Here is a 57,671-nt window from a genome sequence, read left to right as displayed (position 1 = left end):
GTAAACTGGTGGGTGATGTTGAATTTGACAAAGCCAAACAGCATGCGCGTTTTATTACACCTGTACCAGGTGGTGTTGGCCCTATGACGGTCGCCTGTCTGATTGAAAATACGTTGGAAGCGTGCGAGCAATTCCACGATCAGTAATCAGATCATGGCAAGATTCAGACATGGGGCAGAGCTAAAAGTCCGCCCCTTTTTGTTGCAGATGATTAACCCCGACGCCAGGTTGTCACACCCGCCTTATCTTCCAGAATAATCCCCTTCGCTATCAAAGCATCACGGGCCGCATCGGCTGCAGCCCAGTTTTTGTTCGCGCGTGCCGCATTACGCTCAGCGATCAAGGCTTCAATCTCTGCCACATCGTCTGAATCTGTGCCCGATTGTAAAAAGGCTTCAGCATCCCCCTGCAAAATACCCATGACCCCACCGAGTTTGATCAGTAAGGCAGCAAGTTGTGAAGCTTTGACTGGATCTGTCGCTTTTTCTTTATTGATATCACGCGCCAGTTCAAACAACACAGGCAAAGCCAGCGCTGTATTAAAATCGTCATCCATAGCAGCGCGGAAAGTTTTCACATAGTCGTTGTCCAGGTCGACCTCTGTCGCCGGAGTCACGTCCCGTAAGGCGGTGTACAAACGGCCTAAAGCAGAATGGGCCTGCAGCAGGTTTTCCGCCGAGTAGTTTAACTGACTGCGATAATGGCTGGAGATCAGGAAATAACGCACAGCCTCGGCGTTATAATCAGCCAGCACATCTTTGACCGTAAAAAAGTTGCCCAAAGATTTAGACATCTTTTCTTTATCCACCTGCACCATACCTGTATGGATCCAGGTATTGACGTAAGGTGTGTCATGGGCGCAGCAGGACTGAGCGATTTCGTTTTCATGGTGCGGGAACTGTAAATCTGAACCACCGCCGTGAATATCAAAATGCGTACCTAAATGCTTGGCACTCATGGCCGAACATTCGATATGCCAGCCAGGACGGCCCTCGCCCCAGGGCGATGACCAGCGTGGTTCATTGGGTTTGGCCATTTTCCACAACACAAAATCCAATGGATCGTCTTTAGCCTGATCAATTTCTACCCGGGCACCGGATTGCAGCATCTCCAGATTCTGCTGGCTGAGCTGACCATAGGCAGCATATTTGCTGACGTCAAACAGCACATCGCCATCAGAGGCAATGTAGGCGTAACCTTTCGCCACTAAGGTTTCAATCAGCTCAATGATTTCCGCCATATGGGTAGTAACACGAGGTTCAATATCGGCTGGCATTAACCCCAATGCGTTAAAATCTTCGTGCATAGCTATGGTATAACGGGCGGTTAACGCGTCACAGCTTTCGCCATTTTCATTGGCTCTTTTGATAATTTTGTCGTCTACATCTGTGATGTTACGCACATAAGTGACGTCATAACCGCTAAAACGTAAGTAACGGTTCATCACGTCAAAAGCCACATAAGTGCGGGCGTGGCCGACATGACAGAAATCATAAATAGTGATGCCGCAGACATACATAGAAACTTTGCCAGGCACTAAAGGCACAAAAGGCTCTTTTTTACGGGTCAGGGTATTAAAAATCTGTAGCATGGGCTCCTCGGAAAATCATCAAAACGGCAGTCACAAAGCGTGACAGTGTAACATCAGCAACAGCCTTGAGCTATCCTCGCTTTGTGATTTACCACGGGCTGCGTCATGAAGATACTTGGGTATAGGACATAGCTGCGGTACACTATCGCCGTTTTTAAGCTTGAGGAGATCATCATGGTTAGCTTACATACCAATTTCGGTGTTATTAAACTGGCGTTATTCGCCGACAAAGCCCCAGCAACAGTAGAAAACTTCCTGAATTACGTCAAAGAAGGTTTTTACGATAACACTATTTTCCACCGTGTGATCAATGGCTTTATGATCCAGGGCGGTGGCTTTACTGTGGATATGGAACAAAAAGAAACCGGAAAAACCATAAAAAACGAAGCCAATAACAGAGTGTCAAATAAAACCGGCACTATCGCTATGGCGCGCACCAGCGATCCACATTCTGCAACCTGTCAGTTTTTTATCAATGTCGCCAATAACGACTTTTTAGATTTCAGCTCAGAGACGTCACAAGGCTGGGGCTACTGTGTTTTTGGTGAAGTGGTCGAAGGCATGGATGTGGTCAATAAAATCAAAACTGTGTCGACAGGCCGCAAGTTTGGTCATGCCGATGTCCCCAATGATGCCGTGATCATTGAAAAAGCAGAAATCCATGGCTAAAGGCCACAGCCTTTTTATTGCCGATCTACATTTAAGCGAACAACGCCCGGATATCACTGCGGCGTTTTTGCTTTTTTTACAGCAAAAGGCAACCAATGCGGATGCCCTGTATATTCTGGGCGATTTATTCGAGGTCTGGATTGGTGATGATAACCCCTCGCCTCTGCTGACTGAGGTGGCTACCGCCATCCAGGCGTTAACAGCGCAGGCGGTGCCGGTTTATTTTTGTCATGGCAACCGCGACTTTTTGCTCGGTAAAAAATTTGCTAAGCGCTCTGGCATGCAATTGCTGGCGCCTCTGACTGTGATCGATTTGTATGGCGCCCCCACTTTATTGATGCACGGTGATTCGCTTTGCACTCTGGATATTGGTTATCAGAAGTTTCGGGCCTGGTGGGATCAAAAATGGTGGCAAAAGTTAATCTTATCGCTGCCCTTATGGTACCGGCAGCATTTAGCTCGTAAAGCACGTCGGGTCAGTGCAATGGATAAACAGGGTAAAACTGCTGACATTATGGACGTCACACCAGATGAAGTCCCTAAAGTCATGGAGCAGCATCAGGTACGGCGTTTAATTCATGGCCATACCCACAGACCTGCTGTGCACCAGTTGCAGTTAGTCGATGGCAGCGCAGCACAACGCTATGTGTTAGGCGACTGGTACAGCCAGAGTTCTTATTTGGATGTGTCAGCAGATCGCTGGCAATTGCACTTTCACGCCCTTTCCTCTGTTTGATCCTGAGATTTTTATGAGTTTTACCGAATTACTTCAGCCCATTCAGCAGTTTTTACAGTGTGAAACACCAGATTCCTGGCTGATGGAAGCACAGAAACCAGAGCGGCTGGCAGTACTACTGCAGGATCACTTGATTTGTGAACTCAAAGCCGCCCAAACCGCTATGTACCTGCTGCGTCGTTATGCCTGTGATAAAGACAGCTCAGTTACCTTACTGAACTGGCTGAAACCTTTTGAAGATTTTGCCTATCGCTTTGATGGTGATATTCAGAGCTTAAAACAGGCAGAAAAACTGACTAAAAGCATCATAGGCCGTTCTGATTTTGCCTACTCGGACCGTATTATCGACCGCATGGTGTTGTTAATACGTGAAGAGCTGCACCATTTTTGTCAGGTGCTGGACATTATGCAGGCACGCGGTATTCCCTATGAAAATATCAGTGCCAGTCGTTATGCCAAAACACTGATCCAGAACTGCAAAACCCACGAGCCACAAATTCTGATTGATAAGCTGATTTGTGGTGCTTATATCGAGGCCCGCTCTTGTGAGCGTTTTGCCAGACTGGCAGAATTTGTGGATCCGGAATTGGCCAGTTTTTACACCTCCTTACTACGTTCAGAGGCCCGGCATTTTGCTGATTATCTGGAACTGGCGCAGGTGATCTCCAAATCAGATATCACAGAGCGGGTGCGCTTTTTTGGCCAACTCGAAGCAGAGCTGATTTTAACTGCGGATCCGGATTTCAAATTTCACAGCGGAGCCCCCGTAACCACAATCTAACTGAGCCTCCCTTCGCTGTTCAGACGCATCACGAAGCACAGTGCTCAGATGCGTCTTCGCCACCTCAGAGATTTTCAGTTCTACACTTGACGAACCCGCTTCTATTAGCCATAACAAAGAGAAGGGTTTGTTATGTCGCCCTGCAATAAACAACGTAGTAGCCAAGGATAACAACTATGATTCTAAATCACTTATGGGGGCTGTATGCCCATCCCAAAGAAGAATGGCATACGATAGACGCACGTCACGAAAGTTTCAGATACAGTTTAATTCATATCCTGCTGGTCGCTCTGATCCCCTCTGTTTGCGCTTATTATTCGGCAGTGCATATAGGGTGGAGTATTGGCGTCGGCGAACCTATACGTCTGACCGCGGACAGTGCTTTAATGCTGTCATCTGCCATGTATGTTGCGTTGATTGGTGGTGTTTTTGCACTGGCTTATCTGGCTCATTGGATGGCTCATACCTTTGGTGCAGAACCTACCTACACCCAAACACTGGAACTGGCGTCCTACACCTCAACGCCGCTTTTTATGGTGGGCTTTGCCGCTTTATACCCTGAACTCTGGTTCGTGATGCTGGTGGGTTTAGCTGGCTTAACCTATTCAGTGTATTTATTGTATGTGGGTGTGCCAATTTTGATGCATATTCCTGAAGAGCGGGGCTTTATTTATGCCAGTTCAGTGGTCACCACAGGCTTGATTTTACTGGTTTGTGTGATGACAGCGACTGCCATTTTATGGAGTTCAGGTTTCGGGCCTGCGTTTACACATTAGCAGGCTACCAAATCATAAAAAAGGGGCTCAGTATACTGAGCCCTTTTGTTTTTGCTTTAAATTCAAACGACTTAATTGCCTTCGTTATGCAATTCTAAACTGGCAGATAACTCAGCTTCTTTTTTCTTTTTTGCCGCTTCATTACGCTGCGCATCCAGACGATTCAGATAAGCCTGATCAATGTCGTTTGTGACATAAATACCGTCAAACACCGAGGTTTCAAAACGCTTCAACTCTGGATTCTCTGTACGCACTGCATCGACTAAATCTTCCAGTGACTGGAAAATCAAACCATCGGCACCAATGATTTTGCAGATGCTGTCTACATCATGGCCGTGAGCTATCAGCTCATTCGCCGATGGCATATCAATACCATAGACATTCGGGAAGCGAATTTCCGGAGCCGCAGAAGCGAAATACACTTTCTTTGCACCGGCTTCACGCGCCATATCAATGATTTGCTGCGAGGTTGTACCACGCACTATGGAGTCATCCACCAGCAAGACGTTTTTGCCTTTGAATTCCTGCCAAATCGCATTGAGTTTGCGTTTGACGGACTTTTTACGCTCCCCCTGACCCGGCATAATAAAAGTACGGCCAATGTAACGGTTTTTCACATACCCCTGGCGGTACGGCAGCCCCAGCTCGTGGGCGATTTGTAAAGCGGCATCGTTACTGGTTTCAGGAATTGGAATGACCACATCTATATCTAAATGCGCCCACTCTTTTTTGATTTTTTCGCCGAGCTTTTTACCCATAGCCACGCGGGAGGCATACACAGACACATTGTCTATGGTGGAATCCGGACGGGCAAAATACACATATTCAAAAATACAGGGCGCGTAACTTGGGTTTTCAGCACATTGCTGGCTGAACAGCTCACCGTCTTCAGTGATATACACAGCTTCGCCAGGTGCCACATCACGCAACACAGTAAAACCGTCCGCATCTAAAGCCACGCTCTCAGAGGCGACCATATACTCGGTGCCAAGCGCTGTCTCGCGTTTCCCCATCACCAGAGGACGGATACCGTTTGGATCACGAAACGCCACTAAACCATGGCCAATCACCACAGCAACTACCGCATAACCACCACGGATTTTGCGATGCAAATTGGCGACAGCACGAAAAATATGATCAGGATTGACATGCATATCGGCATGAATATCCAGCTCATGGGCAAAAGCGTTGAGCAGCGCTTCTGAGTCGGAATTGGTATTGACATGACGGCGGGCGGTGCGGAATAACTCGTCTTTTAATTCTTCAGAGTTAGTCAGATTACCGTTGTGCGCCAGCGCTATACCAAAAGGGCTATTGGTATAAAACGGCTGAGCTTCGGCCGTACTGGCAGAACCGGCCGTTGGGTAACGCACATGGCCTATGCCCATATTGCCAGATAAACGCTGCATATGGCGAGCTTCAAATACGTCCTTCACTAAGCCATTGGCTTTGCGTAAGCGTAAGGTTTTGTTGTCTACTGTCACTATGCCGGCGGCATCCTGACCCCGGTGCTGCAGCACAGTTAAACCGTCATACAACGCCTGATTGACCGGATACTTACCTACGATTCCAACAATACCACACATCGATTATTTCCTCGCCACGCTTAGGGTCGCTGCATAAAACTGGAATGGGTTTTGATGTACTCAAAAAACCATTCGATGATAAAACCAAATTCAGGTATGAGTTTGGACGCCTGCCACCAATCGCTTTGATCCGCACCGGTAAAAGCATCCAGAAAAAATAACAAGGCGCTGACCACCAGCACACCACGCAGGGCGCCAAATATCAGGCCAAGTAATCGGTCTGTGCCGGATAAACCTGTCGACTCAACCAAACGGCCAATCAGGTAATTGACTAAGGCACCAAGAATAAGAGTGGAGATAAACAGAACCGCAATGGAAACCGCGTTACGCACCAGCGCGTCCTGCAATTCAGTGAAATAGGTCGCCAGATAGGGGTAGTAATAGCTGGCCACAAAAAAGGCCATTATCCAGATAATCAGAGAAACCGCTTCTTTGGCAAATCCACGAACCAGACTGATCACAGTCGACAGGCCGATAATTGCCAGAATGGCATAATCAATCCAAACCATTTGCTACCAAAGGATGCTGAAGGACGGCGCGCATTCTATCAAAACACGCGCCTGAACACCTAATTATTTTCGATAGGCTTAAAGGCCGTCAGCTTCAACCCCGCTGTTCCGGTCAGTTGCTGCAGTTGAGGTAATTTTTGCTCCAGACGCTGTTTTTTCAGTTCAGGCCCCACCACGACACTGACCATAGACTGGCCCTGTGCATTGGTGGTTGAACGGGTAAAAGTGGTAAAACCTGCTTCTTTTAATTTGGCCACTAAAGCGGTCGCGTTCTCCGTTTTACTAAAGCTGCCTACCCTGACAATCCAGGCCGTCTCATTTAATGCCGGATTGCCTTTAGGTTCAACGGGCTTTTCTGTCGCAGGCGTCTCTGCAGCGGGAGTCACAGCAGTGGCCGTCGTATTCTGTGTGGTACTCTCTGTGACAGGCGCAGGGGCTAAAGGATTTTCAGTTGGCAACGGAATCGGATCTGTGTCTGCATCATTCGCAGCCTGCGCCAGCATAGCAGCACTGTCTATCGAAGCTTCGCTGCCTGGAGCACCAGCCGTAACCTCTGCAAAACTATTCTCCGGCAGACCAGCATCTGCGGCGGGTTCATTGACCGGAGTAGCTAATAATTCCTGCTGTTTTTCTGCTAACTGCTGTTTAGTGAAGACTTGCTCCTGTTGCACTGTGGCAAACTCAGGACGCTGTGGAATAGCTTTAAATTCATCTTTGACCACCTGTTTTTGCCCATCCAGCAAATCAGGTAAAAAAACGATGGCGGCAATAATCAAAATGCTGCTGCCAATTAAGCGGTTTTTAAAGGCGCTGGTCATACATCTGTCTCCTTTTGCAGCGCTAGAACTGCCGACACTGTAACAAAAGAGCCGAAAATCACCAATAAATCATTAGGCTGCATTAAGCTCAGCGCTTGTTGGTAACCGGACTCTAAATTTGCATAACATGAATAACTGCTGAGGGCTGGTAGATACTGCACTAGTACATCAGCCTGAGCCCCACGAACGCCGGGTAAATCCACCAGATGCCAGTGGTTAGCCAAGGCATGGAACGGAGCCAGACTCTGCTGAATATCTTTGTCTTTCAGCATTCCCACCAGCAGATGGACCCGAGCATAACGCTGTTTAATGAACTCAAGCTGAGCCGCCAAATAACCGGCCGACTGCGGGTTATGCGCCACATCCAATAAAATGCCCGGAGTTTTACTCAGCCACTGCATACGTCCGGGCAGACTCAATTCAGCCAAAACCTTTGCGGCCTGTTGCTGTGAAGGTAATAAATCTAAGGCTTCCAGTGCAGTCAGAGCCGTGGCTATATTCTGCAGCGGTACTGCGGTCAGAGGTAACCCATCCAAACTGCTATGCACACCGTGCCAGCTAAAACCTGAGTCTGTCACCTTGTACTTATAATCCGTATTGATACAAAGCAGTCGGGCCTGAATTTCATGACTGGAGTTGATTACCGATTGCGGAATATCAACCTCACCTATGATAGCGGGTTTACCAGCGCGAAATACGCCGGCTTTTTCACGGCCAATGCTGTCACGGTCTGGCCCTAAATAATCCTGATGGTCTAAATCGACAGTGGTCAGAATACTTAAATCAGGCTCGATAATATTGGTCGCATCCAGACGACCACCTAAACCTACTTCAATCAGGCAGATGTCCGGTTGTTGTTGTTTCAAAAGATAAAAAGACGCCAGTGTGGTGAACTCAAAATAAGTGAGTTCTATGTCACCGCGTAATTGCTCAATAAAAGCAAAAGCGTCACACCAAAGGCGGTCGGCAACATCGTCACCATTAACACGTAAACGCTCGTTAAATTGCAACAAATGAGGAGAGCTATAGACCCCAACAGACAACCCCTGCACAGCGCAGAGCTGTTCAAGCGTGCGGGCTGTAGTGCCTTTGCCGTTGGTGCCAGCGATCAGAATTTTTTTACCGGGCAGCAGATGTAAATCGGCACGCTGAGCGATACGAAGCACCCGGCCAAGCCCAAGTTCAATCTGATGTTGCGGATGTTTTTGTTCTATATAACAAAGCCAATCCGTCAGAGTCTGACAGGATTGGCTTGCAGGCGATAAAAGATTGGTCATAACACCTTATTAGGCGACGCGGTGTTCCTTGGCAGGAGCTGGCCATCGCATGAATTTAGCCACAAGTCGGGCAATTGTATCGCGCATTTGGCGGCGGTCAACAATCATGTCGATAGCACCGTGTTCCAGCAGGAATTCACTGCGCTGGAAACCCTCAGGTAATTTTTCACGTACTGTTTGTTCAATAACACGGGGACCGGCAAAACCGATCAGCGCTCTTGGCTCACCAATGTTTAAATCACCCAGCATCGCCAGACTGGCTGACACCCCACCCATAGTCGGATCAGTCAGTACAGAAATATAAGGTAAACCTGCTTCACTCAGCTTTGCTAAAGCCGCACTGGTTTTGGCCATTTGCATCAAAGACAATAAAGCTTCCTGCATACGGGCGCCACCACTGGCAGAGAAACAGATAAAAGGTACTTTGTGTTCTAAAGCGTATTCAACGCCTTTGACAAACTTGGCTCCTACCACTGAAGCCATAGAGCCGCCCATAAAGGAGAATTCAAAGGAGGCGACCACCACTGGCATACCCAATAAAGTACCGCGCATCACCACCATGGCGTCTTTTTCATTGGTTTCTTTTTGCGCTGCCACAATACGGTCTTTGTATTTTTTGCTGTCTTTAAATTTCAGCAGATCCTGTGGTTCCAGCTCTGCGGCTAATTCCACGGCACCACCGGTATCGAGGAAATTATTGATGCGGTCTCTGGCACTGATACGCATATGGTTGTCGCATTTAGGACAAACCCCTAAGTTCCGATCCAGTTCTGCCTTGTACAGTACAGCGTCACAAGAGGTGCATTTAGTCCAGACCCCTTCAGGAATATTACGACGGGATGACGACGAAGTTCTGGGCAGAATTTTTTCTAACCAACTCATAGTTGTTCCTTGGTATCGCAGTAGGGCTTGAGCCCAAACTTAGTTTATTGTGTAAAAAAGCGCCGATCATGCGGCTAACGGCGCTTATTAAAGCACAAAGCCTGAATAGAACCTATAGCTAACTGGTCGTAGTAGTTAGCAAAAACTGTCGGGCAGGAACAGTGGCCCCAGCGGCATTTTCGGAATACCAAAGTGTTCAGGGTAATCCACATCCACCAGATACAAGCCTTCTGCTTTGGCTGTCGCCGCGGCTAAAGTCCGGTCTTTCGCTGCCAGTAATTCTGCAATCCACTCCGGTTGTTTTAAGCCCATACCGACCTGTAACAGGCTACCGGTGATATTACGCACCATATGGTGCAAAAAAGCATTGGCCTTCACGTCCAGCACGATAAATTGCCCGACCCGGCTTACATGCAAATGCATCAGATTGCGAAACGGGCTATGGGATTGGCACTGAATAGCACGAAAAGAGCTGAAATCATGTTCACCCAGCAAATGAACAGCGGCTTGTTGCATCAGTTCGATGTCCAGGTCCTGATGATAATGACTCAAACCAGAGCCCAAAATCGCGGGTCTGAATTTGTTGTTGTAAATGACATAACGGTAACGGCGGGCGGTGGCAGAAAAACGGGCATGAAAATCATCTGAAACTTGTTTGGCCCAGCGTACAGCTATGCCGTCCGGCAGATTGGAATTCGCCCCCATGATCCAGGAGCGCATATCACGATTAGCCTGGGTATCAAAATGCACCACCTGACCTGTGGCATGCACGCCTGCATCGGTGCGACCAGCGCAGGAAAGTTCTATAGTCGCGTTGGCTACTTTGGATAAAGCAGTTTCCAGATGACCTTGGACACTTGGCACTTCACGTTGTCTTTGCCAGCCAAATAAACCTACACCGTTGTATTCGATACCTAACGCAATTCGCATTCTGACTCCCATTAATTAGGGGCCCAAGTATAACTCAGGCACAGAGGGAAACTCACGAATTTTAACGGCGACATGATGCGCTTACCGCATAAACCACTGCATGATTTGACATTCTGGCCGCGTGACGCAATGACAGGATTTAAGAATTCAAGGGTCAGAGCCAAGGCTCTGCCCCTATGATTTATAGCTGGTCTTTTAAGCTTTGTGCTTCTTGTTTAATGTGCTCTGGCGCAGCAGAACTTAAGACTTTATCGATCAGGTGTTCGGCTCCTTCCTGCTCACCAATTTCAATATAAGCACGGATTAAATCCAGATCAGCGGCGAATCCCTGCTCAGCCGGATCTAATTCAGGTTCATGCTGTGCGGCAATAAAGTCCTGATAATCTTCCAGCGCCACATCAAGGCTGCGCACCGAATTTTGACTGAGCTGAGCTTCGTCTTCAGAATCATCTAATAATTTATCCAGTGCCAGTAGCGATAGCTCCAGATCATCAGTTGGGGTTTGTGACGCCGTTGTAGCTTGATGTGACTCGACACCTGCTACAGGAGCGTGCGCCTCTGCTGCACTCTGTCCGCTGATGTCGATTTCTGCTGATTCGGCTTCAGATACAGCGAACTCAACCGGGTTTAGTTCAGCCAATACGGCATCCGCTATCTGCTCGTCAGCTAACCTGGTTGCACCATCAGTCTGAGCATAATCAGCCAATAGCGCATCAAAATCAGTGTCTTCCAACGCAGCAAGCTCCGCTGAAATGTCGTGATTGGCCCGTGGTGTAGCAGCAGGATCCACTGCGGCCTCCCGAACCTGTTCCTGTTCTAAATCGTCTTCAGCCTCATCGGCCACTGCGGCATCGTCAGAGAACTCCAGATCCGGATATTGCTCCAGCACCTTACTGGGGTTTTCAACCGACAAGGTTGCCGCAGATACGCGGCTGACGCTTAAATCTTCCTGCAAATCCAGCTCATCAGGCACAGACTCAATAAACTCAGCTTCAACAGACTGTTCCGTCAGTTCTTGCCAGGCCTCACTGGATTCAGTGTCGTTCAACGGCGCAGTGCTGTCCTCGTCATGTTCCAATTCAGCCAGTTCAGCGTGATCGGCATGAAAATGAACGGGAATATCTGTTGCTTCCTGCTGTTTTACTTCATCCGACAGCAACAAGGCCACATCGTCAGGGCTCAGTGGGTAATCATCGTCATCAAATTCAAGGCTGCTGTCTGTCGACAACCCGGTGTCAGAACCCTGCGTGGGCTGCTCAGAGAGATCAAATTCATCATACTCCGCTTCGCCAGCCGTATCTGAAACCAGCACCTCAGGCCATTGTTCAGTACCATCCAGCAATGCATCTATATCAATATTGCTGTCTTCCGGCACCTCAGTTCCTGGGGATAACAGCTCTTCATCAGCAAGCGACTCCGCAAATTCATCCAGTTCTGAGCTGTCAAAATGTGGCTGTTCAGCCTTTATATCAACCAGCTCTTCAGCGGGGCTGTCTGCCTTCGTATCAATCAGGCTTGTTGTGACGGCATCGGAGTCATTCGCTTCTGTACTGACCACTAACTCATCGAGCAGAGAGTCAAAATCAACTTCCTCGACCTCTTCGACTTCATCGAGGCTCACCTTGTTCTGTTGCTCTGCGGCACCTTGACTTACCAGCTCAGCATCTGGCTCATCCAGCTCAATTTCTTCGATCAGTTCATCCTGATCATCGTCCTGCGTCTGCTCTGCCTGTTTTTGTTTTTGTTCTTCAGCCAGTTGCTCTGCAACCGCCTGAGCAAAAATATCGTCGGTATCCCCCAGCTCTGGTTCCTCAGCAAATAAGGCAGATAAATCAGCGCCGGACAAAATATTATTTGGATCAAATTCCTTCTCTGCTTTGACAGGTTGATCCAGCAGATCATCCAATAACTCATCATCCATTGAACTGGCATCAAGCAAATCTTTACTGTCAAGCAAGTCATCGTCATTCATCAGAATGTCATCGAACTCATCCGCACGGGTATCGAGCAACATATCGTCATGCAAATCGATAGGTTCGTCATCCAGACGTATACCTTTACTACCACTGTCCAGCAAAGACTCGTCCAGTGTCATCAGACTACTTTCGTCAAAATCCAGGCTTTCATCTAAAGGCGGCAGTGGTGAACGGTACCCCGCTTCTTGCTGCGGTACGGCGGTGGCAGCACTGACAATCTGCTCAGATTTACGGGTACGGCGTTTGATCCAACCTAATACAGCAAATAACACAAACAAAGTGGGTAAAGTCGCCAGAAGTACCCAGGTCAGGCTACTGGAGGAAATATTTTGCCACAGCCGGGCAAAACTTGTCCCTTGTTGCTCCCGTTCGATCTGTGCTTTTTGCTGCGCCAACATCTCGGCTTGCTGCGCTACCAACAACTGTAACTGCTGCTGGATTTCACTGTCTTTGTCGACCTGAGATTTCATCAACAGCATTTGGTCGGCCAGTTGATCCAGCTTTTCTTTGAGTGCGGTATTGTCCGCCAGAACCGCTTCAACTGTCGCTTTTGACTCATCCAACTTTTTCTGTAAATCAAGCAGTTGACCTTGTTGTTGTCCTTCAACACGGATCAGCTCTTTTTTAATTTCCTGCTTGGCTTTGTCGACATCTTTTTGCTGAGCAGTGTTGATACCCTGTTTCACTTTGGCTGCGGCCGCTGCGCGCACCCGATCAGCCCAGATCCGATCATCCTCTTCCGATTTACGCTGTGCATCCACTGCATCCACTTGCAGTATTTCATCCACACTGGGGATAGCTAAAAATGAACCGACATTCAGGTGGTTAAAATTGTCGTCCAGGAAAGACTGTGGATTTTTCAGGTAGATGGCATACATCACCTGATAGATATTCAACCCCGGATGAGGCCGGACTTCTTCCGCAATACGCCACAACGTATCGTTTGGAGTTAATGGCCCCACCCTGCTACGCGCCGGATTTTCCGTGCTTTTGGGTCCTTTGAGACGTACAGTGGTGTCCGCAGTAGCTTGAACACTGCAGATCTGCAACAAAATACTAAAAACAAGAAGCCCAACTAAACGCATCGATGATCCCTTAAGGCCGGAGATTATTTTTCTGACACAAAAACACTGCAAACATCGTTCCATAACCGAATAGTAAACCAGAAGAATGTCACTGGCTATGCTTAAACTACATCTGTCTATCCCGGTATCGGCTGCAGTGCTCTTTGCTTTAGAAACAACAAAGGCTCCATCAGGAGCCTTTGTCTCGTTTGGATCTGAGCTTACAGATAATCGCGAATTAAATGTTCGGCGATCTGGATGCTATTGGTCGCAGCACCTTTGCGGATATTGTCTGCCACAACCCATAAGTTAATACCATTTTCATGAGTGAAATCCTGACGGATTCGGCCGACAAATACATCATCCTGACCTGCAGCGTTTGCGACCTGAGTTGGATAGTCTGCATTGTCCTCCATCAGGGTTACGCCCGGAGCATTAGCTAACAGCGCTTTGACCTGTTCCACACTGATAGGCATACGGGTTTCCAGATGCACAGCTTCGGCATGGCCATAGAACACCGGCACACGCACTGCAGTCGCGTTTACGGAAATGCTGGCATCCCCCATTATTTTTTGGGTTTCCCAGTGCATTTTCATTTCTTCTTTGGTGTAGCCGTTATCCAAAAACACATCAATTTGTGGAATGCAATTAAACGCAATTTGACGGGCAAATTTGCTGCCCTCTTCTAACGGACGACCATTTAACAACTGAGCCGTCTCTTTTGCCAGGGCTTCCACCCCTTGCTGGCCCGCACCAGAAACAGACTGGTAGGTAGAGACATTAATACGACTGATACCGACCGCATCATGAATAGGCTTTAAGGCGACCAGCATTTGAATGGTAGAACAGTTAGGGTTGGCGATGATATTGCGGTTACGAAACTCAGCAATAGCGTGCGCATTGACCTCAGGCACCACCAGCGGGATATCGGCTTCGTAGCGGAAATGTGAAGTGTTGTCGATCACCACACAACCTGCATCCGCAGCGCGTGGGGCATAAGTGGCAGAGACACTGCCGCCAGCGGAGAATAAACCAATCTGCACCTTAGTCCAGTCAAAGGTCTCAGCATCCAGTACTTCGATTTGTTTACCCTTAAAGGTGATATGCCCTCCAGCAGAACGGCTGCTGGCTAAAGGATAAAGTTTATTGACCGGAAAATTGCGCTGTTCCAAAATTTCAATTAAATGCTGGCCTACTAAACCTGTAGCACCTAACACAGCGACATCGTATTGCTGAGCCATGGTTATTCCCCTCTGATTACTGGCTGCTTTACCCTTCTTACTTGACGCTGCCGCATTGTTGACTACGATCGAAGCCCCAGTCCCATAGGACTTCTATGCTCCTGGGGTCTCACTCGCTTGTCACCGCGCTGCGACGTCAATTCATTTGGGTACTAAAACCTAATGTTGTTAAAAACTCAGGCACCTCTTGTCCTGTCAGCCGCACCGAGCTGTATTCGCGCCGCGGTGGGTATGACTTTCTAAGCCAGTCAAAACCTTGCGTTTTATTATCTTGCATCATGTAGAAACGAAACAAAGCATCGTCCCGGCGCACATCATATAACAGCCGGCTTAAATTTTGGACATCTAAAAGTCCAAATTCTGAATTTATTTTCACCTCTGAAACCTGAGGGGCCGGCAGCACTTGTGCCAGAGTCTTGGTTGGGGCCAGTCCCAACTGAACACAAAGTGCCTGATACAACATTTCAGTGCCCCGGGCTTTGCCTTCAATGCTGTGTCCCGCGATATGTGCGCTGGCAATATCGGTATGAGGGATTAAGCGTAAATCAGGTTCAGGCTCATTGGCCCAGACATCCAGCACCAGGGGTCTTTTGCTGCCTGATAGTGCTTGTGCCAATAAAACGTCGTTATTGGTCACTTCACCACGACAGGCATTGATCACCGCACAGTCTGGCTTAAGCAACTTTATGGTCTGGCTATTGAGTAAATCCACTGTGGCATCCGGTCCACTTTTCACCAGAGGCACATGAAAGCTGACAATATCCACCTGAGGTAATAACTGCTCAAATGGAATATGCGGAAAATCAGCTTCTGCCGCAGCACGCTGTGGGTCGCAACATAACACTTTGATGGACAAGGCTTGAAGCGCTGTTACCAGTCTCCGGCCTATATTCCCCACACCAACCACACCCACAGTTTTTTGTTGCAGATCCCATTGGTACTTCTCAGCAAGCACAAATAATGCACTTAGTACATATTCAACCACAGACTGCGCGTTACAGCCCGGAGCACTGCTAAAACCAATACCTCGCTGTTGCAGATAGCTCTGATCTATATGATCGGTGCCAATAGTAGCGGTTCCGACAAATTTCAGCGTTGAGCTTTTTGCTAACAACTCTTTATTCACTTTGGTCACTGAGCGCACCAGCAGCACGTCAGCGTCCCTAATTTGCTCCGCCGTTAAAGTACGGCCATTGAGTAGCGTCACTTCGCCTAATTCAGCAAAGAAGTCTTTGACGTACGGCATATTTTCGTCGGCGTATATCTTCATCTGTATCAGTCCGGGGCGGGAATGGCGGTATTGTAACTATGCTCAATCCTTTGAGCTATCGGATTTGTTAATTTTTGACTAACCAATAAAAAACGCTGCACCAGGCAGCGTTTTTTGACAGAGGAAAAACTAGCCCTGGTATTTTTGCATCACTAAAGTGGCATTAGTGCCACCAAAACCGAAGCTGTTTGACATCACAGTGGTCAGTTTAGCTGCTGTAGTTTCAGTCACAATATTCAGTCCTTTGGCTGCTTCATCCAGTGTATTGATGTTAATGGAAGGGGCAATGAAGTTATGCTCCATCATCAACAGCGAATAAATAGCTTCATGCACACCAGCAGCGCCCAACGCATGGCCTGTCATGGCTTTGGTGGCACTGATAGCCGGCGATTTACCACCAAACACCTGCTGAATAGCGCCTAATTCTTTCACATCACCCACCGGAGTACTGGTGCCATGGGTATTGACGTAGTCGATTGGGCCTTTGACATCTTTCATTGCCATTTCCATACAACGTACGGCACCTTCGCCACTTGGCGCCACCATATCGTAACCATCAGATGTAGCACCGTAACCAACGATTTCGGCATAAATTTTAGCGCCACGGGCCAGCGCGTGTTCCAGCTCTTCAATCACCAAAATACCACCACCACCACTGATGACAAAACCATCACGGTCGGCGTCATAAGTACGGGAGGCCAGCTCAGGTGTGTCGTTGTATTTGGTCGACAAAGCACCCATAGCGTCGAACTCCATCGCTAAAGTCCAGTGCACCTCTTCACCACCACCGGCAAAAATAATGTCTTGCTTGCCCAACTGAATAAGCTCAACCGCATGACCAATACAATGAGCGCTGGTGGCACAGGCAGAACTGATGGAGTAGTTCACACCTTTGATTTCAAATGGAGTAGCCAGACAGGCTGAGCAAGTGCTCGACATTGTCTTGGGCACCGCATAAGGACCGACACGTTTCACGCCTTTTTCACGCAGGATGTCAGCCGCTTCAATCTGAGTTTTAGACGAAGCACCCCCTGAGCCCACCACTAAGCCAGTGCGGAAATTTGATACTTGCTCCGGTGTTAAACCCGCATCCTCTATCGCCTGTTGCATAGAGATATAGGCATAAGCTGCGGCATCTCCCATAAAACGTAAAGCTTTACGGTCGATTAAAGCGGCGGTATCGATTTCAATCTGGCCCCAGACCTGTGATCTCAGGCCCATGTCGGCAAATTCCTGTGACGCTTTGATACCTGAGCGTCCGGCTTTTAACGATTCCAACACTTGCTGTTTATCGTTACCAATACTGGATACTATGCCTAACCCTGTGATCACTGCTCTTTTCATGCTTGCTCCAAACAAAAAATCGGATGTCTTTTACTAATTGCGCCACATTGTACGGAGTTTCTTTTCAAAACTGGTCCGCTTTCAGCGCACAGTTGTACACTATTATCTATTTGTATTGCGGCTAAGTTACAATACCTCATTGTTTTTCGATAGGGTTTGATTAGCTTGCAACAGGCTCAGGTTCATTACAACGACGCTGGTACACCGGTTTCCGACCTTTTTGGCGATATTTATTTTTCAGACAATGGGGGTCTGGAGGAGACTGATTATGTGTTTTTACATAAAAATCAGCTTCCCGAACGTTGGTTTACTCACCCACGGCCCTTTTTCCATATCGCTGAAACGGGGTTTGGCACGGGCTTAAATTTCCTACTGACCTGGCTGCGATTTCGTCAATACAAAACGCAATCAACCACTTGTCAGCGGCTGTATTTCAGTAGTTTTGAAAAATACCCCTTTAGTAAACCAGACTTAATCAAAGCATTAGCTGCCTGGCCACAGCTTGCAGAGCTCAGCCGTTTACTGATAGAAAGTTATCCTGTTGCTTTACCCGGCCCACATCGAATGATGTTTGATGAGGGCTCTGTGGTACTGGATTTATGGCTGGGTGATGTCAACGAATTACTACCGCAGGTACCAGACCATAACAAAGTCGATGCCTGGTTTTTGGATGGTTTTGCCCCCAGTAAAAATCCGGACATGTGGCAACAAAATCTGTTTGATCAGATGTTCAGACTAAGCCATAGCACGACGACTATCTCGACCTTTACCTGTGCAGGCTTTGTCCGGCGGGGTTTAAATGAAGCTGGCTTTTGCGCCCAAAAAACCAAAGGCCATGGCCAAAAACGTGAAATGTTAATTGCCAGTGCAGAGCAGGCCGCCGACTATAGCTCTGAATTGTCCGAGCACATCACAGTGATAGGGGCTGGTGTCGCGGGCATCAATGCGGCTTTCGCCTTGTGGCAAAAAGGTTTAAAAGTCCAATTGCTCTGTGCAGATGCAGAAGCGGGTATGGGGGCGTCTCATAACCGCCAGGGCGCTGTCTACCCTAACCTGCATGCGACTTACGATCGGATGTCCTCGTTAAGTTGCCAGAGTTTTTTATACGCCAGACAGTTTTATTCCGGTTGGCTGGAAAAACTCCGGGTCGCAGCCGATTGGTGTGGTGTGTTAACACTGGCATGCAACGACAACCTGGCCAAGCGCCAGCACAAAATCCAGCAGCAATCTTTTGCTCAAAGTGGCCTGTTCAGTGCTGTCACTAAAGAGCAAGCCTCCCAAATCGCAGGGCTTGAATTGCCTTATGCCGGACTGTTTTTCCCCACTGCCGGCTGGTTATGTCCTCAGGAGTATTGCCAGCAGATGGCGAATTGGCTGCGTGCTCAGGGTGTGGAAATTCGCTACGGCACAAAAGTCCATCACATCATCAAACAGCAGGATGGCTGGGAGCTGGCTACTGACGCCGGAGCTGTGCATGCGGCAACAGTAGTTTTGGCTACAGGCGCCGAATTAAATAACCTGGCTGCCGAACCATCTTTCCCACTTCGGCAAATTCGTGGCCAGGTCAGCCACCTGCAAAGTCATCGTATGGCGCCATTAAAAACTGTCGTCTGCCATCAGGGTTATATCACCCCGGCCTATCAGCAAGTGCATTGTGTGGGCGCGACCTTTGATCGAACTGCTGGACACAGCGAAGTGCGGGCGGCAGATGATCAGCAAAATCTGGATTTGGTGAATCACACTTTAGGCAAACCTGATTGGTTTGAGGATGTCAGCATTATTTCTGCCAAAGCAGGTTTACGAGCTACAGTGCCCGACCATATGCCCGTGCTTGGCAAACACAACCAACTGTGGCGCTTTGGTGCTTTGGGTGCCAGGGGATTAACCTGGGCTCCCTTATTGGCTGAAGTTTTAGCTTGTATGATGAATAAAGAACCTCTACCTTTAACTGTACAACAACTGGATAGTATTGATATCCAAAGATATCTTTAGTCTTTAACGAGAGAAATCCAATTGAACTTACTTTTCGCAGAGGATGATGCTTTACTGGCGCAACTTTTTCAGTTGCAGGCACAACAGGCGGGCCACGCCGTGTGCTGGGTTGAAAATGGTGATGCCGCAGTCCAACAGGCGTTGAGTTACCAGCATGATGTAATTCTAATGGATGTACAGATGCCGGTTATGGATGGCGTCAGCGCCATGCAGCTTCTTCGCCAGCTTGGGTTTGATCGCCCTATAGTGGCGATGTCTGCCGAGGACGTGGTTGAAACTGGTTTTGATTTGGTGTTGAAAAAGCCATTGCATTGGGACCAGGTCCAACAGCAATTGTCTCAGTTTCAGCTTGCTCCGTCCGCTGTGTTGCAGGTTCCGCTGGAGTTAAAAAATGCCTATATTCAGCACGTTGAACACGCATTAAGGCAACTGGAGCAGTTATACCATGAAGAAAAATGGCCTGAGTTTGCCGCTTTGGTGCATCAATTGAAAGGCAGCGCTGGCAGCTTTGGTTTGGAGCAAATCAGTCAGTTTGCGCATCAGTTTCAAATCAGTCGGGAGCAGAGCGGGGATGAAGAACTGCGCGCTTGTGCAATGTTGTTTTTGGAGCAGTGTAAGGCATGCAAACTAAAATAAAACTGCGTGATCAGAAAATACTGCTGGTTGACGATTTGGACTACAACAGGCAACTATTGCGGCATAATCTAACCGCATTGTTTTCGCAGCATAATTTAAAATACAAAGCTTTCAGTTATTTTCAGGCCCATAATGCCTCTTCCGCCTTGCTGTCCTTCAGCCAACAAAGTCCTGACTTGGTTTTTCTCGATATAGAATTACCTGATGGCTCAGGTATTGAGCTGCTAAAACGCTTTAAAGAGCAAAAACCTGAATGTTTTGTGGTTATGGTCAGCGGCGTCAGCACATTGGACAATGTGAAAGCCAGCATAGCAGCGGGAGCAGCCTCGTTTATTGTCAAACCTTTTACCGCCGATAAAATCCTGGCTGTACTCAGACAATTTGAGCGTCATTATGACAAGTTGTTAAAAACAGCAGAGTAAATCTCGCTGAAAAGCCCTGAATTATCAGAGCTTTTCCATTTGAATCACTACGCGACGGTTTTTGGCCCGGCCTAGAGAAGTTTCATTTGAGGCGACATGGCGTTTTTCACCTAAACCTTCAGTGCGTATTCTACTTTCTTCCAGACCAAAACTGACCAACTTGGTTTTGATCGCTTCGGCACGTTTGATCGACAATTGCTCGTTCATCCAACGACCACCAAAGGAATCACTATAGGCCTGAATGTCGATGCTCTCGATGCTTTGGTCATGTTTTAAATACTCGGCAATGTGCTCGAGGCGCTTTTTAGAGGCTTTGGTCAGCTCATCACCGCCGGATTCATAAGTCAGTACAGTAAATGCAATATCATCAAAGGTATAAGGCAACAAAGCACTGACACACTGGGTAAACTGATCCATGGCTTCAATAAAATGTACAGGGTTTAACGACACACTGACTTTATCGTAAGGGCTGTACCAGTCGGCGAAGTAAAAGGTCGGGCTGTAGCCCTGCTCCAGCTCTGTCAGCATAATCCAGCTTTCCGCTTTACCTAAATCGCCGTCAAACTGTTTCAGCATTTTCATGCTACTGATGGCTTTAGCTTGCTCGCCGGGACGCCAGACCGGAGGCACTGACAGCACTTCTGCCAGCGCATAGTGATCAGGTAAACGCAGCATATTCAATTCAAACTGCATATTCAGCTCTTTGCCGGCCGTACTTCTGAAAAAAGCTTCTCCAAAGTGCGGCACGGGGTGACTTAACTCACACAACAAAGGCGAGTTTTGCTTTAAAGTCCAGGTGGACTGGTCCAGGGTCGCGGAGTATTGGCGCAAGCCAGCCTCTGCATGGACCGCCACAAACAGAACCAGCCCCAGCCAAAGCTTATATCGCATAGGTTTCCCTTTTTTCATCTCAACACCCGTTGTTTTTCAACTTCCACCAGGACAAACAAGGTACTCAAACAAGACGCTTTGCAATTTATTTGGCATAATGCCTGCCTATCTTATCAGGACACAGGCCTTATGACTCAAGCTTTACATCCGTTAGCACAACGTTTTCGTGGCTACTTCCCTGTTGTTATCGACGTAGAAACCGCAGGCTTTAATGCAAAAACAGATGCATTGTTAGAAATCGCTGCAACTTTGTTGACTATAGACGAAAAAGGCATGCTTGTTCCAAGCCAGACGCTGCATTTTCATATTGAACCTTTTGAAGGTGCAAACCTCGAAGCCAGCTCATTGGCTTTTAATGGTATAGACCCCTACAACCCGCTTCGTGGTGCGGTTTCAGAGCGGGAAGCGCTGACTGAAATTTGCCGGGCTGTGCGTAAAGCGCAGAAAGATGCAGACTGCCAACGTGCCGTTGTTGTGGCTCATAACGCTGCTTTTGATCAGAGCTTTTTAAATGCGGCTATTGAGCGAATTAAATTAAAACGCTCTCCTTTTCATGCGTTTGTCTCCTTTGACACCACGACTTTATCCGCGTTGGCGTTAGGTCAGACCGTACTGGCCAAAGCCTGCAAACAAGCCGGTATTGAGTTTGACAACAAAGAAGCACACAGCGCTTTGTATGACACTGAACGCACCGCTGAGCTGTTTTGTTATATTGTCAATCGCTGGTATCAACTCGGCGGTTGGCCGCCACCTATGCTGCTGGATGAGAGTGAACCGGAAGAAAGTACCGAATCCGATCCAGCATAATTCAGCCTCTGCTCTAAATACAGATGCAGAAATACAAAAGGCAGCTTGCGCTGCCTTTTTGCGTCAAACACAAGATTACTCTGCGCTTTCGCTGTTGTACTTAGCCGCCGTCTCATTAATCAGCGGCTGCAATTCACCACGCTGGAACATTTCCAGAATAATGTCACAACCGCCAATCAGTTCGCCTTCCACCCACAACTGCGGAAACGTTGGCCAGTTGGCAAATTTAGGTAATTCAGCACGGATATCCGGGTTTTGCAGAATGTCGACAAACGCAAAAGGTTGGCCGCATGCAATCAGGGCCTGAGACGCCTGAGCTGAAAAACCGCAACTCGGTAATTTTGGCGAGCCTTTCATATAAATAATGATTGGGTTATCAGCCAACTGTTGTTTAATTTTTTCAATGGTTTCCATCTTCAGCCTCTGGCACTACTGGGTTTAAAAATTTGTGTTATTTTACGCTCTGTTTGTTCATTTCGCACTTGAGATTTTGCAAAACGTCCCAAGAATATGGGGAGCAGACGACTGCATTGCAATCAATTCAAACTGCAAAATTTACGACTAAAACTTGAGTAATTTAGTCGGGTTTTGTAGTCTACGCGATGCAGACCCCATAAACAACGCCTACGGAGAACGACAATGGCTTTCGAATTACCAGCATTACCTTTCGCAAAAGACGCATTATTACCTCACATCTCTCCTGAAACTCTGGATTATCACCATGGCAAACACCATAACGCCTATGTCGTGAAACTGAATTCATTGGTCGAAGGTACTGAATTTGCCGGTAAGTCTTTAGAAGAGATCATCCGTACCTCTCAGGGCCCTGTATTTAACAACGCGGCTCAGATTTGGAACCACACTTTTTACTGGCATTGCTTATCGCCAAATGGTGGCGGTGAACCAACAGGTGCTTTAGCTGCCGCCATCACTGCACAGTGGGGCTCTTTCGCCGCGTTCCAGGCTGCATTTAATGACAAGGCGGTAAACAACTTCGGTTCAAGCTGGACTTGGTTAGTGAAAAAAGCGGACGGTACTTTAGATATCGTCAACACCAGCAACGCTGGCACACCACTGACGGATACTTCAGTGACGCCACTGATGACAGTAGATCTGTGGGAACATGCATATTACATCGACTTCCGTAATGCACGTCCAACTTACTTAAATGCCTTCTGGGCATTAATCAACTGGGAATTTGCTGCGAAAAACTTCGCAGCTTAATTCGCTGTTGCTGTAAATCCTGGAGCCCGGTTCGCCGGGCTTTATTTTTTGTTCCCATTTAAAAACCAGCTCCCTTTTACGAAGTTCCTCCCTGTTCCGTGAACTCATCGCTACAAAAAAATTCATATTTTTCTGTGAATTAGTTGAGCGAAGCGCTTTTTTACTGTCTAACCTTACATCAGTGGCTTTATTTGCATTCAGTTCCCACAGACCAGTTTCGGAGGTGCACTATGGGCATTTTTGAGCACTACAAATCCAGATATGAAGCAGCGAAAGAAGAGGAATACAGCATTCAGGAATACCTGGAGCTGTGTAAAAAAGACAAAAGCTGTTATGCAAGCGCTGCGGAGCGTTTGTTGATGGCCATAGGTCAGCCTGAGCTGATAGACACGGCACAGGATCCTAAACTCAGCCGCCTGTTTTCCAATCGTGTGATAGGTCGTTATCCGGCTTTTGCTGAATTTTATGGTATGGAAGATGCGATTGAGCAAATTGTCTCTTACCTGAAGCACTCAGCTCAAGGGCTGGAAGAGCGTAAGCAAATTCTCTACCTGTTAGGCCCTGTCGGTGGTGGTAAATCCTCTTTAGCCGAAAAACTCAAATCGCTGATGCAACAGGTCCCGGTGTATTACCTTAAAGGCTCCCCTGTGTACGACAGCCCGTTATGCCTGTTTGATGTCAATGAGGATGGCACTATTCTGGAGCAGGAATACGGCATTCCCAAACGTTACCTGAAAACTATTATGTCGCCCTGGGCCAGTAAACGCTTGCATGAGTTTAACGGCGACATCAGTCAGTTTAAAGTAGTGAAAAAGTATCCCTCTATTCTGGATCAAATTTGTATTGCTAAAACGGAGCCTGGCGATGAAAACAACCAGGACATCGCCTCTTTAGTGGGGAAAGTCGATATTCGTCAACTGGAGCATTTTGCCCAAAACGATCCGGATGCCTACAGCTACTCAGGCGCCTTGTGCCGTGCCAATCAGGGTCTGATGGAGTTTGTCGAGATGTTCAAAGCCCCGATTAAAGTGCTGCATCCTTTGTTAACCGCTACCCAGGAAGGCAATTACAACGGTACTGAGGGCCTTGCTGCACTGCCCTTTGAAGGCATTATTCTGGCGCACAGCAATGAGTCCGAATGGCAAACCTTTCGTAACAACAAAAACAACGAGGCCTTTTTAGACCGGGTGTACATCGTCAAAGTACCCTATTGCCTGCGGGTATCAGAAGAAGTCAAAATTTATGAAAAACTGCTGGAGCATAGCGAATTAAAAGTAGCCCCCTGCTCTCCGGCAACCTTGACTTCGCTGGCACAGTTTGCCGTATTATCACGGTTAAAAGCACCGGAAAACTCCAGTATTTATTCAAAAATGCGGGTTTATGATGGCGAGAGTTTAAAGGACACCGATCCTAAAGCCAAATCCTATCAGGAGTATCGCGATTATGCCGGTGTGGACGAAGGCATGTCGGGTTTGTCCACCCGCTTTGCTTTTAAAATTCTATCCCGGGTCTTTAACTTTGACTCAACTGAAGTGGCGGCAAATCCGGTGCATCTGTTTTATGTGCTGGAGCAGCAAATTGAGCGGGAACAATTTCCTTCCGAGGTTGCAGAACGTTATCTGGAACACTTAAAAGGTTACTTAATTCCGAAATACATCGAGTTTATTGGTAAAGAAATTCAGACCGCCTATTTAGAGTCTTACTCCGAGTACGGCCAGAATATTTTTGACCGTTATGTGATTTATGCAGACTTCTGGATCCAGGATCAGGAATACCGTGATCCGGAGACAGGTCAGTTGTTTGACAGAGCCGCACTGAATGCTGAGCTGGAGAAAATTGAAAAACCAGCCGGTATCAGTAATCCAAAAGATTTTCGCAATGAAATCGTCAATTTTGTATTGAGAGCCAAAGCCAAAAACAATGGCAAAAATCCAACCTGGACCAGCTATGAAAAACTTCGCACTGTGATAGAGAAAAAGATGTTCTCCAGCACCGAAGAGCTGTTGCCTGTGATTTCTTTTAATGCCAAAACCTCCACCGACGATCAGAAGAAACATGATGACTTTGTCGATCGGATGATGGAAAAAGGCTATACCCGTAAACAAGTGCGCTTACTAAGTGAGTGGTATTTACGGGTTCGCAAATCGCAGTAAGGTCAGAGCCTTTGGAGGTTGTATGGCGCATTTTATTGACCGACGCTTAAATGGCAAAAACAAAAGTGCTGTCAACCGACAGCGCTTTATCCGCCGCTACAAACAGCAAATTAAACAAGCTGTGTCTGACGCCATCAGCAAACGTAGTGTCACTGATATCAATAGCGGTGAAAAAGTCTCTATTCCCGGCAAAGACATTACTGAACCTTTTTTTCATCAGGGTCAGGGCGGTCATAGGGAGCGGGTGCATCCGGGAAATGACCAGTTCAGCACAGGCGATAAAATCAAACGACCACAAGGTGGTCAAGGCAGTGGTTCAGGTCAGGGTGATGCCAGTGCCGATGGGGAAGGCGAAGACGAATTTGTGTTTTCGATTTCTAAAGACGAATACCTGGATTTGCTGTTTGAAGATTTAGAACTGCCGAATCTGAAAAAAAACCAGTTGGATAAGCTGGTGCAATACAAAAATGTACGGGCTGGTTTTCGCTCAGAAGGTGTACCCACTAACATTGACATAGTGCGCTCACTGCAAGGTTCCTTAGCGCGCCGTGTGGCTATGACGGCAGGTAAAAAACGTGAACTGCATGAACTGCAAGCCCAGTTAGCACGGATCGAGGCCGAGCCAGTGCCGGATCAACATCAGTTGATGGCGCTGCGCGAACAAATCGCGCTGCTTGAAAAACGAATAGATGCAGTGCCTTTTATCGACAGCTTTGATTTACGCTTTCGTAATTTCCAGAAAAGACCTGAACCGACCAGTAAAGCAGTGATGTTCTGCCTGATGGATGTGTCGGGCTCGATGGATCAGGCCACCAAGGACATGGCCAAACGTTTTTATATCCTGCTGTATATGTTCTTAAGCCGCAGCTACAAGAATGTCGACGTGGTGTATATCCGCCATCATACCCAAGCCAAAGAGGTGGATGAGCAGGAATTTTTTTACTCACAGGAAACAGGCGGCACTATAGTGTCCAGTGCGTTGAAAATGATGGCCGATATTATCAAAGACAGATATGACCCGGCCGAATGGAATATCTACGCGGCGCAAGCCTCAGACGGCGATAACTGGGCCGATGACAGTCCACAATGTGCTGATTTATTGGCGCAACAGATTTTGCCTTTTGTACGCTATTACGCCTATATCGAAATTACCCCAAGGCCTCATCAAAGCCTGTGGCTGGAATACGAGAAACTGCAGCAAAGTTTTGATAACTTTGCCATTCAGCCGATACGGCAAGTCGCAGACATTTATCCTGTATTTCGCGAGCTCTTCAAAAAACAGGCCGCTTAGCTACTGACTTCTGGGAGTTGCTTATGTCTTCTGTCACACAAAAACAACCTTTATCCGATGGTCCGGACTGGAGTTTTGAATTGCTTGGCCAGTATCAGGCTGAAATTGATCGGGTCGCCAAACTATACAAACTCGACACCTACCCCAACCAGATTGAAGTGATTACGGCCGAACAAATGATGGATGCTTATTCCAGTGTTGGTATGCCTATTGGGTATAACCACTGGTCATACGGTAAAAAGTTTATCCAAACCGAACAAAACTACAAACGCGGCTTTATGGGGCTAGCCTATGAGATTGTGATTAATTCCAACCCCTGCATCGCCTATCTGATGGAAGAAAATACCATGACTATGCAAGCGCTGGTGATGGCGCATGCCTGTTATGGCCATAACTCTTTTTTTAAAAATAATTACTTATTCCGCACCTGGACAGATGCGTCTTCCATTATCGATTATCTGGTGTTTGCTAAGCAGTACTTAAGTCACTGCGAAGAAAAATACGGGATCAGTGAAGTGGAGGATATGCTGGATTCTTGTCATGCCCTAATGAATTATGGGGTGGACAGATACAAAAGACCACAAAAAATCTCGATGGATGAAGAGCAAAAACGCCAGAAAGACCGTGAAGCCTACTTACAATCTCAGGTCAATCAGCTTTGGAGAACCATTCCAAATAAAGGCGATTTATCAGCAGAGCATGAATACCGTTTTCCCTCCGAACCTCAGGAAAACATCTTATATTTTATTGAAAAAAATGCGCCACTGCTTAAGCCCTGGCAACGTGAAGTAGTGCGTATAGTACGCAAAATTTCACAGTACTTTTATCCACAAAAACAAACCCAGGTGATGAATGAAGGCTGGGCCACTTTCTGGCACTACACCATATTGCAGCATCTGTATCAGGAGAACCTGGTCACCGACAAGTTTATTCTTGAAGTGCTGCACAACCATACCAATGTAGTCTATCAACCTGAATACCACAGCAAATATTACTCAGGCATAAATCCTTACGCTCTGGGCTTTGCCATGTTTACCGACTTACGCCGTATCTGTGAGCAACCAACCGCAGAAGATAAAGAATGGTTTCCGGATATCGCAGGTTCGAACTGGCTGGAGACTTTGCATTTTGCTATGCAAAACTTTAAGGACGAGAGCTTTATCAGTCAGTACTTATCCCCCAAAGTGATCCGTGATTTTCACCTCTTTGCCATCACAGACGATGACAGAGAAAGTACATTGGAAGTCTCTGCCATTCATAACGCGGAGGGTTACCAACAGATCCGCCAGACCTTGTCCGCTCAGTACAACTTAAGCAACATCGAACCTAATATTCAGGTGTACAGTGCAGATATTACCGGCGATCGCAGCTTAACCCTGAGATTTATTCCAAATCAGCGGATCCCGCTGGCTGATAATTTTCAACAGGTGCTGAAACATGTACACAGGCTGTGGGGCTTTAATGTGCAATTGGAACAGCTCAATGACGACGGCACTGTGAAATTATTGGGCAGTTGTCCGCTGTAAATTTTAAAACGGGGGGTCATAGGTTGTTCACTGTGAACGGTCTGATAGCACCCCGTTGTTATTCGGCTTTGGTAATACAGTTGCGGCCAGCGGCTTTAGACTGATACAACGCCTTATCCGCAGCTTCAATCCAGTCGCGATACTCCCCCATCTGCGAATGGTACTCAGCCACACCAATACTGACAGTCACCCGTAAGATCTGCTGATTGTACTCCACCGCAATAGCTTCGACATTTTTGCGTAAACGCTCTGCAAAAAACATCGCCTGATCGACTGTGGTATCCAGCAGCAGCACAGCGAACTCTTCGCCACCATAGCGCCCGGCAACGTCAGTGCTTCGCAGATTTTTTTTCACTGCAGTTGCAACCTGCTGGATCACCGCATCTCCGGCCGCATGGCCATAGGTATCGTTTACCCTCTTGAAGTGGTCAATGTCACACATCAACAGAGTACTGTGATGACCACTGCGCTTAATCCGCTTGTATTCGTTAATCAAGGCTTCTTCCCAACAGCCCCTGTTGTTTAAACTGGTGAGGAAATCTGTTTTGGATAAAGTGCGTAGTTGCCCATTCATCGATTCGAGTTCAATGCGACTGACCGCTACATCCGTCACATCGTAAATGATCAGACAAAGGTGGGTCACTTTCCCCATCGTATCGGTCAGCGGGAATATAGTGCTGTTTTGATACATGTATTCAGCAGACCCGGTAATAGGCCGGTAATTACGAAACTTGAAAATATAAGGCCGCTGCTCCCAGATGGTAAAAGCACGGTTTTTTAGCAGGATCACCGGGTCACATTTACGCCGTAACCAGTCCTCATCAATTTCAGAGAATAAATCAAACAAGTATCTGTCGCGGACCTGACGGGGCGTCAAGCCGCTATGATTTTCCATAAAACCATTCCATACCTGAATGCGGTAATCAGCAGAGAGTACCACCAGGCCAACATCAACCGTCTGGAACATGTCCATCAACCAGTGGATTTCAGATACATCTACGTTGCTTTGTGACATTTAATCTTCCAGCAGGAATTCGACTTTATAATTCAGAGTTTTGATACTGTCTTCGGTAAACAGCAGTAATAAATCGCAGCTAATATTATAGTTTTCAATACCGTAGCTGATTTCTATCGCTAAAGTGCGGCGCCAGCGTCTGGCATTGGCTTTAATCAGTTCACTAACAGGGGCATGTTGTCCCAACACCACAGGGTGGCCCTGACTAAAACTCATATCAATTTGTTCTGCCAATCCTTTTAATACCGCCCCAATCAGGATATTGGCGATATCCATTAATAGCTCCAGCTCCACTTTGCTGGTTAGCTCGCCGTCGTATTGCATCAGCCTGGCTATATCAACAAAACTGGAGTCATTGAGGATCAACAGTGCTTCGCCAGCCACCCCACCGCCAATAAAGCCCTGACAGACCGCAGAGGTGTTTTCTTTTTGCTCAACGGAAGCAATCGCCATATGCAGCTCGCTGACTTCAATCACATTGACATTGGGAATTGGCAATTTGACAAAAACCTTCAGCAGGCGCGCTAATAAATCACCCGCTTGTCCCATAGCTACGTTACTCAGCTCCTGAAACACATCCCTTAAATCATTGGACAGGACAAAAGAGCCGGTATTTTTTTGCGCCGGAATTCTGGGCTCAGTTTTGGCTTGATGTTGCTGCTCAATAGCTTTTTGCTCAACCAAGCCAAGGACATGATTCAGCTTTTGTTGATCAACTGGCTTCTTAATAAAATCCAGAGCACCAAAGGCCATAACCCGTTCGCGGGCTTCTGGCTGAATATCACCTGAAACCACGACAGTTTTCACAGAGAGCTGTTGTTGCTGAATAGCGGCAAGCACCTGATAACCATCCAAAATAGGCATGTTCAGATCGAGGAATAACAGATCAATAGGCTGACGTTGCAAGATATCTAACGCTTCCCCACCATGACCGGCAAACTGGATATTTTGCTGCCACTGCGCAGGTAAAGCTCTTGCCATTTGTTTGCGTGCAAGGTTGGAATCGTCACATATCAAAACTGCTGCTACCATTTACGGCTCACTTCACGTATTGTTATTTTCCAGTGTAGTCAGAAAGATGGCTCTGCGCTAACCCTGTGTAGTATCTGACAAAAAATAAGCAACACCTACTATTTTTTTCACTTTAAGCCGTATTACCAAACTGGGAGACACTTAAATGTCGTCAAATCTGATAAAAATTATCACTCTGAGTCTGGCCTTGAGTCCTGCGGTCTGGGCTATCGATTTAAACGCCCAATTACCAAGCCGCTTGTCCGAAGTCAAAGCCGGTAATAAAGCGGTAGAGTTACAAGGCCATCAGGTGCAGTTGCAACAACAGGCACCGGATTTTCAGGTGGTGGACGAGAAGTTTAAAACCATCAAACTGAGCGACTTTAAAGGCAAAACTGTATTGATCAGCGTGGTGCCCAGTGTTGATACAGGCATTTGCTCGTTACAAACCAAAAGATTTAACCAGGAAGTCAGCAAAGTGTCGGACGATGTGGTGATGATGACGATCTCGACCGATCTGCCCTTTGCCCAAAAACGTTATTGTGCGCAGGAGAAAGTCGATCAGTTGCTGGTGTTATCCGATGCAGTGTGGCGCGACTTTGGCAGCAATTACGGTTTATTAATTAAAGACATGGGCATTCTGGCGCGTGCAGTATTAATCATTGATAACAAAGGGAATTTAGCCTACCAACAGCTAGTACCTGCTTTGGCTCAGGAGCCTGACTATGCCCATAGCATGGCCGCCCTTGCTCAAATTACTGGCAAAAAATCTTAAATTTTTACCTGCTCCCGCTCTTGAAAATTTTCTAAGCGCACATATAAAAGTAGCAGGTGGCCATCCGGCACCTGCTTTTCCTTAGTACCTGAGGCTGCATTGCACCTCCTGTGACTGAGGAAACCTATGTGGAAATTGCTCGTTCAACTGAAGAGCAGAACAAATAAATTGCTTTAGAGGATTTGATGATGAACACTTTAGACTTTACTCCATTTTACCGTTCATTTATTGGTTTTGATCATTTAGCCAACCTGATGGATGCCGCTGCCCGTAATGAAAAGCAGCCATCGTATCCACCCTATAACATTGAAGTTACAGGTGAGGATCAGTACCGTATCACCATGGCTATTGCCGGTTTTGATGAGGCAGAGCTGTCGATTGAAACCGAACACAACACTTTAGTGGTGCGGGGTCAAAAAGCCGATAAAACTGAAGGTCGCCGTTTCCTGCATCAGGGTATTGCAGAACGTAACTTTGAACGTAAATTCCAGCTATCTGATTATATCAAAGTGACCGGCGCTCAAATGAGCCATGGCCTGCTGCATATTGAACTGGTACGCGAGGTTCCTGAGGCATTAAAACCGCGCAAAATCAGCATTAATCAGCAACCTACTGTCAAGGCCGCGCCTCAACTACTGGAAGATAATTTAGCCCAGGTTGGCAATGCTTAAGCCTTTAGGCACTGAATAAACTCGAGCAAAATGGCATTGACCAGTTCTGCATCGGTAACGGGCCCCATGTGGCCCGTTTTTAATTGCCGAAATACCAGATCCGGTAGTACCTCAGCCAGAAGCCTGGCCACACGTTGTGCAGGTAACTGACTTTGTTCACCGCTCAACAGCAGCACAGGGCAGCGGATTGAGCTGGCATAGTCGGTTAACCTGGCAGGTTCAGCACTTAGCGCCTCAAAATCAGCAGCCACTTTGCCAACCTGACTGGTTAGTTTTTGCTGCATTATGCCGGGCAACGCCTTGAAGTAGCCTTCACCTTGCCAATAATCGATAAACAGTGCCGCAGCCTGTGCCGGGCTCAAGCTCAACATTTGCTGGCTTAACTGCTGCACCTGTTGATACACCACAATATCTGCAGTTTTGAGTAAATGAAAAGCCACAGGCTCAAACACTAACAGGGCTTTAAAAAGTTCAGGGCGAACACGGGCCATATGCAACGCCAGGGCCCCACCAAACGAGTGCCCTAGCAAAATGACAGAGCCAGCCGCTTTTCCTGCCAGCAAAGGCCAGAGCTGTCTGGCTTCATCAGCCAGTTGCATCGGCCTGGGATAGCTCAGGCTATTATGGCCATAACCCAACAGATCCGGAGTCAGCACCTGATACTGTGTTTTTAAAGCCTGCTTCAAGCTTTGCCACTGACGTCCGCTGGACAGCGAACTATGCAGCATCAGTACCGTCTGTTGCATCTGTTACTTCATCAATAAAAAAACAGCACCGAAAATAAGAGCCGCAAAAGTGGTGATCATTCCTAAGAAACGTGGGGCTGAAGTGCCGCTGCTCCGCCATAAGCCTATGGCATGTAGCACCCGGCCCGCTAAAGTAAGACCGGCCACCAGATGCAGTTGCCATATTTCACTCTGCTGCAGTTCGAGCAAGGCGACTAAAATAAGCAGCAATGGGACGTATTCAGCAAAATTACCGTGCATCCGCACTGCCTGTAACAACTCGACGTCTTTACCCGTGCCAAGACCCACTCTGTGTTTAAAGCGCTGGCGGATCACTAATCCAGCCAATACCACATAAAATAAGGCTAAAACTGCCGCATAAAAAGATGTAATAGCTAAGCTCATATTCACTAACCTTGGGCTGATAAACGCTGTCCAGATGCCAAATGAACCGCAACAGCGCGGCTACCCTCAACGACAGGGTTCACTTGAACGATTTAATAAAAAGCCCACTGAACGTGGGCTTGGTCAATACTGCTAAGACTTATCCTAACAAGGCTTCCAGTTGAGCACTGACTTGCTCAACCGGTAAAGTACCCACCATATGATGATACTGAGTCCGTCCTTGCTCGGCTTCTTTGCGGTAATAACCAACCAGAAGCTCAGTTTGCTCATGATAAATGCCCAGACGTTTACGTACTGTTTCTTCTTTATCATCTTCGCGGATCACTAAATCTTCACCCGTCAGATCGTCTTTTCCTTCCACTTTCGGCGGGTTGTAGCTGACATGGTACACACGACCTGAGGCCGGATGCACACGACGGCCACTCATCCGCTCCACGATCACATCGTCCGGTACATCAAATTCGATCACATGGTCCACCACCACACCGTTGGCTTTCATCGCATCCGCTTGTGGAATGGTACGTGGGAAACCGTCTAGCAGGAAACCTTTGGCGCAATCTTCTTTACTGATCCGCTCTTTGACTAAACCAATAATTAAATCATCAGACACCAACTGGCCTGCATCCATCACTTGCTTCGCAGCCAAACCCAGAGCGCTACCTTCTTTAATCGCAGCACGCAGCATGTCGCCAGTCGAAATTTGTGGGATCCCATACTTGTTCATCAGAAACTGCGCCTGAGTTCCTTTACCAGCACCCGGGGCACCCAACAAAATAATACGCATACAAAGATCCTCAATTAACCTGGGATTGTTCCATTTGTTATAAGGGTTGAATCTTTACATAATGCGCATCATCAGACAAGGAATTTGTCTGCTTGTCTTACCTGATAAGCCTTCGTCAAGCCTACTTTGGTAGGATAACTTGCTACAACGACACATTGGGCTAATTCATGGGTAGAAATGCAGCTAAAAGACAAAAAAGTCGAATAAACACAGCAGGCTATTCGACTAAGGTCGTGCATCTTTACTGCTTTGCAGAGCAAAAGCTGTCTCAACAGCCTTGTAGTGAAATTGTGAAGCCGCTGAAATAACAACCAGAGCAAATTAAAATTAAGTCATTGATAAATAATCAGTAAAAAAGAAACGGAACGAAGCTGTCAGGTTAAAATTGATGAAGATCAAGAAAACACAAGATTTTATTGGAAAACGCTTTGGAGGCACATAAAGCACCTCCAAAGATTTTGTTGGTCAAGCCTTAAATTGAAGACTGTTCAGTACCTGTTGCTCACCCCGCTGAAGTGTTTCAGCTTTATCACTGACCATCACCAGAATCGCTTTGTGGGTCGCAATACTGCGTCCCTGATATTTATCATCATGGAATTCTGCTTCAAAACTCAAAGAATTTTCTTTGGGCACCACAAAGACCGTCATCAAACCTTGTTCTGTGTCTAACACCAAATGCAAAGAGCGAGAGCCACGGAAGTTGCAATAATTAGCAAATACCACGTTATAGTCTGATGCACTGAGCTGCGCATCAAAATCAGCTAATTTGAGATTCACATCTGCTAACGACAAAGCGGTCATTCTCTGCTGCATATAGGGCTCTTCGTGGTAGACATGAGCCAGCGAGTTCTCGCCAAGGCTTTGTGAACCATACAGAAAAAAAGACCAGTTCAGGGCAAAACCAGCTAAAAATGCGACAGAAGCCGCCAGTGCGACCAGATGCTGATAAAAGCGTTTTTGCTGCTGTTGCTTGTATTTATGTTGTTGTAGCAACAAGCTATGTTCCAGTGTGTTTGGCACAGGCGGACTTAATAGCTGTCTGATCTGTTGATCCAACTGCAGTATATCTTGATGAAATTGCTGACTGTCCGGGTCTTGTTTCAACTGTTCCTGCTGCTCAGCACTCAGCCGATAGGGATCAGTCAGCAAACGGCGACGAACTTCTAACTCATCCATTTTTTCGCTCCCTGGCGCTTTCATCAGTTAATAAATCCCGTAACTGCTTACGGGCGCGGAATAAACGGGTATTGACTGTATTGAGGTTCAGAGACAGTAACTGAGCGATTTCGTCGCCACTAAAACCACCGATCAGTTGCAGGATCAAAGGTTCACTGTATTCAGGCTCCAGACTTTCAAGCTGCTTCAGCAACTGCTGCTGTGAATACAATTGTTCAGGGCTGACCTGATGCTCATCCAACAGCAGGTCCTGTTCAACCTCCTGATACTGAAATTGCTTACGTTCAAAACGACGGGCATTTTCATGACGTAAAATGGTAAAAAGCCAGGCTTTGGCCGATGCCTCATTTTGTAATAAATCAATACTTTTCCAGGCCCGCAGATAAGTGTCCTGCACCAGATCTTCCGCGATATCGGTATTTTTGCAAATCCAGCAGCTATAACGATACAAATCCGCATGATACAAATGCACCAATTGCATATAGCTATGCTGGCGCTGTTCCTTTTCTGGCCGCTGTTTTTTTTCAGCCGTGTTCGCTGTTGACCACCACATCAGATTTTTTGTCCTTATCGACGAAGGTACCGTATCCGGTTGGATCTTTGATTGGATGTCCGGTTGTGGCCGTTCACTATAGGGCATAGCACGAAACAAACTCAAGCGCGCTCCTCCTCAGATGTGACCGTTCGAGCCACCTTAGGCGACAGCCAATAGTCCAGGCTCAACCAGCGCCCTGCGCCATAAACGACCAAAACGAGTAACATCACGAAATAAGTAGCGGCAAACTCTATACCGTTGTTCAATACCACCAGTTTGCCGCTGGACAGCATCCAGTCGTAATCAGGCTGTTGTTGCAAAATTTGATTCACTTTAGCCAGTTTATCCGATGCAGTCAGCACAGCTTGGTTATAAAAAATAGTGCCGTCTGCCAACCAGCTCGATGCATCGGCTATCGCCAGCCAGCCATTTTTGCCATGTACAGTGACCATAGCGACCAGCATAGTGATACTCAAGCCCACAGCGGTCAGACGGGTAAACAACCCCAATAACAATGCCAATCCACCAGCTAACTCCAGCAAAATCACCAAGCTCAGCAACAAAGCTGGTGCAGGCAACCCTAATCCCCAGTCCGGGTTAGCAAACCAGCTTAATGTACTGTCAAAGTTTTCCAACTTAGTCCAGCCCGCCTGCATCATGACAGGTGTCAGGTATAACCTCAGTAACAACAAAGCAAGAAAATCCAGTCGCTGCAGCTTTGTCACTAATTTTTCATAACACAGGATACTTTGTTGTATCACAAGCAGGCTCCGCATAATGCTGTTGTGATAAAAGACAGGGCAATAGCGGGAAATCTTTCCTCTGATTTAGAAAAAATTACCCGGAGTCATTTTTAACAACGCGAAGCGTTGGCCCCAAGGGTGAGCGCCATGGATGGCAGCGAATAAAAAATTGTCTGGAGCAATTTTTAACAACGCGAAGCGTTAGCCCAAAGGGTGAGCGCCATGGATGGCAGCGAATAAAAAATTACCCGGAGTCATTTTTAACAACGCGAAGCGTTGGCCCCAAGGGTGAGCGCCATGGATGGCAGCGAATAAAAAAGCCCCTGTCCGAGCAGAGGCTTTTGATCACACCGTAGAAAACTTATGCTTTTTTCGATAAATCCAGCAGTAATGCGTTTAAGCGGCTGACAAAAGTGGCAGGATTTTTCAGGCTGCCACGTTCAGCGAGCAACGCCTGATCCAACAAGACTTCAGCCCACTGTTTAAACTGAGTTTCGTCCTGCACATCGGCAATATGTTTCACCAACGCATGCTCCGGGTTCAATTCAAAAATAGGTTTCACGTCCGGCACTTTCTGACCAACAGATTCCATCAACTTGATCATCTGTGTGCTCATATCAAACTCGTCAGTGACCACACAAGCCGGGCTATCGGTTAAACGATGGCTGATTTTTACCGCTTTCACCTGATCACCTAATGCGGTTTTAAAACGTTCTGTCACAGCCGCAAATTGCTTTTCTGTTTCTTCCTGAGCTTTTTTGGTTTCTTCGTCGTCCAGCTTGCTGATATCCAGATTACCTTTGGCGACAGAACGCAGCTTTTTGCCTTCAAACTCAGTCAGATGCTGCATTAACCATTCGTCGATACGATCGGACAACAACAAGACTTCAATGCCTTTTTTACGCAGCACTTCCAAGTGCGGGCTGTATTTAGCGGCTTCGAAGCTATCAGCAACAATAAAATAAATCTCGTCCTGACCTTCTTTCATCCGGCTGACATAAGCTTCTAAGCTAACATTCTGCTCGGCCGTATCAGTGTGAGTTGAAGCAAAACGCAGTAACTTGGCGATGGTTTCCTTGTTGGCAAAATCTTCAGCCGGGCCCTCTTTCATCACCTGACCAAACTCAGTCCAGAAGGTCTGGTATTCGGTTTGATCGTCAGCTTTGGCCATTTTCTCCAGCATTTTCAACACACGTGAAGTACAGCCTTTACGCAGGCTTTGGGTCACTTTGGTATCCTGCAGAATTTCACGTGATACGTTCAGCGGTAAATCGCTGGAGTCCAGCACGCCTTTGATAAAACGCAGATAGCTTGGCATAAACTGTTCAGCGTCATCCATAATAAATACACGCTGGACATAGAGTTTTAAGCCATGACGGGCCTCACGGTTCCACAGATCAAAAGGAGCCTTTTTCGGCACATACAATAAGCTGGTGTAGTTGGTATTACCTTCGACTTTGTTGTGACTCCAGGTCAGTGGCTCAGTCCAGTCATGAGAGATATGCTTGTAAAATTCCTGGTACTCATTGTCTGTGACTTCAGATTTATCACGCATCCACAGTGCTGTGGCTTTGTTCACCGCTTTCCAGTAGCCCTCGGTTGCAGGAATTTTTTCGCCGTCTTCACCGTCACGCTCTGGTGTGCCTTCCTGATACATCTCCACCGGAATGCTGATATGGTCCGAGTATTTTGTCACAATGGACTCGACTTTCCACTGACTTAAAAACTCAGTTTCTTCCTCACGTAAATGCAGGATGATGTCGGTACCACGGCTGGCTTTGACAATAGGCTCGATGGTGTAGTCACCTTCGCCCGTTGACTCCCACTGTACGGCAGAATCAGCCGGTGCACCGGCCTTACGGGTTTTCACTGTTACTTTGTCGGCCACGATAAAAGCGGAATAGAAACCTACACCAAACTGGCCTATTAGCTGGGAATCTTTGGTTTGATCACCAGAAAGCTGGCCAAAAAACTCTTTAGTACCAGATTTAGCGATAGTACCTAAATGGCTAATGACTTCATCCTGTGTCATACCGATACCGTTATCGCTGATGGTAATGGTTTTAGCCGCTTCATCCAGACTGATACGGACCCGCAACTCGCCGTCATTGTCGTACAGACTGCTGTCTGACAAGGCTAAAAAGCGTAGTTTATCGGCCGCATCTGAGGCATTGGACACCAGCTCACGCAGGAAGATTTCTTTATTGGAGTACAGCGAGTGGATCATCAGCTGCAGAAGTTGTTTGACCTCGGCCTGAAAGCCGTGCTTTTGTTTTTGTACTGTTTCAGTCATATACAGCTCCTTTTCTTACCTAGAATGACTTTAAATTGACGCTGGCAAGGATATGGGTTTAATACCCACAAATATCAAGGGGGCAATAGCGGTAAAACCCGGAACAAAATGGAGGATCAGGCAACCGGAGAAAAAATAAGCAAAGTTAGAGCGCGGCGGCGAGCATGCGAGTCCCCAATATACATAGCTTACTATGCAATTGGGCCGAGAGGCGGAACCAACAAAGCTATAGCTTCAAGGACGAAGCTCAGATGGGTTTGCGGCCACTAAAGGCGTGCGACAGGGTAGTCCCGTCGACATACTCTAAATCCCCACCGACAGGCACACCATGGGCGATACGGGACACATTCACCTGATACTTTTTACACTGCTCAGCAATGTAATAGGCCGTGGCATCGCCTTCGACAGTCGGATTAGTCGCCAGTATCACTTCCTGCACTGAACCTGTACCTAACTGCTTTTGCAGTAAATCCAGGCCAAGTTCTGCAGGTCCTATACCATCAAGCGGCGACAACTGGCCCTGCAAGACAAAATAGCGGCCTTTAAACTGACCGGTTTGCTCTATGGCAAACTGGTCGGAAGACGATGCGACAATACAAAGGCTTTGACTGTCGCTGCGCCTTGGATCTGAACAAATAGCACATAAATCAGTTTCGCAAAAAGTACGGCACTGCTGGCAGTGCCCTACCTTCTCCATCGCTACAGCCAAAGCTTTGGCCAACTGCATGGCCCCTGTTCTGTTGCGTTCGAGCAACTGCAGGGCAATACGTTGAGCCGACTTTGGACCTACGCCCGGCAATATACGCAAGGCGTCGATCAACTGCTGCAGCAAAGGGCTGAATTTATTCATGCGCTGTCAGACAACAACTTAAAACGGCATCTTAAAACCAGGAGGTAATTGCATACCACCGGTCACAGCAGCCATTTTGGCTTTATTAGCTTCTTCAACACGACGCACTGCATCGTTGATAGCAGCAGCCACTAAGTCTTCCACCATTTCTTTGTCATCCTGCATCAGACTGTCGTCTATGCTGACACGGCGTACATTGTGGTTGCCTGTCATGGTCACTTTGACCAGACCAGCACCGGACTCGCCTGTCACTTCCAGATTAGCCAATTCCTGCTGGGCCTTTTGCATTTTATCCTGCATGGCTTGCGCCTGCTTCATGATATTGCCTAAACCGCCACCACCACCTTTGAACATAACTGTACTCTCTTTAAAAATGACTCGATTTAACTGGCGACAAGATAATGACTTGGGCCCCAAAACACAAGACGAATTAGTTGACGACAATACTGTCCGGCACTATTTCCGCCCCAAAGTCTTTTTGCAATTGCACCACCCAAGGGTCTTGCTGCAATAACTGCTCGACATAAACATAACGTTCGCGCTCAATACGCTGCTGAATAGCCACAGGACAAGTCTCTACCCAGGGCTGATACTGAATATCCAGTCGTACCGCTTTGTGAAAGGCCTGACTCAGTTCTTTGACCATTTCTGCCCGGAACTTTTCTTTATCCAGATGTTGCTGGCTTTGACAAACCTGCAATTGCACAGTATCCCCAGCCCAGCTCATAGCGCTGTGCAGCAAATACAAACGTAATAGGCCACCTAAGTTTAGGCTATCGACAAAAGCGGCCCACTCGTCCACCTGAGCGGCGAGACGCACTGAAAAGTTTTCGGCGGTGATCACGCCGTCAAAACGGTACTGCGCTTTAGGTTCAGGTTGCGTCGTTACAGCTTCTGGTTGTGCTTGATGCTGTTGTTGAAACTCCTGCCAGGCCCAATCGGCGGCAAAATCTGCATCTTCTGTTGGCAGATCTGTGGCATCAATATCATCCGGATAAGCCGGCATGCTCACTTCGGCTTGTTCTGGCATAGCGGCCTGCATCACAGCGCTTTGCTCAATAGCTACCGGAGTTTGTTGCTGCACATCAGGGCGCTGAACTCTGGACTGCCACTCTGGTACCACAGGCTCCGGCGCAAGCTGTGTGCTTTGCATAGCCACAGGCTCTGCAGCCGCGGCTACAGCAGGAGCAGGTTCAGACTTTTTTTCGCTTTGAGTCTCCACTGCTTTATCAGCACTGACAGGATCTGCCTTAATACCACGCCGCGCCAATATAGAAGCGGCAATACCTGCAGGAGCCGAAGCTGGTACCACAGGTGCACTAACTTCTGTTACAACCTGCTGCGCAGCTACCTCCGGGGCTTCAGTTGTAGCCACCACAGCAGGCACAACTTCAGACTCTTTAGCCACAGTTGGGGTTTCGGGCAAATTAAATTTCGCTTTCAGTTCAGCCGCATGCGACACATGCGCTGAAGCTCGCATCGCAGGAGAGGCCTCAGCAGTACCAGGTACAAAAGCGACAGCCCGCAACAATGCCATCTCCAGACCAATACGGGGTTCTGGTGCAAAGGCCAATTCTTTTTTGCCGGAAATCAATAACTGATAAAATAGCTGCAATTGTTCAGGGCTTTGTTGCTCTGCCAATTGCTGCACAAAAGCACTGTGTTCTGTCACTACATCAGCGGCCTGCCAGTTAAACTGACTTAAGGCTGCTAAATGCAACAAGGCCAGCATATCATCCAGCACATGGGCAAAATGACTGTGTTGCTGCACCAATTGATCCAGATGCTGTTTCAGCGCGGCTAAATCCCGGTTAATTACCGCGGCTAATAAGAGCTCGGCCCATTGCTGCTCCAGATAGCCCAACATATCGCGCACTAAAGGCACAGTGATATTGGCATTACTCTGGGCTATGGCTTGATCGGTTAAGCTTAATGAATCGCGTAAACTGCCTTTGGCAGCACGAGCTAACAACGCCAGCGCATCCTCTGCCGCCGGGATCCCCTCTTGCGCCAGGACATAAGCTAAGTGCTGTTTAATCTGCTCTGGGCTCAGCGCCTTTAAACTGAACTGCAAACAACGGGATAACACGGTCACCGGTAACTTTTGTGGATCTGTCGTTGCCAGCAAAAATTTTACATGGGGTGGCGGTTCTTCCAGAGTTTTCAACAGTGCGTTGAAACTGTGGCGCGACAGCATATGCACTTCGTCGATTAAATAGACTTTATAACGGCCACGACTGGGCGCGTATTGCACATTGTCGAGTAAATCGCGGGTGTCTTCCACTTTAGTACGGGAGGCCGCGTCAATTTCTAACAGATCAACAAAAAATCCCTGATCAATCTCCACACAAGCACTGCACACGCCACATGGCGTGGAGGTGACACCGGTTTCGCAATTTAAGCTTTTGGCAAAAATACGGGCTATGGTGGTTTTACCGACACCACGGGTACCGGTAAATAAATAGGCATGATGCAATCTGTTGTGGTTGAGCGCATTGGTCAGCGCTGTTTTCACATGATCCTGGCCGACCAGTTGACCAAAATGTTGCGGTCGCCATTTTCTTGCCAGTACCTGATAACTCATGTCACCTGTGCCTATGTGTTTTAGCCCTTGTACCTGAAGCGACAGCCTTGCTGGCTGCGCACTGTCACTGCAATGCTGGCTAGGTTGGAATTAATCGCCTGCAAATTCAACCAGACTGTAGAGGTTTAAACCCAGCTTTTCTAACCGTGCTTGTCCGCCTAAATCTGGCAGATTCACCACAAAAGCAGCATCAGTGGCTTTGCCACCTAAGCGCTCCACTAAACTGGTTGTTGCGGCAATAGTACCACCTGTGGCCAATAAGTCATCCACTAACAGCACCTTATCACCTGAGACTATCGCGTCTTTGTGAATTTCCAGCGTGTCCTCGCCATATTCCAATTGATAGGACTGTGCAATACGTTCACGCGGTAACTTGCCCGGCTTACGAACTGGCACAAAAGGTAAACCCATGGCATAAGCCAAAGGTGCACCAAAAATAAAGCCGCGGGATTCTGTACCGACAATTTTAGTAAAGCCTTTGTGCTGATACTGTGCTTTAAAGGCGTCTATCACTTTGGCAAAAGCTTCAGCATCCAGCATCAGACTGGTCACATCGCGAAATAAAATGCCTGGTTTCGGGTAATCAGGCACCGCCTTGATCACCTGGCTTAATAAAGCAGAAAGAGATTCTGTCGTCATTCTCAGTTTCCTGATTTGAATTAATAAAAAGGGACAAGCCCTTTGCTCTCCATTGAAAATAGATAAAAAAACCGCCACAAGGCGGTTTTTTTGTCACTCGCGACACTTTAGCTGAAAAAGCGAACCCAGCTGATGATCGGTGGTAAACATAAGCAAACCACAAATGCGACTATCAGTAACACTAATTGGCCAATACCAAAAGACTCTTTAAAATTTTCGTCTGCCATAATCTGAGCTCACTCGCTAAAAAGGTGAAACATGGTAATGAATTTTACTGCGCTTGAAAAGCATGCACTATACCTTTTGCTGCAAAATCAGTCAGCATTTGTTCTGCACCACTGAATAGCTGGTCAGCATGAAGCTGAGGTACATAAGGCTGCATTTGTGTCACCAGCTCCGTCAAGGTTGCGCCGGGTTGTTGGCCCAGCAACTGCAGTAATAAGGTCGTCAGTTGATTCAAGGCAACAAAGGTGACTTCGTCTTCCTGGTTACGGTAAATCAATAAAAAACTTACTTCAGGCTCAGTTGGTTGAAACTCAGCACAAATTTTATGCACCGGATACTGATAAGCCTGCACCGATGCCAGCTCAGACAACTGCAGAGTCTGACGTTTTACCTCAGTCAGCTCAGGACCACCTTGAGCTTTGCGTGTTGCTAACTCAAGCTCAAGCCATTCGTAATGAGCCAGCTCCAGCATAAATACAGGATCGTCGTGTTGAAGCTGGTACTGCTTTTGTAAAAAAGCTAAAAAACTTTCGGCTATGGATAAAAAGAATGGGTTCTCGCAGCGGTACAAGGCAAAAAACTGCTGTACCCTCTGTTGCCAGGCCTGTTCTGAATACAAAGACTTCAACACAGGAAAGGCACCGCTGACAAAACCGGTCACATTGTTAAACAATAACTCCCGGTAGACATTCAGCCTTTCCTGCGTGACGTCGGCTGGCTTTTCGCTCTGCTCTGGCGAACGTAAATAGGCAACAAACTGCTGTTGAACCTGTTGAAACTTCATATCAGGCCCTGCGTTTTAGCACTGAGCCAGTGTGCAAAGAGCGGATATGCTCAAGCTCCGTCTGTAACTGCTGCAGATCCGGGATATTAAAATCCCGCTCCAACAACGTCGGAAATAGCCCGTGATGCCGATAAGCTTCAGCTAACAAAGCCCAGACCGGGTCGGCGACATCAGCACCGTGCGTGTCAATAAGTAACTGATCGTGCTCTTTGTAGTGTCCGGCGACATGGCCATAAGCGATACGTTGAGTGGGCAAACCTGTTAAAAAGGCGAAAGCATCGTAACCGTGATTGACAGAATTGACGTAAATATTATTCACATCCAAAAGCAGTTTACAGTCAGCCAGTTCTAATACTGCCTTGGTAAATTCCAGTTCAGTCAGCTCCTGGCCCGGTGCGGCATAATAAGAGACGTTTTCAATCACTAAAGGCTGTTCAAGAATATCCTGCACTGTGCGGATACGCTCGGCCACATAAACTGCCGCCTCTTCAGTAAATGGAATAGGTAATAAGTCGTACAGATGCCCCGCTGCAGAGCAGTAACTTAAATGCTCACTGTAAAGCTTAATTTGATGTTCTTTTAGAAACGCTTTGATCTGACGCACAAAATCCAGATCCAGCGGATCAGGACTGCCTAAAGACAATGACAAGCCATGACAAATAAAAGGGTAACGTTCGGTCAGCTCTCGGAATTTTTTTTGGTAGTGGCCTCCGTAAGGCAACCAGTTCTCCGGTGCGACTTCAAAAAAGTCAATTTCCGCCCGCGGTTGTTCGACAAGGGCAGCTAACATTTCGCGACGCAGACCTAGCCCCACCTCTGACGGGGTCAAACCAAAAGAACAGTCAGACATAACTACTCCTGAAAAGTCGTCAGCCTACCGATGCAGGCTGACGCATCATCGGATTAGGCCATGCCTCCGCACTTGCCTTCACCACATTTAGCTTCTTTGGTTTTTTCTTTATCTTTGGCGTCTTTTTTATCGCCGCCACATTTGCCTTCACCGCATTTGGCTTCTTTGTCTTTGGCTTTATCTTCACCGCATTTGGCTTCTTTGGCTTTATCAGCACCACATGACGCTTCAGCGGAAGCTAATTGGTAACCTGCGTTTAACTGCTCCGCAGAAAACGGATTGGCATTGGCGCTTAAGCTCAGCGTAGATAAAGACCCCAACACTAAAGCACTGACAGCAACAGCAGTAGTTTTATTTGATTTCATAACAATGTTCCTTGTGGTTGCATTAAGTTGCCAACAATAGACCCTGATGGTCTAAAAAAAATTTCATGTCTGTGCAAAGATTTTCACAGTTATTGATTTATATCAGCACCCTGTTTTTTAACCTGCTTCAGACTACAGGAAATTTAAGGAGCAGGTTATGACTATACTTCATCCGCATCCAAACCTACAAAAGCTAGAGTTGGAACATCGTCAACTGGAACAGCACATCCTGTGGAGCTTACAACACAGCAGCAATACAGATGATGGGAAGCTGTACCATTTATTACTACAGATTCCACCTCAACTCTGGCCAGAAAGCCTGAGCCGATATTGTCCGTCTTTTGTCGCGACAGCCAGACATCGACTGGAAAAAGTACAGGCCGCGATCAGTCAAATTAAGTTGGGTATTTATGGCGTCTGTGCTGATTGTGAAGCGCAGATTGAAGCTGAACGTCTGGCCTGCGATCCGGCCACACAACGCTGCAAAGTCTGCGCTGCAAAAGCCCAGGACATACCTCCTGAGCTGCCGTTTTAAGACTGACGTCCCGGTAGTGCAAACTGCCTGTACCAACAAGACATCACCCACTTCTCGCCCTGCTCCACCGCAGTGCCGCAATGCAGGCTGTCGGGATAATAGTCTCCCCGCTCATCACAATTGTGAAACACCAGCAAAGACCCTCTGACTGGCTTCACAGCTAAATTCAGTTTAGGGAAGGCAGTGTCACCCCCTCGCATATCATCATTTAAATACAACAAGGCTGTGACCTGACGCTGACCACCTTGTTCAGGCAGTACAAAATCAGAACCCACAGGTAAGATGTCCAGATGTACTTTGTATTCCTGACCGGGCAGATACTGAATCACAGCGGCAGGTTCGGCCTGAGCCTGAGATAAACCTGCATGTCTGGTAATACGTTCATGTAACCAGAACAACACTATATCCAGATTACGGCCGCCCAAGGCCGCCGTCTGCCCTGTTCGGTAGTGATGATAACTGGTGCTGGCATTGTCATACACCACCTGAGCAGGCTCGAGCATCGGAGTGGCGTGGTGGATCACATAATCCAGTTCCATTGGGTCGAAAACCTGCTCAATCACTTGAACTTTAGGACTGGCATGCAATGTTTTAATTTCTGCATCAGCGAGCTCTGTCGGTATAGTTAAATCTGCAAGTTGAGTTCTGAGCTGTTGAAAAATCGCCGCTAAATCTTCTGTTTCACGTGGCGCTGGCACCACTGCATTTTGCTGCATCTGCAAAAATCTGACTCTGGCCCGACTTAATTTCGCATTAGCTGCTAAGCCAAACCAATGCATAGCTTCTGCCGGGTCGCGCTCTTCCAGCATTACCGCCAGACTATGTTGACTAAATGGGTCTCCTGCATAAGAGGCCAAACGAAGACAATCCTCAGCCTGCTGGGTTTTGCCCTGATGGCAAAGAAAAAAAGCAGCGGCTCGCAGCGCCAACGGGTAGCCTTGCTGCGCTGATGCAATCAGGCAGTCCAGAGCTCCGGTCTGATCCTGATTAATTTCCTTGCCGCGGTACATCAGTTCAGCACAACGGTACAACGCCTGCGCATCGCCAGCTAAGCCAGCACTACGAAAATACTCAAACGCCAGTTCGGCATTTTGTTGTACCCCTTGTCCTGTTAACAACAAGGTGCCAATCACCTCTGCTGCTTTGGGAATTTTTTGCTCAGCCGCTTTGTGCAACCAGGCTAAGGCTGTACGGAAATCATCTTGCTTTAATGCCAACATACCCAGCTGAAACTGAGCGCCTGCATCACCTGCTTCAGCCTGCCGCTGAAGATCTTCAACCGAAAATGTATTCATCATGGTATCCATTAATTTCTGTCACTGCGAAACCAGCCGACTATGCTCAAACGTGGCTCAGGGCAGTAGCTTGCTACCTGAGAAACAAAGTGCTGTCGTGGCACAGAAAAAACAGTGAGCGTATTAAAACTTGGCATCAGGGATTGCTCCACTTCACCTGCCTGGTTTTGCAAATGCAGCAATCCCCCCCAATGCGCTTGCCAGGGCGCACTAAATCCTATGGTGTAAGCCACTATTCGTTCCTGATTACTTGGCTTTCCATCATCGTCATGTTGCTTTAAAAAGTGACCGGGTAAATAACAACTCGCTTGGGCATCAGCCTTGATGATCTGCGGTGCGCCCGTGATCTCTCGCATAAACTGCAGCATGGCTTCACCACAGATATGCTCGACAAAAGCATGCAACACACTATGCGGGTTGGTTCTTTGCAAATAATGCGTGATCAGCATGTAGGTGTCATAACAAAACTGATACTTGTCTTCACGGGCAGAAAGCACCACCTGCTGTAAAATCTGCTGTCGCTGTGCCTTGTCCATTTTGCGCATATCGGTTTTCTTTGCTTTTCCTGCCTCCACATAAGCGGTCTCCCACGGCAGGACTTCCATCTCCCGACGGATGGCCGAAGCAAACTCTGGCAGCAAAATGGATGGAATAGATACCACTCCTGTTTTGGCAAATTGCTCTGCGAAGACAGCTCTGTCTCTGTTAAGCGCAAACACCTTTAGCCTCCGTACCTGTTTGTCCAGCAATTGACTGCCACGGTAATCCGGCGGTTGTGGCCCATAAAAGGGGCTACCTCATGCTGTAAATACGAAGGGAACAGCAATAACTGCCCTGCCTGTAGCTTAAAATTATAACTACCAGTACCAAAAGCGCCCTGCAGATTGGCATTACCAGCATCCAGATAGACAGAGCAGTGTGGGCGCGGATCATGAAAGCGTAATATGCCACTGTCTTTTTTACCTGGCACATCCTCGCCCGGGTCAACACAATACACCGCAGACCAGGACGCCATAGGATGGTTATGGGTATAAAAATAACCCGCATGCTCAGTGATATGAAACCAGGCGTCTGTATGCAGTTGGATAGAACTGAGTTGCTCTTTGCTGTAACCATTCAGACGGGTGATGATCCAGCCTATGGATTGTAAAATGAAGTGCCGGAGCTGCTGTACCGCAGGATTGTCATATTTGAACAAATCAAAGTTACTTTCGAATAAATTGTCCTGCACATAATTATGTGGCCGTGGATTACGATGCTTATCACCACGAGCCGTCAACTGATCAAAGAACTTTTCCAGTTCTCTGTTTAACTGGTCAGGCTCAGGGTAATGCAAAACCGCAAAAGGTGTTGCAAACATAGAAATTATTTGGGGTTCAATAGCAGCCATACTCTGACTCTCTGTTGATTACTTTCTTTTTTATCATTCTGTAATAAAAAAGCCCCCAAAAGGGGGCTTTTTAATCAACTTAACTTAGAACTTCACAGAAGCTCTCAGGTAAACGAAACGGTCCATGTTTGAATCGTATTCGGTCACTGAGTAGTTGTTTGCTGAGTAAGCAAAGCCGTTATTGATACCTTCAGGAGTAGGTTCTTTCGCGAACAAGTTCTCTACACCTAAAGTCACTTTAGCATTGTAATCACTGATGTTGTAACCAACAGATACGTCATGAATGATGTAAGTTGGCAGAACTTCAGTGATACCATCCGCTGCAGTCAGACCTTCAGAATACAGGTAAGTATCCATGTGGTGTACATAACGAGCCTGGTAGTTCGCGTTCCAGTCGCCCAACATCCAGTCAATACCTAAAGAGGCCTTGATACGTGGGTAACCAGCATCACCGTACTGAATACCTAACTGTTCTTCACCGTTAAACTCGTTTTTGATGAAGTAGCTACCGTCTAAGTACACTTTGTATGTACCGTACGACGTTTCTGGTAAACGGTAAGCAACATAAGTATCGATACCAGATACATCGTAGCTACCCTGGTTCTCTAAACCGTTACGTAAGTCAACAACGTTACCATTAGAGTCACGGTCGATACGATCACACAGTACAGAAGAGGCGTCTTGAGCACATTCGCTCAGGATACGACCAGCACCGATACGGGCAATAGCACCTGTTACTTCAATGTTGTAGTAGTCAACAGTTAATTCCGCACCTTCTAACCAGCTTGGGTTGTATACGAAACCTACAGTCAGAGATTCAGATTCTTCTGGCTTTAAGTCAGGAGAAGACTGTTGAGTAATACGGATCTGGGTATTACCTTGACGGTAACCGGCTGGTACGCCAGCACAACCTGGTAAGCCAGATACGTCGATTACAGCACCAGTAGCACTTAATCTGTTACATGGGTCAGTTAAGTTCGGGAAGCTATCAGAGTTACCTGCGAACAGGTCATTGATAGATGGAGCACGGTAGCCCTCAGCCCAGGTAGTACGTAATAACAGGTCGTCCATCGGGCGGTACTCTAAACCGACTTTAGCTGTAGTTTTGTTACCAAACACGCTATGGTCAGAGAAACGCATCGCAGGGCTTAACAGCAGATTTTCCATTAATGGAATTGAAATCTCTGCGTATGCTTCATCTAAGCGGAAACCACCAGAAGTTGCATCACGCTGGTTACCTGAAGACTCACCTGTTACTGTCAGTGGATCCGGGTTATCAAAACCTGACTCTTCACGACGCTCGAAACCGACCGCAGCACCTACAGTACCGCCAGGGATTTCAAACAAGTCACCGCTGGTGTTAAAGGCGTAATCTTTTAAGTCACTGCCTGATGAATCGACACTGTCAAAAGTGATGTAATCCAACATATCAGCAGTAATAGAACCTGGACCACCAAACAGGTTCAGCGGCGTACAGTTAGTTGCAGCAGTACAGTTAGCACCTAAAGCCTGGTTGATACGGGTTAAGTTCAACAGACCTGTAGTGTACTGAGACTGGCTGTTTTGACCATAGATATAGTGTGCGTCCCATGACCATGAGGTATCACCGAAGTTACCCTCTAAACCAACCATACCACGGTAAGTATCATCGTCCTGCGCGAAGTTACGTGGACCTGCTTCAACCATGCGGCGCTGCAGCGAGTAAGCGGTGTAGTTGGTGTAACCATTTGCGATAGCACGGGCAGATGAACCGTATAAAGTTTCGCCGAATGGGTTGTAGATATTGTCCGCGTGGATATCTACGCGAGCACCTGACGCACCAAACTGCTCACCCAAAGTAACAGGCATAGGAGCCAGTTCTTGCTCAGATTTACGGTTGGTGTAAACGAAGTCAGCAACAAAACGTAAGTTGTCGTTGATATCGTGGTAACCCTGAATATAGAAAGAGTTACGGTTTTGTGGTGTCACTAAGTAGTTATCTGGTGCGAAGTTGTAGTTATCCGCGTTACCGGCAGCACGTTGACGGAATGTATCGATACCAGTGTTAGCACCAGTACCTTCTTCAGTCATTAAATCGTAACGGTTGGTAGTTGCGTTGAAGGTATAACCCTGAGCATCCATCGCAGCCTGGTTAGCAGCCGACAGCGTAGAACGGGTAATACCAATACGGGTGTTTGCACCTGTAGAGCTGAAACCTGTATCAGACACATCACGATCACCGGCCCAAATTGGCTGTTGAGTGGTGTGGCTCATGTTAAACAGGATACCTGACTTCTCAGTAGTGGTACCTAAAGTCATTTCAGCAGTGTATTTACGGCCGTCGCCTTTTGAAGCGTTTTCACCGGCATAAGTAGAGAACTCAACGCCTTCGAAATCTTTACGAGTGATGATGTTCACTACACCTGCGATAGCGTCAGAACCGTACAGAGCTGATGCACCGTCTTTTAATACTTCAACACGTTCGATTGAAGATGTAGGGATAGTGTTTAAGTCAACTGTTGAGCCTAAGCTGGAGATCCAACGACGACCATTGACTAATACTAACAGACGCTGAGCGCCTAAGTTACGTAAGTCCATGTTGGTCGCACCGTTACCACCGTTGTTGAACGCAGTGTTCAATGCAGCACCAGCGGCCGGGATTTGTTGCAGAATATCACCGATGCTGACTTGACCAGCAGATTCGATGGCTTCTCTGTCCATAACAAAAATTGGGCTTGCAGATTCTAAGTCAGTACGTTTGATACGAGAACCCGTCACTTCGATACGTTCTACGTCTTTGGCTTCTTCAGCTTCCTGTGCAACGACTGCACCGGTGAAAACAGCTGTAGAAGCTGCACCAAAAGCAACTGCTAAGCGCACCGCCTTTGACAATTTATTATTTGTAAACATGTTTTATTCTCCCTGGACCACTATCTAGTGATTCTATTTTTACGATGACCAACCTTTGCGGCGATTGGAACTCCGGAACATTTCGCAATCGAGGTGGACCCCGAAAACAACGACCCGATAATAAACGCAATTTTTCAACGTGGTCAACAGCTTTTACGGAACAAATTAGATCAGGTGTTGTCAACGAGCACGCTAATCCGCGCTTTTTACACCGGCCTGCCTGAAATGCAGTTACATAATTTGAGTTTTCGTCTCAATTTCCACCCCAAACAGCTCATCCAACCACCAATTTGCGCTCAATATTTAATCAAATGCGTAATTCAATGAGATTTATCGCAAAATTCCGTAAACTTAACTCCACGCCCTATAAATTAGTTTTTTTCATTTATTTACCAGTTAAAACCTCAGTTTTTCACCTGCATATCAAGATTGCGCTTAAGTTCTGACTGACTTATGATAAACCCCTGTTTTTTTATCCAGATGTTTTAATGCTTACTGATGCTCTAAAAAATCAAATTCGTGACATTCATCGGCAGCTAAAAAGTAATCTGACGAATTATCAGCCTCGTCCGGGGCAAAATAAAATGGTGGCCGAAATAGCCAATACCTTAGCGGGTAGCTACCACAGCTATGACAGGACACTGTTGGTTGAAGCAGGCACTGGTACAGGCAAATCTCTGGCTTATTTAATGGCCGCTATTCCATTTGCAATAAAGCAGAAAAAAACTCTGGTGATAGCGACTGCGACAGTGGCTTTGCAAGAGCAATTAGTGCAAAAGGATTTACCCTTTTTCCTCAAACACAGTGGATTAACCTTTGAGTTTTGTTTAGTCAAAGGCCGGCAGCGTTATGCCTGCGTCGAAAAAATCCGCCAGCAATTGCAGCAACCCGAGTTATTGCCGTTATTTCAAAGCACAGCACCCACTGCTTTATTACAGCAGTTACTGACTAACTGGCAACAAAGGCAATGGCTGGGGGACAGAGACAGCTTAAAAGAGCCGATAGCCGATGAACATTGGTATGGCATAGCCTCAGATCCTGCCCATTGCAACAAAGCCAATCCGGCACATCACCAGTGTCCTTTTCACTTAGCCCGGGCTGAAATAGAAGGCAGTAGTGTATTAGTAGTCAATCATGCTTTGCTGTTGGCCGATTTGGATGCAGGCTCGCAAATATTGCCGGAACCTGCAGATTGTATTTATGTCATCGATGAAGCCCATCACTTACCAGACAGTGGCCGTGATTTTTTTTCGGCTTATGCGCCGCTTCATTTTCCAGCTCAGTATCTGGAAAAGTTAAAAAAGACCACCCAGCAACTGGCCGGTGTATTGCCACAGCAGGGTGCTATGACTGAAGTATTGAAACTGGATGAGCTGGCCAGCGACTTTTTAAAACAACTCAAGCCTGTGCAGCACCAGATTGAACTGAACCAGAGTGCCTGGTTTGCTAAAGAGCCCCATTATCGTTTTGTGGATGCAGTCCTGCCTGAGACTTTTGCTGCCCATGCCGATCAGTTGGCGGAAATTAGCGGTAAGGCGTTGTCCGCAGTGGAAAAACTGCAACAATTTTTATCTGAAGCCGTTACTGAACACAAAGTAGCGACTAAATTAGCTTTGCCGCTGCAATTTGAACTCACTGCCATAGAACACAGATTTGAGCAGCAATCAGAGCTCTGGCGCTTGTATTCTGTGCCGCAGCAAAAGCAGGTCAATCAGGCGCGTTGGCTCAGTCTTGATCAAAAAGAGCAGCAACACAGCAGTGCGTATGCCTGCCCGTTGTCGGTGAGTTTTTTACTGGACGACTTATTATTCAGTCAGGCTTTTGCCACTATCTTGTGTTCCGCCACCTTAACCACCTTAAATAGTTTTGACTATATCAAACAGGAGTTGGGGCTCTCTCAGCACCCAGGCTTGCAAACCCTAAAAGTAGACTCGCCCTTTGATTACCAAAATAAAGCTCATTTATTGCTGCCAAAAATGCTGACGGACCCCGGCAGTGATGCCTTTACCGATGAATTGATCACAAAACTGCCGCAGTACATGGATAAAAAAGCTGGTAACCTGTTGCTGTTTGCCTCTTATTGGCAAATGCAAAAAGTGGTCGAAGCACTGCGCTCTAAAGGCTGGTCTTTTTTGGTGCAGGGCGAAGCCTCCCGTCAATCCTTATTGGAGCTGCACGCATCAAAAGTCAAAGCAGGCGAAGGCAGTATTTTATGTGGCACCCAAAGTTTTTCTGAAGGTCTGGATTTACCCGGCGCTTTGCTGACCAATCTGGTGATCACGAAATTACCTTTTGCAGTACCGTCCTCGCCGTTAGAGGAAGCGCTGTCTGAAGCCATTATTAAAAGAGGCGGTAATCCGTTTTTACAAATGACAGTGCCCGCCACAGCACGAAAACTGGTGCAGGCCTGTGGTAGACTGATGCGTCAGGAAATGGATCATGGTCGTATTGTTATTTTAGACAGGCGCTTAGTGACCAAAACTTATGGTAAGGCCATGCTCAATGCCCTGCCGCCCTTTTCACGAACTATTGAAGAATAACAATGGAATTAGGTTTAGAGCTTTGGGTCGTCGCCGCTTTATGTGCTGTCGCTTTAGTCGCAGGTTTTATTGACGCTGTGGCCGGAGGCGGCGGTTTACTTACAGTGCCTGCGCTGCTCACCGCTGGTTTGCCGCCTCATCTGGTATTAGGTACCAATAAACTGGCCGCCACTTTTGGCTCTGTCACCGCCTCTGTAACCTATTACCGACGTAAACTGTTTGACCCACAGTTTTGGCGCACAGCGCTGATCTTCACGGCCATTGGCGCTATTTGCGGCACTCTCGTGGTGGATTTAATCAGTAAAGAATGGCTGGAACGTATAATTCCGTTTTTTATTGTCATCGCGGCTCTGTATAGCCTGGTGGTGAAAATGCAGCCGGATGATCAGCTCACCTTACCAGAGCAGACGCCAAAGCATTTCTGGCAGCAAAGAGCCCAGGGGTTTACTTTGGGTTTTTATGATGGTTTAGCAGGCCCAGGTACAGGATCGTTTTGGATGGTGTCGACCATGGCTTTGTATAAAATCAATTTACTGCTCACCAGTGGTGTGGCGCGTTCGATGAACTGTGTCAGCAATATTTTTGCATTAGTCACTTTTGCCTGGCTCGGTCACATTTATTGGGCATTGGGGCTGGCGATGGGCGCTTGTTTAATGCTCGGATCTTATTTTGGTGCCCGTTCAGCTATACGTTTTGGCAGTAAGTTTATCCGGCCGCTGTTTTTAACTATGGTATTGGCTATTACAGTGCGCTTGTTATGGCAAGCCTGGAGTAATGGATGAAAGACTTATTGGCTGCGCTTGAGCAACAACTGAAGCAGCTGACTCAACAAGCCAAAGCCATAGATGGCAAACAAAGTAGCTGGCAACAAAAAGCCTGGTTTGACAGCGATTTGTTTCAATCGCACTCGCCTTTTTTAACCGACTATGTGCTCGAAGCCGAAGCTATGCTCAAACGGCTGAAAACCAGCACAGAGCAGCGCAGTAGCTCAGCACAGGCCTTAGCGGCCAAACTCAGTGCCCAAATTCAGGCTTTAAGCCGGGCTTTTCAAACCAAAGACTTACGGTATTTGCCCGGCAAAGGCAAAAAACGCCCCACATCTTCGAATGCGTCAGAACAAGCTCAGGCTATGGTGGGGCAATTACGCCGCTCGACTCAGGAGTTGTATCAACAACTGTCTGAGTATCAGGGCTATGAGCGACGTTTATTAGATATGCTGGAACTGGAGCAACGCCAGTTGTCCGGTGGATCAGCCGACACCAGTGCCGACAGAGTGCTGGCCATTCATGCCCGTTTAGGCCGTTGCCGTAAAGCCATCAGTGAATTAGAGGTAGAAATTCAGTGGTCCGAACAAAACCGCCGGGGCTGATTTATCATCCGATTTACAGTCAGCTCGAGCTGCCTTTTAAACACCGTTATCCTATAGGGAAATACCGGGCTTTGCATCAGGCTTTATTAGAGCTGGGTGTAGCTGCAGATCAATTTACGGTATCTAAAATCGCCAGTCCTGAACAACTGTTGTCGGTGCATTCGCCTCAGTATACGGAGCTACTGATCACTGGTCAGTTAGATCATAAAGCCATGCGCCGTATCGGCTTTCCCTGGTCTGAACAATTAGTCACCCGCTCTTTAACTTCGGTCGGTGGCACTGTGCAAACGGTTCAGCTTGCTTTACAACAAGGTTTAGCTTTGCATTTAAGTGGTGGTTATCACCATGCCTTTGCTGGTGAAGGCAGTGGTTTTTGCTTATTTAATGATTTAGCTGTGGCCGCTCGTTATGCCCTCAGTCAAGGCGTAGATAAAGTGCTGATTTTTGATTGTGATGTGCATCAGGGCGATGGCACTGCAGCGATATTTACCGATGAACCTGCTGTAGTTACCGCCTCTTTACATGGCGAAAAAAACTTTCCGGTCCGTAAACAGCAATCGAGCTGGGATTTAGGGTTGCCCACAGCCTGTACGGACGACGAATATTTGGCCGCAGTACAACAAAGTCTGGATTATTTACTCCGTATCCATCAGCCGGATTTAGTCATTTATGATGCCGGTATCGATATTCATCAGCAGGATGATTTAGGGCTTTTACATATCAGCACAGCCGGAGTGGCCAAACGTGATTGGTATGTATTAAGCGAATGTCACAAGCGGGGAATTCCAGTGGCCGCAGTCATTGGCGGGGGTTATCAGCGTGATCTTGAGGCCTTAACTCAAATTCATCTGCAACTGTTTTATGCCGCCTTTGAGCTCAGCGGTATGAAATTGCCTGATACAGAAAACTGGTTTCATGCGCTTCGTACCTGAATTGAAAGACAGGCGAGGATAACCCCCGCCTCTACAATTTAAATCTGCTGTGCGCCGGAGAAATAAAACCCCAACTGTTTACGCACCGCTAAAGGCAGTTCAGGTAAATCCGATTTTGGCAGTAAGAAGGTTGCCATATGGAATAAATCGGTAAAAATACGGTTTTTCTCTGTAGTGCGTTTTAAATAATCATGGCCAGAAGAACCGCCCGTACCAATCTTGGTTCCTAACATACGCTGCACCATCATGGCGTGCTTGTAACGCCAAATCGTCATATTTTCGTCTATTTCTGTGAGGCAGGTCAGTACCTGAAATGGCAGGTTAAACACAGGTTCTTCCTGATACAGAGTAATAAATAAAGCGGCTAACATAGCGCGCTGGCTTAAACGGAAGCTGCCTTGTTGCTGCAGTTCAGCGTATTTGTCTTTATCCAGCAAAGCGGCAAACTTAGCTCTGGTGTTGACGATTTCTTTGAGCTGCATTTCCCGTTCATGTTCGGCAATCTGCTCTATCGACAGCACAGTGCTTTCATCTTCGTTCAGCATTTGTTCTGTAGCGCTCTGGTACATCTGCCAGAAGCTAAAATCGCCAAACTGTAAAAACGGCATACGCTCCAGCCATTTTTCCACTTGTTCAAATAAACTTGGCTGAGTTTCCAGGCCTTCTAAAAACAGCCGGTCTTTTTCGTTTAAGCGGCTGTAAAAGGAGTTTTTATCAAAGTCGATACGGTACTCACTTTTTAAACCCAGACCAATTTCCAGCATTTTAAACTGCACGCTCTGAAAACCAGAAGCTGGCACTAAATAATCGCGAAACGACATAAAGTCTTGTGGTGTCATGGTTTCCATCACACCAATTTGCTGGTTCATTAACTGCTGAATGGTAATTACCCGTTTGAGCTTGTGTACTACCCCAGTTAATTGCTGATCTTTGACTTCATCGCCGGCAAAGACCCCAAGCACAGCTTTTAATTCATGCAGCACTTGTTTAAACCAGAGTTCATAGACCTGATGCACCACAATAAACAGAGTTTCATCATGGGCCTCATTGGCATACTTCGCACTTTCAGGCGCCTGGGCAGTTAAAATTTTATCCAGTTGCAGATAGTCACCGTAGTAGCAAGGGGTGGTATTTTTTTGCATTTTTCTAATCTTAGGCAAAGGCCTGTTGTTTTGACCGCGCCATTCTAACAGGCGAACCCGAAGTTCACATCTGCTGGTAGCGTTTTATAGCTGAACTGATTATGCTTAATGCAGAAAATATAGGCCTGAGCATAAGGTTCAGGCACACAAGGAGCAACAGATGAAGTTAGATGATGATATCCATAACTATTACGAAAAACTTCTGCTTGATCATTTAGTTGAGTTACGTCTGGAAGATGAATATGACACTGAGTATCTGGCCGATTTATGCTGCATAGTGCTGAATCAGTTACCGCCTAAATATATTCGTTATGAAGTGGATATGGCGTTTTACCTGCCTCAGACCGAACGTTTTGAAATGGTAATGAAAGTGCGTGAAGCCGTAAGCAAAGCCAAAGCCTTCTTAGATACTCAACGTGACAAAAACTAAAGCTCCGGCTTTATCTGATGCACCTCTTGAAGTACAACTGGCAGTAGAACTGATCCTGTTGCTGGAGCAACAGGATTTACCAGCGGAAACAGTGCTGTCGGCCCTGAGCATAGTGCAACAGGATTTCTGCAAGAAACTTACAAAACCTGTTCGTCCAACTGACTAAATTCTGATGTTTTCTGAGGCCTTATGCTGACCCACTCCATCACCTTGTATCTGGCCACTGTCTTGATCTGGGGCTCGACCTTTTTTGCCATTAAGTTTCAACTTGGCGATGTGCCGGAAATGTGGTCCATTGTCTATCGTTTTGGTCTGGCAGCGTTATTA

Annotated in this window: 56 protein-coding genes (1 of these 56 running past the window's edge); 22 read left to right on the top strand and 34 right to left on the bottom strand. The window is 47.2% G+C overall.

Annotated features, from left to right (window positions below):
* On the top strand, positions 1–146 hold the 3' end of the coding sequence (gene folD / locus SD53_RS12945; protein WP_046520621.1) for a bifunctional methylenetetrahydrofolate dehydrogenase/methenyltetrahydrofolate cyclohydrolase FolD. Its footprint begins 712 nt before the window's first position; only the last 146 of its 858 coding nucleotides appear in the window; the start codon falls outside the window, past its left edge; the stop codon is at positions 144–146.
* 65 nt (positions 147–211) lie between these two features.
* Here the strand turns inward: folD and cysS are convergent, their stop codons facing one another.
* Positions 212–1,591 (bottom strand): cysteine--tRNA ligase, encoded by a 1,380-nt coding sequence (gene cysS, locus SD53_RS12940; protein ID WP_046520620.1) that lies wholly within the window; start codon positions 1,589–1,591, stop codon positions 212–214.
* A 174-nt stretch (positions 1,592–1,765) separates the two neighbouring features.
* Here cysS and SD53_RS12935 point away from each other — a divergent pair, with 174 nt between their 5' ends.
* From SD53_RS12935 to SD53_RS12920, 4 genes are all read left to right on the top strand, one after another.
* A complete protein-coding gene (locus tag SD53_RS12935; protein WP_046520619.1) occupies positions 1,766–2,260 on the top strand; it encodes a peptidylprolyl isomerase in 495 nt (164 codons plus the stop codon).
* A complete protein-coding gene (gene lpxH, locus SD53_RS12930; RefSeq protein WP_046520618.1) occupies positions 2,253–2,996 on the top strand; it encodes a UDP-2,3-diacylglucosamine diphosphatase in 744 nt (247 codons plus the stop codon). Before SD53_RS12935 ends, lpxH begins: the two co-directional genes overlap by 8 nt.
* Before the next feature lie 13 nt (positions 2,997–3,009).
* Positions 3,010–3,777, top strand: coding sequence for a tRNA isopentenyl-2-thiomethyl-A-37 hydroxylase MiaE (gene miaE / locus SD53_RS12925; RefSeq protein WP_046520617.1), 768 nt, complete (start codon positions 3,010–3,012; stop codon positions 3,775–3,777).
* 176 nt (positions 3,778–3,953) lie between these two features.
* The gene (locus SD53_RS12920) at positions 3,954–4,553 is read left to right on the top strand and encodes a Yip1 family protein (RefSeq protein ID WP_046520616.1); all 600 of its coding nucleotides are present in this window, start codon (positions 3,954–3,956) and stop codon (positions 4,551–4,553) included.
* Positions 4,554–4,624: 71 nt separating this feature from the next.
* On the opposite strand, the gene purF is transcribed toward SD53_RS12920, so the two are convergent.
* The 10 genes from purF to fabB form a co-directional block, all read right to left on the bottom strand.
* Complete coding sequence (purF, locus tag SD53_RS12915; RefSeq protein ID WP_046520615.1) at positions 4,625–6,139, bottom strand: amidophosphoribosyltransferase; 1,515 nt, start codon at positions 6,137–6,139, stop codon at positions 4,625–4,627.
* A gap of 20 nt (positions 6,140–6,159) precedes the next feature.
* Complete coding sequence (locus SD53_RS12910) at positions 6,160–6,648, bottom strand: CvpA family protein (RefSeq protein ID WP_046520614.1); 489 nt, start codon at positions 6,646–6,648, stop codon at positions 6,160–6,162.
* A 59-nt stretch (positions 6,649–6,707) separates the two neighbouring features.
* Positions 6,708–7,466 (bottom strand): SPOR domain-containing protein, encoded by a 759-nt coding sequence (locus tag SD53_RS12905; protein WP_046520613.1) that lies wholly within the window; start codon positions 7,464–7,466, stop codon positions 6,708–6,710.
* A complete protein-coding gene (folC, locus tag SD53_RS12900) occupies positions 7,463–8,743 on the bottom strand; it encodes a bifunctional tetrahydrofolate synthase/dihydrofolate synthase (protein WP_046520612.1) in 1,281 nt (426 codons plus the stop codon). The genes SD53_RS12905 and folC overlap by 4 nt, the downstream gene beginning before the upstream one ends.
* A gap of 9 nt (positions 8,744–8,752) precedes the next feature.
* The gene (gene accD / locus SD53_RS12895; protein ID WP_046520611.1) at positions 8,753–9,625 is read right to left on the bottom strand and encodes an acetyl-CoA carboxylase, carboxyltransferase subunit beta; all 873 of its coding nucleotides are present in this window, start codon (positions 9,623–9,625) and stop codon (positions 8,753–8,755) included.
* A 135-nt stretch (positions 9,626–9,760) separates the two neighbouring features.
* Entirely contained in the window at positions 9,761–10,555 is a 795-nt protein-coding gene (gene truA / locus SD53_RS12890; RefSeq protein WP_046520610.1) for a tRNA pseudouridine(38-40) synthase TruA, read from the bottom strand.
* A 181-nt stretch (positions 10,556–10,736) separates the two neighbouring features.
* On the bottom strand, positions 10,737–13,616 hold the full coding sequence (locus SD53_RS12885; protein WP_046520609.1) for a FimV/HubP family polar landmark protein: 2,880 nt from the start codon (positions 13,614–13,616) through the stop codon (positions 10,737–10,739).
* A 200-nt stretch (positions 13,617–13,816) separates the two neighbouring features.
* The gene (locus tag SD53_RS12880) at positions 13,817–14,836 is read right to left on the bottom strand and encodes an aspartate-semialdehyde dehydrogenase (protein ID WP_046520608.1); all 1,020 of its coding nucleotides are present in this window, start codon (positions 14,834–14,836) and stop codon (positions 13,817–13,819) included.
* A 136-nt stretch (positions 14,837–14,972) separates the two neighbouring features.
* Entirely contained in the window at positions 14,973–16,106 is a 1,134-nt protein-coding gene (locus tag SD53_RS12875; protein WP_046520607.1) for a 4-phosphoerythronate dehydrogenase, read from the bottom strand.
* Positions 16,107–16,235: 129 nt separating this feature from the next.
* Complete coding sequence (gene fabB / locus SD53_RS12870; RefSeq protein ID WP_046520606.1) at positions 16,236–17,450, bottom strand: beta-ketoacyl-ACP synthase I; 1,215 nt, start codon at positions 17,448–17,450, stop codon at positions 16,236–16,238.
* 156 nt (positions 17,451–17,606) lie between these two features.
* Here fabB and mnmC point away from each other — a divergent pair, with 156 nt between their 5' ends.
* The 3 genes from mnmC to SD53_RS12855 are packed head-to-tail and all read left to right on the top strand — an operon-like array spanning position 17,607 to position 20,500.
* Positions 17,607–19,442, top strand: a complete 1,836-nt coding sequence (mnmC, locus tag SD53_RS12865) for a bifunctional tRNA (5-methylaminomethyl-2-thiouridine)(34)-methyltransferase MnmC2/FAD-dependent 5-carboxymethylaminomethyl-2-thiouridine(34) oxidoreductase MnmC1 (RefSeq protein ID WP_046520605.1) — start codon at positions 17,607–17,609, stop codon at positions 19,440–19,442.
* Between the two features lie 21 nt (positions 19,443–19,463).
* Complete coding sequence (locus tag SD53_RS12860) at positions 19,464–20,078, top strand: response regulator (protein ID WP_046520604.1); 615 nt, start codon at positions 19,464–19,466, stop codon at positions 20,076–20,078.
* A complete protein-coding gene (locus SD53_RS12855) occupies positions 20,063–20,500 on the top strand; it encodes a response regulator (protein ID WP_046520603.1) in 438 nt (145 codons plus the stop codon). The genes SD53_RS12860 and SD53_RS12855 overlap by 16 nt, the downstream gene beginning before the upstream one ends.
* Before the next feature lie 24 nt (positions 20,501–20,524).
* On the opposite strand, the gene SD53_RS12850 is transcribed toward SD53_RS12855, so the two are convergent.
* A complete protein-coding gene (locus SD53_RS12850; protein WP_052749386.1) occupies positions 20,525–21,391 on the bottom strand; it encodes an OmpA family protein in 867 nt (288 codons plus the stop codon).
* Positions 21,392–21,520: 129 nt separating this feature from the next.
* Between SD53_RS12850 and rnt the strand changes: the two genes are divergently transcribed.
* A complete protein-coding gene (gene rnt, locus SD53_RS12845) occupies positions 21,521–22,198 on the top strand; it encodes a ribonuclease T (RefSeq protein ID WP_046520602.1) in 678 nt (225 codons plus the stop codon).
* 75 nt (positions 22,199–22,273) lie between these two features.
* On the opposite strand, the gene SD53_RS12840 is transcribed toward rnt, so the two are convergent.
* Positions 22,274–22,612, bottom strand: coding sequence for a Grx4 family monothiol glutaredoxin (locus SD53_RS12840; protein WP_046520601.1), 339 nt, complete (start codon positions 22,610–22,612; stop codon positions 22,274–22,276).
* Between the two features lie 225 nt (positions 22,613–22,837).
* On the opposite strand from SD53_RS12840, the gene SD53_RS12835 reads away from it, so the two are divergent.
* The 4 genes from SD53_RS12835 (at position 22,838) to SD53_RS12820 (ending at position 28,392) form a co-directional block, all read left to right on the top strand.
* Positions 22,838–23,422, top strand: coding sequence for a Fe-Mn family superoxide dismutase (locus SD53_RS12835; RefSeq protein WP_046520600.1), 585 nt, complete (start codon positions 22,838–22,840; stop codon positions 23,420–23,422).
* Between the two features lie 230 nt (positions 23,423–23,652).
* On the top strand, positions 23,653–25,575 hold the full coding sequence (locus SD53_RS12830; protein ID WP_046520599.1) for a PrkA family serine protein kinase: 1,923 nt from the start codon (positions 23,653–23,655) through the stop codon (positions 25,573–25,575).
* 22 nt (positions 25,576–25,597) lie between these two features.
* Positions 25,598–26,866 carry a YeaH/YhbH family protein gene (locus SD53_RS12825; RefSeq protein WP_046520598.1) on the top strand — a complete coding sequence of 423 codons (1,269 nt, stop codon included), beginning with the start codon at positions 25,598–25,600 and terminating at the stop codon, positions 26,864–26,866.
* A gap of 23 nt (positions 26,867–26,889) precedes the next feature.
* Entirely contained in the window at positions 26,890–28,392 is a 1,503-nt protein-coding gene (locus SD53_RS12820) for a SpoVR family protein (RefSeq protein WP_046520597.1), read from the top strand.
* Positions 28,393–28,450: 58 nt separating this feature from the next.
* Here SD53_RS12820 and SD53_RS12815 read toward each other — a convergent pair whose 3' ends face one another.
* Both SD53_RS12815 and SD53_RS12810 read right to left on the bottom strand, forming a co-directional pair.
* Entirely contained in the window at positions 28,451–29,407 is a 957-nt protein-coding gene (locus SD53_RS12815) for a sensor domain-containing diguanylate cyclase (protein WP_046520596.1), read from the bottom strand.
* Positions 29,408–30,388 (bottom strand): response regulator, encoded by a 981-nt coding sequence (locus SD53_RS12810; protein WP_241481798.1) that lies wholly within the window; start codon positions 30,386–30,388, stop codon positions 29,408–29,410.
* Between the two features lie 196 nt (positions 30,389–30,584).
* Between SD53_RS12810 and tpx the strand changes: the two genes are divergently transcribed.
* Positions 30,585–31,193 (top strand): thiol peroxidase, encoded by a 609-nt coding sequence (gene tpx, locus SD53_RS12805; RefSeq protein ID WP_052749372.1) that lies wholly within the window; start codon positions 30,585–30,587, stop codon positions 31,191–31,193.
* A gap of 188 nt (positions 31,194–31,381) precedes the next feature.
* Positions 31,382–31,864 carry an Hsp20 family protein gene (locus SD53_RS12800; protein ID WP_046520594.1) on the top strand — a complete coding sequence of 161 codons (483 nt, stop codon included), beginning with the start codon at positions 31,382–31,384 and terminating at the stop codon, positions 31,862–31,864.
* Here the strand turns inward: SD53_RS12800 and SD53_RS12795 are convergent.
* The 14 genes from SD53_RS12795 to SD53_RS12730 form a co-directional block, all read right to left on the bottom strand.
* Positions 31,861–32,610 carry an alpha/beta fold hydrolase gene (locus SD53_RS12795; RefSeq protein WP_046520593.1) on the bottom strand — a complete coding sequence of 250 codons (750 nt, stop codon included), beginning with the start codon at positions 32,608–32,610 and terminating at the stop codon, positions 31,861–31,863. The genes SD53_RS12800 and SD53_RS12795 overlap by 4 nt on opposite strands.
* A 3-nt stretch (positions 32,611–32,613) precedes the next feature.
* Positions 32,614–32,994, bottom strand: a complete 381-nt coding sequence (locus tag SD53_RS12790) for an MAPEG family protein (RefSeq protein ID WP_046520592.1) — start codon at positions 32,992–32,994, stop codon at positions 32,614–32,616.
* 139 nt (positions 32,995–33,133) lie between these two features.
* Positions 33,134–33,778 (bottom strand): adenylate kinase, encoded by a 645-nt coding sequence (adk, locus tag SD53_RS12785; protein WP_046520591.1) that lies wholly within the window; start codon positions 33,776–33,778, stop codon positions 33,134–33,136.
* Positions 33,779–34,243: 465 nt separating this feature from the next.
* Positions 34,244–34,954 (bottom strand): DUF3379 family protein, encoded by a 711-nt coding sequence (locus tag SD53_RS12780; RefSeq protein WP_046520590.1) that lies wholly within the window; start codon positions 34,952–34,954, stop codon positions 34,244–34,246.
* Positions 34,947–35,507, bottom strand: a complete 561-nt coding sequence (locus SD53_RS12775) for a sigma-70 family RNA polymerase sigma factor (RefSeq protein ID WP_046520589.1) — start codon at positions 35,505–35,507, stop codon at positions 34,947–34,949. The genes SD53_RS12780 and SD53_RS12775 overlap by 8 nt, the downstream gene beginning before the upstream one ends.
* A gap of 101 nt (positions 35,508–35,608) precedes the next feature.
* On the bottom strand, positions 35,609–36,250 hold the full coding sequence (locus SD53_RS12770) for an HvfX family Cu-binding RiPP maturation protein (protein ID WP_241481797.1): 642 nt from the start codon (positions 36,248–36,250) through the stop codon (positions 35,609–35,611).
* Positions 36,251–36,593: 343 nt separating this feature from the next.
* Positions 36,594–38,525, bottom strand: coding sequence for a molecular chaperone HtpG (gene htpG / locus SD53_RS12765; protein ID WP_046520587.1), 1,932 nt, complete (start codon positions 38,523–38,525; stop codon positions 36,594–36,596).
* 247 nt (positions 38,526–38,772) lie between these two features.
* Positions 38,773–39,375: a recombination mediator RecR gene (gene recR / locus SD53_RS12760; protein WP_046520586.1), complete on the bottom strand. Its 603-nt coding sequence runs from the start codon at positions 39,373–39,375 to the stop codon at positions 38,773–38,775.
* Between the two features lie 18 nt (positions 39,376–39,393).
* Positions 39,394–39,729, bottom strand: coding sequence for a YbaB/EbfC family nucleoid-associated protein (locus tag SD53_RS12755; protein WP_046520585.1), 336 nt, complete (start codon positions 39,727–39,729; stop codon positions 39,394–39,396).
* Between the two features lie 76 nt (positions 39,730–39,805).
* The gene (gene dnaX, locus SD53_RS12750) at positions 39,806–41,959 is read right to left on the bottom strand and encodes a DNA polymerase III subunit gamma/tau (RefSeq protein ID WP_046520584.1); all 2,154 of its coding nucleotides are present in this window, start codon (positions 41,957–41,959) and stop codon (positions 39,806–39,808) included.
* A 90-nt stretch (positions 41,960–42,049) separates the two neighbouring features.
* Positions 42,050–42,598, bottom strand: coding sequence for an adenine phosphoribosyltransferase (gene apt / locus SD53_RS12745; RefSeq protein WP_046520583.1), 549 nt, complete (start codon positions 42,596–42,598; stop codon positions 42,050–42,052).
* Positions 42,599–42,869: 271 nt separating this feature from the next.
* The gene (locus tag SD53_RS12740) at positions 42,870–43,607 is read right to left on the bottom strand and encodes an HvfC family RiPP maturation protein (RefSeq protein WP_046520582.1); all 738 of its coding nucleotides are present in this window, start codon (positions 43,605–43,607) and stop codon (positions 42,870–42,872) included.
* A 1-nt stretch (position 43,608) separates the two neighbouring features.
* On the bottom strand, positions 43,609–44,457 hold the full coding sequence (locus tag SD53_RS12735; protein WP_046520581.1) for an HvfB family MNIO-type RiPP peptide maturase: 849 nt from the start codon (positions 44,455–44,457) through the stop codon (positions 43,609–43,611).
* A gap of 53 nt (positions 44,458–44,510) precedes the next feature.
* Entirely contained in the window at positions 44,511–44,822 is a 312-nt protein-coding gene (locus SD53_RS12730; RefSeq protein WP_046520580.1) for an HvfA family oxazolone/thioamide-modified RiPP metallophore, read from the bottom strand.
* Between the two features lie 157 nt (positions 44,823–44,979).
* Here SD53_RS12730 and SD53_RS12725 point away from each other — a divergent pair, with 157 nt between their 5' ends.
* Positions 44,980–45,357, top strand: coding sequence for a TraR/DksA family transcriptional regulator (locus SD53_RS12725; RefSeq protein WP_046520579.1), 378 nt, complete (start codon positions 44,980–44,982; stop codon positions 45,355–45,357).
* Here the strand turns inward: SD53_RS12725 and SD53_RS18080 are convergent.
* The 4 genes from SD53_RS18080 to SD53_RS12705 form a co-directional block, all read right to left on the bottom strand.
* Positions 45,354–46,652: a 2OG-Fe(II) oxygenase gene (locus SD53_RS18080; RefSeq protein ID WP_052749371.1), complete on the bottom strand. Its 1,299-nt coding sequence runs from the start codon at positions 46,650–46,652 to the stop codon at positions 45,354–45,356. The genes SD53_RS12725 and SD53_RS18080 overlap by 4 nt on opposite strands.
* Positions 46,653–46,663: 11 nt before the next feature.
* Positions 46,664–47,371, bottom strand: a complete 708-nt coding sequence (locus tag SD53_RS18075) for a 2OG-Fe(II) oxygenase (RefSeq protein ID WP_052749370.1) — start codon at positions 47,369–47,371, stop codon at positions 46,664–46,666.
* 2 nt (positions 47,372–47,373) lie between these two features.
* On the bottom strand, positions 47,374–48,042 hold the full coding sequence (locus tag SD53_RS12710; protein WP_046520578.1) for a putative 2OG-Fe(II) oxygenase: 669 nt from the start codon (positions 48,040–48,042) through the stop codon (positions 47,374–47,376).
* Between the two features lie 84 nt (positions 48,043–48,126).
* The gene (locus tag SD53_RS12705) at positions 48,127–50,931 is read right to left on the bottom strand and encodes a TonB-dependent receptor plug domain-containing protein (RefSeq protein WP_046520577.1); all 2,805 of its coding nucleotides are present in this window, start codon (positions 50,929–50,931) and stop codon (positions 48,127–48,129) included.
* Positions 50,932–51,419: 488 nt separating this feature from the next.
* Here SD53_RS12705 and dinG point away from each other — a divergent pair, with 488 nt between their 5' ends.
* The 4 genes from dinG to SD53_RS12685 are packed head-to-tail and all read left to right on the top strand — an operon-like array spanning position 51,420 to position 55,772.
* Complete coding sequence (dinG, locus tag SD53_RS12700; protein WP_046520576.1) at positions 51,420–53,471, top strand: ATP-dependent DNA helicase DinG; 2,052 nt, start codon at positions 51,420–51,422, stop codon at positions 53,469–53,471.
* A 2-nt stretch (positions 53,472–53,473) separates the two neighbouring features.
* Positions 53,474–54,253, top strand: coding sequence for a sulfite exporter TauE/SafE family protein (locus SD53_RS12695; RefSeq protein WP_046520575.1), 780 nt, complete (start codon positions 53,474–53,476; stop codon positions 54,251–54,253).
* A complete protein-coding gene (gene priC / locus SD53_RS12690; RefSeq protein WP_046520574.1) occupies positions 54,250–54,840 on the top strand; it encodes a primosomal replication protein PriC in 591 nt (196 codons plus the stop codon). Before SD53_RS12695 ends, priC begins: the two co-directional genes overlap by 4 nt.
* On the top strand, positions 54,813–55,772 hold the full coding sequence (locus SD53_RS12685; protein WP_068226372.1) for a histone deacetylase family protein: 960 nt from the start codon (positions 54,813–54,815) through the stop codon (positions 55,770–55,772). The genes priC and SD53_RS12685 overlap by 28 nt, the downstream gene beginning before the upstream one ends.
* A 38-nt stretch (positions 55,773–55,810) precedes the next feature.
* Here the strand turns inward: SD53_RS12685 and SD53_RS12680 are convergent, their stop codons facing one another.
* Positions 55,811–56,914, bottom strand: coding sequence for a tryptophan 2,3-dioxygenase family protein (locus SD53_RS12680; RefSeq protein WP_046520572.1), 1,104 nt, complete (start codon positions 56,912–56,914; stop codon positions 55,811–55,813).
* A 160-nt stretch (positions 56,915–57,074) separates the two neighbouring features.
* Here SD53_RS12680 and SD53_RS12675 point away from each other — a divergent pair, with 160 nt between their 5' ends.
* Together SD53_RS12675 and SD53_RS12670 are read left to right on the top strand one after the other, a co-directional pair.
* Positions 57,075–57,344 (top strand): late competence development ComFB family protein, encoded by a 270-nt coding sequence (locus SD53_RS12675; protein ID WP_046518539.1) that lies wholly within the window; start codon positions 57,075–57,077, stop codon positions 57,342–57,344.
* The gene (locus SD53_RS12670) at positions 57,331–57,510 is read left to right on the top strand and encodes a DUF2496 domain-containing protein (protein ID WP_046518538.1); all 180 of its coding nucleotides are present in this window, start codon (positions 57,331–57,333) and stop codon (positions 57,508–57,510) included. Before SD53_RS12675 ends, SD53_RS12670 begins: the two co-directional genes overlap by 14 nt.
* The last annotated feature ends 161 nt before the right edge of the window (positions 57,511–57,671 follow it).

The organism is Rheinheimera mesophila (assembly GCF_000986865.1).
Classification (GTDB): Bacteria; Pseudomonadota; Gammaproteobacteria; order Enterobacterales; family Alteromonadaceae; genus Pararheinheimera; species Pararheinheimera mesophila.
The sequence above is the reverse complement of the archived record's forward strand: the minus strand, read 5'-3'. Positions and strand labels throughout refer to the sequence as shown.

Excerpts from the sequence above, each read along its gene's own strand:
- cysS (WP_046520620.1), bottom strand. The coding sequence starts at position 1,591 with ATGCTACAGATTTTTAATACCCTGACCCGTAAAAAAGAGCCTTTTGTG.
- SD53_RS12935 (WP_046520619.1), top strand. The coding sequence starts at position 1,766 with ATGGTTAGCTTACATACCAATTTCGGTGTTATTAAACTGGCGTTATTC.
- lpxH (WP_046520618.1), top strand. The coding sequence starts at position 2,253 with ATGGCTAAAGGCCACAGCCTTTTTATTGCCGATCTACATTTAAGCGAA.
- miaE (WP_046520617.1), top strand. The coding sequence starts at position 3,010 with ATGAGTTTTACCGAATTACTTCAGCCCATTCAGCAGTTTTTACAGTGT.
- SD53_RS12920 (WP_046520616.1), top strand. The coding sequence starts at position 3,954 with ATGATTCTAAATCACTTATGGGGGCTGTATGCCCATCCCAAAGAAGAA.
- purF (WP_046520615.1), bottom strand. The coding sequence starts at position 6,139 with ATGTGTGGTATTGTTGGAATCGTAGGTAAGTATCCGGTCAATCAGGCG.
- SD53_RS12910 (WP_046520614.1), bottom strand. The coding sequence starts at position 6,648 with ATGGTTTGGATTGATTATGCCATTCTGGCAATTATCGGCCTGTCGACT.
- SD53_RS12905 (WP_046520613.1), bottom strand. The coding sequence starts at position 7,466 with ATGACCAGCGCCTTTAAAAACCGCTTAATTGGCAGCAGCATTTTGATT.
- folC (WP_046520612.1), bottom strand. The coding sequence starts at position 8,743 with ATGACCAATCTTTTATCGCCTGCAAGCCAATCCTGTCAGACTCTGACG.
- accD (WP_046520611.1), bottom strand. The coding sequence starts at position 9,625 with ATGAGTTGGTTAGAAAAAATTCTGCCCAGAACTTCGTCGTCATCCCGT.
- truA (WP_046520610.1), bottom strand. The coding sequence starts at position 10,555 with ATGCGAATTGCGTTAGGTATCGAATACAACGGTGTAGGTTTATTTGGC.
- SD53_RS12885 (WP_046520609.1), bottom strand. The coding sequence starts at position 13,616 with ATGCGTTTAGTTGGGCTTCTTGTTTTTAGTATTTTGTTGCAGATCTGC.
- SD53_RS12880 (WP_046520608.1), bottom strand. The coding sequence starts at position 14,836 with ATGGCTCAGCAATACGATGTCGCTGTGTTAGGTGCTACAGGTTTAGTA.
- SD53_RS12875 (WP_046520607.1), bottom strand. The coding sequence starts at position 16,106 with ATGAAGATATACGCCGACGAAAATATGCCGTACGTCAAAGACTTCTTT.
- fabB (WP_046520606.1), bottom strand. The coding sequence starts at position 17,450 with ATGAAAAGAGCAGTGATCACAGGGTTAGGCATAGTATCCAGTATTGGT.
- SD53_RS12855 (WP_046520603.1), top strand. The coding sequence starts at position 20,063 with ATGCAAACTAAAATAAAACTGCGTGATCAGAAAATACTGCTGGTTGAC.
- SD53_RS12850 (WP_052749386.1), bottom strand. The coding sequence starts at position 21,391 with ATGCGATATAAGCTTTGGCTGGGGCTGGTTCTGTTTGTGGCGGTCCAT.
- rnt (WP_046520602.1), top strand. The coding sequence starts at position 21,521 with ATGACTCAAGCTTTACATCCGTTAGCACAACGTTTTCGTGGCTACTTC.
- SD53_RS12840 (WP_046520601.1), bottom strand. The coding sequence starts at position 22,612 with ATGGAAACCATTGAAAAAATTAAACAACAGTTGGCTGATAACCCAATC.
- SD53_RS12835 (WP_046520600.1), top strand. The coding sequence starts at position 22,838 with ATGGCTTTCGAATTACCAGCATTACCTTTCGCAAAAGACGCATTATTA.
- SD53_RS12830 (WP_046520599.1), top strand. The coding sequence starts at position 23,653 with ATGGGCATTTTTGAGCACTACAAATCCAGATATGAAGCAGCGAAAGAA.
- SD53_RS12825 (WP_046520598.1), top strand. The coding sequence starts at position 25,598 with ATGGCGCATTTTATTGACCGACGCTTAAATGGCAAAAACAAAAGTGCT.
- SD53_RS12820 (WP_046520597.1), top strand. The coding sequence starts at position 26,890 with ATGTCTTCTGTCACACAAAAACAACCTTTATCCGATGGTCCGGACTGG.
- SD53_RS12815 (WP_046520596.1), bottom strand. The coding sequence starts at position 29,407 with ATGTCACAAAGCAACGTAGATGTATCTGAAATCCACTGGTTGATGGAC.
- SD53_RS12810 (WP_241481798.1), bottom strand. The coding sequence starts at position 30,388 with ATGGCAAGAGCTTTACCTGCGCAGTGGCAGCAAAATATCCAGTTTGCC.
- tpx (WP_052749372.1), top strand. The coding sequence starts at position 30,585 with ATGTCGTCAAATCTGATAAAAATTATCACTCTGAGTCTGGCCTTGAGT.
- SD53_RS12800 (WP_046520594.1), top strand. The coding sequence starts at position 31,382 with ATGAACACTTTAGACTTTACTCCATTTTACCGTTCATTTATTGGTTTT.
- SD53_RS12795 (WP_046520593.1), bottom strand. The coding sequence starts at position 32,610 with ATGCAACAGACGGTACTGATGCTGCATAGTTCGCTGTCCAGCGGACGT.
- SD53_RS12790 (WP_046520592.1), bottom strand. The coding sequence starts at position 32,994 with ATGAGCTTAGCTATTACATCTTTTTATGCGGCAGTTTTAGCCTTATTT.
- adk (WP_046520591.1), bottom strand. The coding sequence starts at position 33,778 with ATGCGTATTATTTTGTTGGGTGCCCCGGGTGCTGGTAAAGGAACTCAG.
- SD53_RS12780 (WP_046520590.1), bottom strand. The coding sequence starts at position 34,954 with ATGGATGAGTTAGAAGTTCGTCGCCGTTTGCTGACTGATCCCTATCGG.
- SD53_RS12775 (WP_046520589.1), bottom strand. The coding sequence starts at position 35,507 with ATGTGGTGGTCAACAGCGAACACGGCTGAAAAAAAACAGCGGCCAGAA.
- htpG (WP_046520587.1), bottom strand. The coding sequence starts at position 38,525 with ATGACTGAAACAGTACAAAAACAAAAGCACGGCTTTCAGGCCGAGGTC.
- recR (WP_046520586.1), bottom strand. The coding sequence starts at position 39,375 with ATGAATAAATTCAGCCCTTTGCTGCAGCAGTTGATCGACGCCTTGCGT.
- SD53_RS12755 (WP_046520585.1), bottom strand. The coding sequence starts at position 39,729 with ATGTTCAAAGGTGGTGGTGGCGGTTTAGGCAATATCATGAAGCAGGCG.
- dnaX (WP_046520584.1), bottom strand. The coding sequence starts at position 41,959 with ATGAGTTATCAGGTACTGGCAAGAAAATGGCGACCGCAACATTTTGGT.
- apt (WP_046520583.1), bottom strand. The coding sequence starts at position 42,598 with ATGACGACAGAATCTCTTTCTGCTTTATTAAGCCAGGTGATCAAGGCG.
- SD53_RS12740 (WP_046520582.1), bottom strand. The coding sequence starts at position 43,607 with ATGAAGTTTCAACAGGTTCAACAGCAGTTTGTTGCCTATTTACGTTCG.
- SD53_RS12735 (WP_046520581.1), bottom strand. The coding sequence starts at position 44,457 with ATGTCTGACTGTTCTTTTGGTTTGACCCCGTCAGAGGTGGGGCTAGGT.
- SD53_RS12730 (WP_046520580.1), bottom strand. The coding sequence starts at position 44,822 with ATGAAATCAAATAAAACTACTGCTGTTGCTGTCAGTGCTTTAGTGTTG.
- SD53_RS12725 (WP_046520579.1), top strand. The coding sequence starts at position 44,980 with ATGACTATACTTCATCCGCATCCAAACCTACAAAAGCTAGAGTTGGAA.
- SD53_RS18080 (WP_052749371.1), bottom strand. The coding sequence starts at position 46,652 with ATGAATACATTTTCGGTTGAAGATCTTCAGCGGCAGGCTGAAGCAGGT.
- SD53_RS12710 (WP_046520578.1), bottom strand. The coding sequence starts at position 48,042 with ATGGCTGCTATTGAACCCCAAATAATTTCTATGTTTGCAACACCTTTT.
- SD53_RS12705 (WP_046520577.1), bottom strand. The coding sequence starts at position 50,931 with ATGTTTACAAATAATAAATTGTCAAAGGCGGTGCGCTTAGCAGTTGCT.
- dinG (WP_046520576.1), top strand. The coding sequence starts at position 51,420 with ATGCTTACTGATGCTCTAAAAAATCAAATTCGTGACATTCATCGGCAG.
- SD53_RS12695 (WP_046520575.1), top strand. The coding sequence starts at position 53,474 with ATGGAATTAGGTTTAGAGCTTTGGGTCGTCGCCGCTTTATGTGCTGTC.
- priC (WP_046520574.1), top strand. The coding sequence starts at position 54,250 with ATGAAAGACTTATTGGCTGCGCTTGAGCAACAACTGAAGCAGCTGACT.
- SD53_RS12680 (WP_046520572.1), bottom strand. The coding sequence starts at position 56,914 with ATGCAAAAAAATACCACCCCTTGCTACTACGGTGACTATCTGCAACTG.
- SD53_RS12675 (WP_046518539.1), top strand. The coding sequence starts at position 57,075 with ATGAAGTTAGATGATGATATCCATAACTATTACGAAAAACTTCTGCTT.